Annotated in this window: 43 protein-coding genes and 1 tRNA gene; 22 read left to right on the top strand and 22 right to left on the bottom strand. The window is 58.1% G+C overall.

The window, feature by feature from the left end; translation table 11 throughout:
• Positions 1–129 precede the first annotated feature (129 nt).
• Complete coding sequence (gene thiO, locus WH50_RS22455) at positions 130–1,248, bottom strand: glycine oxidase ThiO (RefSeq protein ID WP_110189448.1); 1,119 nt, start codon at positions 1,246–1,248, stop codon at positions 130–132.
• Between the two features lie 101 nt (positions 1,249–1,349).
• Between thiO and WH50_RS22450 the strand changes: the two genes are divergently transcribed.
• Positions 1,350–1,931 (top strand): GspH/FimT family pseudopilin, encoded by a 582-nt coding sequence (locus tag WH50_RS22450; RefSeq protein ID WP_110189447.1) that lies wholly within the window; start codon positions 1,350–1,352, stop codon positions 1,929–1,931.
• On the opposite strand, the gene WH50_RS22445 is transcribed toward WH50_RS22450, so the two are convergent.
• Positions 1,894–2,274 (bottom strand): VanZ family protein, encoded by a 381-nt coding sequence (locus WH50_RS22445; RefSeq protein ID WP_110189446.1) that lies wholly within the window; start codon positions 2,272–2,274, stop codon positions 1,894–1,896. The genes WH50_RS22450 and WH50_RS22445 overlap by 38 nt on opposite strands.
• Positions 2,275–2,348: 74 nt before the next feature.
• Here WH50_RS22445 and WH50_RS22440 point away from each other — a divergent pair.
• The 5 genes from WH50_RS22440 (at position 2,349) to slyD (ending at position 6,733) form a co-directional block, all read left to right on the top strand.
• Positions 2,349–2,423 (top strand) — tRNA-Gly (locus WH50_RS22440).
• Between the two features lie 246 nt (positions 2,424–2,669).
• The gene (locus WH50_RS22435; protein WP_110189445.1) at positions 2,670–4,484 is read left to right on the top strand and encodes an autotransporter domain-containing protein; all 1,815 of its coding nucleotides are present in this window, start codon (positions 2,670–2,672) and stop codon (positions 4,482–4,484) included.
• Positions 4,485–4,598: 114 nt separating this feature from the next.
• Positions 4,599–5,219 carry a DsbA family protein gene (locus tag WH50_RS22430; RefSeq protein ID WP_110189444.1) on the top strand — a complete coding sequence of 207 codons (621 nt, stop codon included), beginning with the start codon at positions 4,599–4,601 and terminating at the stop codon, positions 5,217–5,219.
• 100 nt (positions 5,220–5,319) lie between these two features.
• Positions 5,320–6,111: a M48 family metallopeptidase gene (locus WH50_RS22425; RefSeq protein ID WP_110189443.1), complete on the top strand. Its 792-nt coding sequence runs from the start codon at positions 5,320–5,322 to the stop codon at positions 6,109–6,111.
• Positions 6,112–6,253: 142 nt separating this feature from the next.
• Entirely contained in the window at positions 6,254–6,733 is a 480-nt protein-coding gene (gene slyD, locus WH50_RS22420; RefSeq protein ID WP_110189442.1) for a peptidylprolyl isomerase, read from the top strand.
• 117 nt (positions 6,734–6,850) lie between these two features.
• Here slyD and WH50_RS22415 read toward each other — a convergent pair whose 3' ends face one another.
• From WH50_RS22415 to WH50_RS22395, 5 genes are all read right to left on the bottom strand, one after another.
• A complete protein-coding gene (locus WH50_RS22415) occupies positions 6,851–7,255 on the bottom strand; it encodes a DUF1850 domain-containing protein (RefSeq protein ID WP_207780437.1) in 405 nt (134 codons plus the stop codon).
• Complete coding sequence (locus WH50_RS22410; protein WP_110189441.1) at positions 7,255–9,297, bottom strand: TRAP transporter permease; 2,043 nt, start codon at positions 9,295–9,297, stop codon at positions 7,255–7,257. Before WH50_RS22410 ends, WH50_RS22415 begins: the two co-directional genes overlap by 1 nt.
• Before the next feature lie 127 nt (positions 9,298–9,424).
• On the bottom strand, positions 9,425–10,375 hold the full coding sequence (locus WH50_RS22405) for a TAXI family TRAP transporter solute-binding subunit (RefSeq protein ID WP_110189440.1): 951 nt from the start codon (positions 10,373–10,375) through the stop codon (positions 9,425–9,427).
• A 188-nt stretch (positions 10,376–10,563) separates the two neighbouring features.
• The gene (locus tag WH50_RS22400; RefSeq protein ID WP_110189439.1) at positions 10,564–12,399 is read right to left on the bottom strand and encodes an adenylate/guanylate cyclase domain-containing protein; all 1,836 of its coding nucleotides are present in this window, start codon (positions 12,397–12,399) and stop codon (positions 10,564–10,566) included.
• A gap of 1 nt (position 12,400) precedes the next feature.
• Positions 12,401–12,937: a hypothetical protein gene (locus WH50_RS22395; protein WP_133251406.1), complete on the bottom strand. Its 537-nt coding sequence runs from the start codon at positions 12,935–12,937 to the stop codon at positions 12,401–12,403.
• A gap of 164 nt (positions 12,938–13,101) precedes the next feature.
• On the opposite strand from WH50_RS22395, the gene WH50_RS22390 reads away from it, so the two are divergent.
• From WH50_RS22390 to WH50_RS22365, 6 genes are all read left to right on the top strand, one after another.
• On the top strand, positions 13,102–15,033 hold the full coding sequence (locus tag WH50_RS22390) for an ABC transporter ATP-binding protein (RefSeq protein WP_110189437.1): 1,932 nt from the start codon (positions 13,102–13,104) through the stop codon (positions 15,031–15,033).
• On the top strand, positions 15,030–17,120 hold the full coding sequence (locus tag WH50_RS22385; RefSeq protein WP_243410237.1) for an ABC transporter substrate-binding protein: 2,091 nt from the start codon (positions 15,030–15,032) through the stop codon (positions 17,118–17,120). The genes WH50_RS22390 and WH50_RS22385 overlap by 4 nt, the downstream gene beginning before the upstream one ends.
• Entirely contained in the window at positions 17,117–18,118 is a 1,002-nt protein-coding gene (locus WH50_RS22380; RefSeq protein WP_243410236.1) for an ABC transporter permease, read from the top strand. Before WH50_RS22385 ends, WH50_RS22380 begins: the two co-directional genes overlap by 4 nt.
• Positions 18,115–19,290 carry an ABC transporter permease gene (locus WH50_RS22375; RefSeq protein WP_110189436.1) on the top strand — a complete coding sequence of 392 codons (1,176 nt, stop codon included), beginning with the start codon at positions 18,115–18,117 and terminating at the stop codon, positions 19,288–19,290. Before WH50_RS22380 ends, WH50_RS22375 begins: the two co-directional genes overlap by 4 nt.
• 239 nt (positions 19,291–19,529) lie before the next feature.
• Entirely contained in the window at positions 19,530–20,321 is a 792-nt protein-coding gene (locus tag WH50_RS22370) for a transporter substrate-binding domain-containing protein (RefSeq protein ID WP_110189435.1), read from the top strand.
• 153 nt (positions 20,322–20,474) lie between these two features.
• Positions 20,475–20,729 (top strand): DUF2164 domain-containing protein, encoded by a 255-nt coding sequence (locus tag WH50_RS22365; RefSeq protein ID WP_110189434.1) that lies wholly within the window; start codon positions 20,475–20,477, stop codon positions 20,727–20,729.
• 9 nt (positions 20,730–20,738) lie between these two features.
• Here WH50_RS22365 and WH50_RS22360 read toward each other — a convergent pair whose 3' ends face one another.
• The 7 genes from WH50_RS22360 to araD form a co-directional block, all read right to left on the bottom strand.
• Positions 20,739–21,488 (bottom strand): sulfite exporter TauE/SafE family protein, encoded by a 750-nt coding sequence (locus WH50_RS22360; RefSeq protein ID WP_104155382.1) that lies wholly within the window; start codon positions 21,486–21,488, stop codon positions 20,739–20,741.
• Positions 21,489–21,490: 2 nt separating this feature from the next.
• A complete protein-coding gene (locus tag WH50_RS22355; protein ID WP_110189433.1) occupies positions 21,491–23,695 on the bottom strand; it encodes a glycoside hydrolase family 31 protein in 2,205 nt (734 codons plus the stop codon).
• 151 nt (positions 23,696–23,846) lie between these two features.
• Positions 23,847–24,911, bottom strand: a complete 1,065-nt coding sequence (locus WH50_RS22350; RefSeq protein WP_110189432.1) for a TRAP transporter substrate-binding protein — start codon at positions 24,909–24,911, stop codon at positions 23,847–23,849.
• A gap of 71 nt (positions 24,912–24,982) precedes the next feature.
• Positions 24,983–26,269 carry a TRAP transporter large permease gene (locus WH50_RS22345; protein ID WP_104154435.1) on the bottom strand — a complete coding sequence of 429 codons (1,287 nt, stop codon included), beginning with the start codon at positions 26,267–26,269 and terminating at the stop codon, positions 24,983–24,985.
• 13 nt (positions 26,270–26,282) lie between these two features.
• Positions 26,283–26,840, bottom strand: coding sequence for a TRAP transporter small permease (locus WH50_RS22340; RefSeq protein WP_110189431.1), 558 nt, complete (start codon positions 26,838–26,840; stop codon positions 26,283–26,285).
• A complete protein-coding gene (locus WH50_RS22335; RefSeq protein WP_110189430.1) occupies positions 26,837–27,616 on the bottom strand; it encodes an HpcH/HpaI aldolase family protein in 780 nt (259 codons plus the stop codon). The genes WH50_RS22340 and WH50_RS22335 overlap by 4 nt, the downstream gene beginning before the upstream one ends.
• A complete protein-coding gene (araD, locus tag WH50_RS22330; RefSeq protein WP_104154432.1) occupies positions 27,616–29,337 on the bottom strand; it encodes an L-arabinonate dehydratase in 1,722 nt (573 codons plus the stop codon). The genes WH50_RS22335 and araD overlap by 1 nt, the downstream gene beginning before the upstream one ends.
• A 352-nt stretch (positions 29,338–29,689) precedes the next feature.
• Between araD and WH50_RS22325 the strand changes: the two genes are divergently transcribed.
• From WH50_RS22325 to WH50_RS22305, 5 genes are all read left to right on the top strand, one after another.
• Complete coding sequence (locus WH50_RS22325) at positions 29,690–30,457, top strand: GntR family transcriptional regulator (RefSeq protein WP_243410235.1); 768 nt, start codon at positions 29,690–29,692, stop codon at positions 30,455–30,457.
• Positions 30,458–30,597: 140 nt separating this feature from the next.
• On the top strand, positions 30,598–32,058 hold the full coding sequence (gabD, locus tag WH50_RS22320) for an NADP-dependent succinate-semialdehyde dehydrogenase (protein WP_110189429.1): 1,461 nt from the start codon (positions 30,598–30,600) through the stop codon (positions 32,056–32,058).
• Positions 32,055–32,930 (top strand): SMP-30/gluconolactonase/LRE family protein, encoded by an 876-nt coding sequence (locus WH50_RS22315; RefSeq protein WP_110189428.1) that lies wholly within the window; start codon positions 32,055–32,057, stop codon positions 32,928–32,930. Before gabD ends, WH50_RS22315 begins: the two co-directional genes overlap by 4 nt.
• A 167-nt stretch (positions 32,931–33,097) precedes the next feature.
• Positions 33,098–33,862, top strand: a complete 765-nt coding sequence (locus WH50_RS22310; RefSeq protein ID WP_110189427.1) for an SDR family NAD(P)-dependent oxidoreductase — start codon at positions 33,098–33,100, stop codon at positions 33,860–33,862.
• Positions 33,863–33,976: 114 nt separating this feature from the next.
• The gene (locus WH50_RS22305; RefSeq protein WP_110189426.1) at positions 33,977–34,189 is read left to right on the top strand and encodes a penicillin-binding protein; all 213 of its coding nucleotides are present in this window, start codon (positions 33,977–33,979) and stop codon (positions 34,187–34,189) included.
• A 75-nt stretch (positions 34,190–34,264) separates the two neighbouring features.
• Here the strand turns inward: WH50_RS22305 and WH50_RS22300 are convergent, their stop codons facing one another.
• The 3 genes from WH50_RS22300 to WH50_RS22290 form a co-directional block, all read right to left on the bottom strand.
• A complete protein-coding gene (locus WH50_RS22300) occupies positions 34,265–34,750 on the bottom strand; it encodes a single stranded DNA-binding domain-containing protein (protein ID WP_110189425.1) in 486 nt (161 codons plus the stop codon).
• A 144-nt stretch (positions 34,751–34,894) separates the two neighbouring features.
• Positions 34,895–35,263 carry a hypothetical protein gene (locus WH50_RS22295; protein ID WP_110189424.1) on the bottom strand — a complete coding sequence of 123 codons (369 nt, stop codon included), beginning with the start codon at positions 35,261–35,263 and terminating at the stop codon, positions 34,895–34,897.
• A 179-nt stretch (positions 35,264–35,442) separates the two neighbouring features.
• Positions 35,443–36,474: a proline racemase family protein gene (locus WH50_RS22290; RefSeq protein WP_207780436.1), complete on the bottom strand. Its 1,032-nt coding sequence runs from the start codon at positions 36,472–36,474 to the stop codon at positions 35,443–35,445.
• A 412-nt stretch (positions 36,475–36,886) separates the two neighbouring features.
• Here WH50_RS22290 and WH50_RS22280 point away from each other — a divergent pair, with 412 nt between their 5' ends.
• A complete protein-coding gene (locus tag WH50_RS22280) occupies positions 36,887–37,288 on the top strand; it encodes a thiol-disulfide oxidoreductase DCC family protein (protein ID WP_110189421.1) in 402 nt (133 codons plus the stop codon).
• A 93-nt stretch (positions 37,289–37,381) separates the two neighbouring features.
• On the opposite strand, the gene WH50_RS22275 is transcribed toward WH50_RS22280, so the two are convergent.
• Entirely contained in the window at positions 37,382–39,049 is a 1,668-nt protein-coding gene (locus tag WH50_RS22275) for a cyclic peptide export ABC transporter (RefSeq protein WP_110189420.1), read from the bottom strand.
• A gap of 287 nt (positions 39,050–39,336) precedes the next feature.
• On the opposite strand from WH50_RS22275, the gene WH50_RS22270 reads away from it, so the two are divergent.
• The 4 genes from WH50_RS22270 to WH50_RS22255 all read left to right on the top strand — a co-directional run bounded on the left by WH50_RS22270 (position 39,337) and on the right by WH50_RS22255 (position 43,233).
• Entirely contained in the window at positions 39,337–39,669 is a 333-nt protein-coding gene (locus WH50_RS22270) for a hypothetical protein (RefSeq protein WP_110189419.1), read from the top strand.
• A 154-nt stretch (positions 39,670–39,823) separates the two neighbouring features.
• Positions 39,824–40,891 carry a GNAT family N-acetyltransferase gene (locus tag WH50_RS22265; protein ID WP_110189418.1) on the top strand — a complete coding sequence of 356 codons (1,068 nt, stop codon included), beginning with the start codon at positions 39,824–39,826 and terminating at the stop codon, positions 40,889–40,891.
• 34 nt (positions 40,892–40,925) lie between these two features.
• Complete coding sequence (locus WH50_RS22260) at positions 40,926–42,209, top strand: lysine N(6)-hydroxylase/L-ornithine N(5)-oxygenase family protein (protein ID WP_110189417.1); 1,284 nt, start codon at positions 40,926–40,928, stop codon at positions 42,207–42,209.
• Positions 42,210–42,279: 70 nt separating this feature from the next.
• Positions 42,280–43,233 carry an alpha/beta hydrolase gene (locus tag WH50_RS22255; RefSeq protein WP_110189416.1) on the top strand — a complete coding sequence of 318 codons (954 nt, stop codon included), beginning with the start codon at positions 42,280–42,282 and terminating at the stop codon, positions 43,231–43,233.
• Between the two features lie 82 nt (positions 43,234–43,315).
• Here the strand turns inward: WH50_RS22255 and WH50_RS26195 are convergent, their stop codons facing one another.
• From WH50_RS26195 to WH50_RS22240, 4 genes are all read right to left on the bottom strand, one after another.
• Positions 43,316–43,870, bottom strand: coding sequence for a hypothetical protein (locus WH50_RS26195; protein ID WP_133251405.1), 555 nt, complete (start codon positions 43,868–43,870; stop codon positions 43,316–43,318).
• A gap of 63 nt (positions 43,871–43,933) precedes the next feature.
• Positions 43,934–44,449 carry an ankyrin repeat domain-containing protein gene (locus tag WH50_RS22250; protein ID WP_133251404.1) on the bottom strand — a complete coding sequence of 172 codons (516 nt, stop codon included), beginning with the start codon at positions 44,447–44,449 and terminating at the stop codon, positions 43,934–43,936.
• A gap of 8 nt (positions 44,450–44,457) precedes the next feature.
• Positions 44,458–44,937 (bottom strand): hypothetical protein, encoded by a 480-nt coding sequence (locus WH50_RS22245; protein ID WP_110189414.1) that lies wholly within the window; start codon positions 44,935–44,937, stop codon positions 44,458–44,460.
• A 197-nt stretch (positions 44,938–45,134) separates the two neighbouring features.
• Entirely contained in the window at positions 45,135–45,497 is a 363-nt protein-coding gene (locus WH50_RS22240) for an SPASM domain-containing protein (RefSeq protein WP_104154417.1), read from the bottom strand.
• Positions 45,498–45,656: the final 159 nt, after the last annotated feature.

Below are 45,656 nucleotides of genomic sequence, written 5' to 3'. Positions count from 1 at the left end.
GGGCGCATTATAGGCACTTCTGGGAGTCTGTCAACACTCTTCTCAACAAAATGCAAAACACCCTAAAACTGACCACCACAAGCGCAAAAGGCACCGAAGGGTCTTTATGCACTCAGATAATAAGAAGCACTATGACCAATCGCCATCGACATGCATCTGTCTTACTGAGGGCCGATAGGGCAATGGATCCACTATTGGTGTTCGCTCACAAAGAATGTCTGCCAGCAAGCGGCACGAGGCAGGCGCCAAAACCAGGCCATTGCGAAAATGGCCTGCATTTATGAACAAGCCTTTGACATTATCAAGAGCGCCGATCCAGGGAATTCCTGAGGGTGAGCCGGGACGCAAGCCTGCCCAGTGATGTTCTGGCTCTAGCGTCTGTAGTGCTGGCAGCAGCTTATTCGCAAAATGACGCAAGGCGATCGCAGCATCTGCTGTAGTTTCTTTAATGAAGTCACTGTATTCCAGTGTTGAACCCACCAGGATACGCCCGTCCGCTCGCGGGATAAGGTATTTGCCACCGTTCAGCACGGTTCTGTTTAACAGCCCCGGGTTGGCTTTAAATACCATCATCTGACCTCTGACAGGCTGGATAGGTACGTTAACACCCAACTCACTCAAAACGCGCTGACTCCAGGCTCCAGCACTGACCACCACTTTATCGGTATGCACCCATCCACGATCCGTCCGGCACCCCACAATACAGTCGTTCTGTATCTGAACCTCTTCGACCTGGGTATTTTCCAGCAGCGTGATATTCGGATGCTGAATAGCATACTGGCGTAAAGCCTGCCCCAGACGCGGGTTGCGTATACTCGCCACTTCCGGCATCCACAAGCCCCGTTCTACCTCTATATTGATAGCAGGCTCATAGCGCAGAATTTCATCGCGCAAGATCGTTTGCACCGGACGATAGTGCCGCCTCGCCCAGGCAAGAGCGTCTTCCTCATCCTCCACGCCCAGCATCAGAAGTCCTTTCTGGCGCAACTCAGGATCAATGTCCGTCATCTCTCGCAACTCTTGCGCCAAGTGAACATAAGCACTTTGAGACCAGCTCGCGAGAGCAGTGACCGGGTCACTGTAGCGCCAGGGATAAAGTGGGGAGACAATACCGCCTCCTGCCCAGGAAGCTTCCCGAGCAGCCATTCCCCGCTCAAGCAGCACTACTCGCAAGCCCGCCTCTGCCAATTCCTTGGCGCTGAGCAAACCAATCACACCTGCACCAATCAGAGCGACATCCGCCTGCACCTTTGGGGTATCTCCTCAACCTGAACTGACACTGGCAATAAAGCCGTATCAGACTACAATCCGGCACAGGACTAAATCACGGATGATTCAGGAGAACAAGCATGTTCTGTAAGCCTACAACCTCACAGGGATTTACCCTGACAGAGGCGATGGTGACTTTGGCCATCTTTGCAACCATTGCCACCTTCGCAGCCCCTTCCTTTTCTGACTTGATGATCAAGTACCGTATCAATGCCCAGACGGATCAGCTATACAGCGCCCTCTACACTGCCAGAATTCACGCTGTAGACAGTCGTCATCAGACGGTACTGTGCCCCAGCACCGATGGTTTCAGCTGCAACACCAGCTGGGAGCATGACTGGATTCTGTTTGAGGATCGCAATGAAAATAAACAGCGAGATACCGATGAGCCGCTAATCAGCACGCTGTCAGGCTCTCATCCGTCAATCTCCACGAGCTACCATGTTCGCCATGTAGCTTTCTCTCGTGCAGGCTCTACCAGTAACTTCGGTACATTTACCATATGCCCACCGGATCACAGTGCCGACAAAGCCAACGCCGTGATTCTCAGTATCAGCGGACGCCCCCGTTACGCGGTTGATAGCAATAACGATGGTATTAAGGAAAGCGGAAAAAACAGCAACATCAGTTGCGCTCAGGCTTCAGTAACCCAATCCAGTTAAGCAACACGACCAGCAGCAGTCCTATGCCGGCGCCAAGACTATTGGCCACCGCATCCAGCACATCCGGGGTGCGAGTGGTCAGGTTCTGCGCCAGCTCAATCAGTACACCGTAACAGGCAGCCGCAATAGCCCAGCGCCACGGCGCAATATTCCGCCAGCCCAGCGAATACAGCAGAGTGATACTGGCGTAAGCAATAAAGTGCTCCTGCTTGTCCGACAACGATGTCGCAGGCAAATCTTCTCCGGGCAGCAAGCTCAGCACGGTGACACTCACCCAGCACAGTATTGCAGCGACCTGCCATGTTCTGACAGACAAGCCCGATTGCGGCATCTTGATTTCCATTCCAGTGTTCCTTTAGATTGATGGGCGTTCAAACACAACCAGTACGCCTGCGTACCGTTGGACTTATCTGCAAAGCGGGTATCGTATAGTGGTTATTACCCGAGCTTCCCAAGCTCGTGAGGCGGGTTCGATTCCCGCTACCCGCTCCACTTCTCTTGACCTGTACAGTCCCTGCAACATATCAATTTAGTGAATGCTCCTGATACCTCTTTGAACCTAGACACAGCGCTCAGCATCAACACGTAAAGATATGGATATTTTTGTCAACCAAACTGCCGTTTATTGTCATTGCCTGTACCCACAGCATTGCTGACCATCAGTCCAGTCCAGGACGAAACTCTCCACACGCTGGACGCCATTGCGCTTATCAACAATAACAACATCCAGAGGCTGCTATGCGTTTGTTCAAACTGTCGATGCTTTGCGCATCTCTGCTATCGGTGCCTGTGGCCGAAGCAGCAAACTACTCCAACACTATTTTCTTTGGCGACAGCCTGACCGACTCCGGCTACTACGATGCCATTATTCAGGCCATCAATCCCGATGCAGGAAAATTCACCAGCAACCCCGGCAACGTATGGAGCGAGGACTTTGCCAGCCGTTTCGGCTACAGCGCAACACCCTCCAACCAGGGTGGAACTAACTACGCAGCCGGTGGGGCACGAGTCAGCGGCACCCCCGGGGTGGGTTCCTATCCGGCGACCACAGCCTCTCCTGTTACCACCCAAATCACCACTTACCTAAGCAGTACGGGAGGGAAAGCAGATCCCAATGCGCTTTATACCGTGTGGGCAGGCGCCAATGATCTGTTTGTTGCAGCAACAATGGATCTGGCCAGTGCTACCAGTTATCTGCAGACGACTATCGCAGAGCAGGTCACCGCGATTGCCACACTGAAAGCAGCAGGTGCCCGCTACATTATCGTTCCTACCATTCCCGATATAGGCAAAACACCATTCGGTCTCAGCAGCGGCACCACGGCGTCAGCGCAGTTGTCATTGCTATCCAGCACCTACACCAGCACCCTGCTGTCGGGCCTTAAATCCGCAGGCATCGCGGTCATCCCGGTTGATGTCACCACGCTGGTCGCTGAAGTCACCGCCAATCCTGGCCTGTATGGTTTTACTAATGTCACCGATCCACTCTGCGGCAGCGCGTCATCGCTGATCTGCTCGGCGGGCGTCAACTACACCGCCGGTGATGAACTGAACTATCTCTATGCCGATAGTGTTCATCCCACTTCTGCAGCCCATCAGATCCTCAGTGATTACGCTTACAGCATTATCGTCGCTCCCGAGTTTATCGCCGAAGTCGGTAAGCAGAGCATCGAACAGAACCGGCAGTGGCAACAAACGCTGCTGAGTCAGGCGCGCACGGCATCGCTGGGTACCATCGGCAGCAGCCAGTGGTGGCTGAATGCCACTGGCGGACATAGCAACGATGAGGGTGAGTTTGCCGGAGATCAGTCGCCTTACAGCATCAGCACAGGCGTCGATAAACGGCTTGATGATCAGCGCACACTCGGTTTTGCCCTGCACTACGCCCGCGCCGACAGCGATCTTGCACAAGGTGATGCCCAGCGCGACACACTTGGCTTTGCCCTGTATGGCGGCTATCAACGTGGAAGCTGGTATCTGAATGGACAGGTTGCGGTGAGCCGCAGTGACTACGATCTGTCACGCAAAATTGATCTGGGCATTGCCAAACGGACCATGGACGCCAATACCAAGAGCATTTCCTTTATGGCAGGTGCCGAGACGGGTTATGACTTCAGTTACGGTCGTCTGCATTATGGCCCTGTCGCCAGTCTTACTTTACAACGCATCAATCTCGACGGTTATCAGGAACACTCTGCTGACGGTGAAGCCGCCTCGCTCAAGTTTGATGAGCAGCAGTTTGACTCCGGTCTTGGCAGTGTTGGCTTGCAGCTCAACTGGCAAGGCGATCGCTGGCAACCCTATGCAAGAGTCAGCTGGTTCAAGGAGTTTGCTCAGGGCGATGACGATGTGACCGCCGCACTGGTGACCTTGCCTGCCTATAAATTCACTCTTCCCATCAGTGAGCGAGATGACAGCTTTGGTCAGGTCATGGCAGGTACTCAGGCCAGACTGGGTGACAAACTCAATCTGGACCTGCAGGCCAGCCGCCTTGTTTCCTACAGCAACACCTCGGCCACTTCCATCAGTGCGACCCTGCGTTACGCTTTCTGAGCACCTGACAGTACATTGAAACAAACCCTGCTCACCGTTGCGGTGAGCAGCGGTCCCCTTCCCCGGCAAAGCGCGTTAAACTGCCTGCTCTGTTCCATTTCAGGATGCACCGCCATGGCGCTGGCCCGTCTCTACTATATCCATGATCCGATGTGCAGCTGGTGCTGGGCATTTGCTCCTACCTGGGCGGCATTACGTGCAGCACTTCCCGAGGGAGTAAGCAGCGAGAGATTGCTGGGAGGGCTGGCTCCCGACAGCACAACCCCTATGCCACCTCAACAGCGTCAGCAGATTCAGCAGACCTGGCGCCACATCGAACATAACCTGGGCACGCCTTTCAATCATGCCTTCTGGACCGAATGTACACCGGTTCGCAGTACCTATCCGGCCTGCCGTGCCGTGATTGCTGCACGCTTCTGGGATGCCGAAGACGCCATGATTCGTGCCATTCAGGAAGCCTATTACCTCAACGCGCAAAATCCTGCTGAACCCTCCACCCTGGTCAGCTGCGCTCATGCCCTGGGCTTGCCGGTAGAGGCGTTTGCCGAACGACTTTACAGTGAACAAACCGAAATCCGCTTGCAGGAAGAGATTCAGCGGTGCGTGGAGTGGGGCGTGCGCGGTTTCCCCAGCTTGGTTCTGACCTTTCGTGACAAGCGCTATAACCTGACAGTGGACTATAATCATCCGCAACACATGGCTGACGAAATTTACACATTGCTGGGAATGCACTGACACACGGCAGCGAGCAGTGCTGCCGGATGGGTGACAGGCAGGCACTGCAGTGTTTCTCAGCGACAGAAACCACTGGATGGAAACGGAGTATCTATAACCCATGTTACGTAGCGCTTTCACCCTCTGCCTGCTGGCCACTCTGGCAGGTTGCAGTACCTCTCCTTTAGGCCGGCAGCAACTCAAACTGATGCCCGATGCCGAAGTTCAGCAGATGGGACTGCAGTCCTTTAATCAGATGAAAAAGGACACTCCCATCAGCAATGACAAAAAGCAGAATACCTATGTCAGCTGCGTGGCACAGAAAGTCGTCGCCGAAATTCCCTCCCAGTATGGCAAACAGGCCTGGGAAATCGTGGTATTCAAATCAGACGATGCCAACGCCTTTGCCCTGCCCGGCGGCAAGATAGGCGTCTACACAGGTCTGCTGAAGGTTGCCAAAAATCAGGACCAGCTGGCCGCCGTCATCGGGCATGAGGTCGGCCACGTTCTGGCTGGCCACTCCAACGAGCGCCTCTCCACCCAGTACGTCACACAGGCCGGGCTGTCGATTGCCAGTGCTGCTGCGGGCACTAACCAGAACAGCCAGCAGATGCTGCAACTACTGGGCGTCGGTGCCCAGTACGGAGTCATTCTGCCGTTCAGCCGCACGCAGGAAAGTGAAGCGGATCTGATTGGCCTGGACCTCATGGCCAGCGCCGGTTTCAATCCGGAGCAGAGCATCAGTCTGTGGCAGAACATGAGCAAAGAAGGCGGTGCGACACCACCGGAGCTGCTGTCAACGCACCCTGCGCCTGCACACCGCATTGACAACCTGCGAGCGCGCCTTGGTGTGGCCACACCGCTCTATCAACAGGCCCGTGCTCAGGGTAAACAACCCAACTGTAAAATCTGAATCCAGTAGCGCTGTTGACAGACGTGAACAGCGCTACTTGTGCGCCTTGCCGGGCCACAGCGCTGGCCGGGTCAGGGGTATCATCCCCTGGCAAAGGGAGTTACCATTGCCCGACATTCATAAACTGTAAAAAGGCCGTTCCATGCAAATCAGCAAACACTCAGTGGTTTCCATCCACTACACCCTGCGCAATGACGCTGGCGAGGAGCTGGACTCATCGGTTGGCGGACAACCACTGAATTACATTCAGGGCATGGGCAACCTGATCTCTGGTCTGGAAGAAGCACTGGAAGGTCGTCAGGCCGGTGAGAAACTGAATGTGACCGTTCCTGCCGAGAAGGCTTACGGCGAGCGTGAAGATCAGCTGGTACAGCAAGTTCCACTGACTGCTTTTGGCGGCGTTGAGAATATCGAGCCTGGCATGCGTTTCCATGCTGAAACCGATCACGGCCCCCATGTTGTAGTGGTATTGGAAGTGGATGACGAGCACGTTGTTGTCGACGGCAACCACCCACTGGCAGGCGAAACCCTGCACTTTGAAGTGGAAATCACCGAAGTACGTGAAGCCAGCCAGGACGAGCTGTCACATGGCCATGTACATGGCCCAGGTTGCGATCACTAAGAACGCATTGGCGTTCCAGATGTGTACACCTGACGCTGCGTCCAAATGCAGCAACAACAAAAAACCGCGGTTGATCCGCGGTTTTTTGTTTTTTTATCCCACCGATTCTGGTCGCTACTAACCGGCGTCATCACAATGGCTATCTGAGGATGCCCAGAGCTGGTAAGGCGTATTCCGATCTGCCCCATCACGCGGCAGCCAGCTGGCCAGTGGTGCACACTGACCACCACTGCACAGCTGCAATGCATTGGTAAAACCGGAGTCGGGCAGCGTCAGCTCAGGCACCGCCATATGACGCTGGCTCACCCACCAGCCCTGCTTGAGCACCGCATCGGCATCAGGCTCCATACCCGCTCCGCTGCCCTGCACCCGGTTCTCCGTCAGCACCAGCTTTGGCGGTTCTACTCGGTAATGCTCATGCCACTGTACGCGCTCTACCGAGTGCATCCAGTGCAATTCAAACTCCTGCGTCTGCACGGCCATGGCAGCGTAACCGGCCACGGCCAGACATAACCAGCTCATCACTGCCCCCGTATTGCCAGTGCGGCATGCTGACGTCGGCGCCACCAATGCCATGCAATAAAGGATGCCGACAAGGCGAAGCCTGCTTCATCGGTCGCGGGTAACGCCACCACCAGACTCAGGGCCGCCACCGCTGCCCAGCAGCGCTCCCACCAGCGCAGCCGCTCAAACAGGAAGCCAATACTTGCCGCACCACCCAGGCCGATGGCGACCAGCGCTTTCACCACGACATAAGCCGTCGCCATGTAGGAATCCCCCTGCAGCATCAGCGCCGGGGAATACACCGCCATATAGGGCACAACAAAACCTGCCATGGCAATACGCAGGCAGTTCAGACTGATCTTCAGCCCCGATGCGGATGCGATTGGTGCAGCTGCAAAGGCCGCCAGCGCCACCGGAGGCGTCAGGTCAGCCATGATGCCGAAGTAGAACACAAACATATGGGAGACAATCAACGGCACTCCCAGCTCAAGCAGCACCGGCGCCACCAGCGATGAGGTAATGATGTAGTTGGGAATGGTAGGAATCCCCATGCCCAGCACCAGACTGGTCAGCATGGTCAGCACCAGACTGAGAAACAGACTGCCCGCCCCCAGCGACAGAATCGCCTGAGTCAGATTCCCGGCCAGCCCGGTCAGGGTCATGATGGCAATGATGGTGCCGACCAGTGCGCAGGCGATACCTACGGGCAAGGCATGCAGGGCGCCCTGCACCATCCCCTGCACGGTCAGATGTAATGCTTCAGCGCGGCCTTTACGCAGCAGATTGAACAGTACCAGCAGCGCAATCACCAGCAGCACCGGCACCATGCCGTACTTGAAGAACGTCGAGGCCAGCAGACCCAGGGCGACCCAGAACAGCACCCGCTGCCACAACGCACTCATGCGCAGTGCCAGAGGCGAACCGAGAATCACCAGCGCCGTCATGGCCAGCCCGACGCTGCCGGAAAACAGCGGGGTATAGCCAGAGAACAGCAGAAACACCAGCACCGCCAGCGGGATAATCAGATACCAGTCTCGCTTGAATGCCAGCCAGGCATTGGGACACTCTTCCTTGCTGAGGCCAAACAGGCCCAGCCGCCCTGCCTCCAGATGCACCATCCACAGCACCGTAACGAAATAGAGGATGGCCGGTACCAGTGCAGCCTTGACGATATCGATGTAAGGCACATTGAGGGTTTCAGCCATGATAAAGGCCACCGCCCCCATCACTGGCGGCATGATCTGCCCGCCCATGGAGGACGTCGCCTCCACTGCACCGGCAAAAGCCGGCTGATAGCCGAAGCGCTTCATCAGGGGAATCGTGAACTGGCCTGTAGTGACCACATTGGCGACCCCGGAACCGTTGATGGTTCCCATCATCGCTGATGAAATCACCGACACCTTGGCAGGCCCACCCTGGCTGGAGCCGACCAGCCCCAGAGCCACATCGTTGAACAGGCGGATCATCCCTGCCTGCTCAAGAAAGCTGCCAAACAGGATGAACAGAAAGATATAGGACGACGAGACGTAGGTCGGAATGCCAAAAATGCCTTCCGTACCCAGAAACAGCTGGTTGATAACCTGATCAACACCATAGCCCCGGCTCTCAAACAGCCCCGGCATGTATTCACCGAACAGACCGTAGAGCACAAACAGCAGACAGATCAGCGGTAACGCTGGCCCCATCAGTCGATAAGCACCGACAAACACCAGACTGACCATCAGGGTGCCCACCACCATGTCGGTCATGGAAGGATCACCCGAACGTAGCACCAGATCAGCTTCAAATACCCAGTGGTATAACCCCAGTACAAAACTGCCCACCGCCAGCAGCATGAACAGTGCCTTGAGCAGCGCCGGACGATACTGATCGGCGGCCATCCAGAAAATCAGTGCCAGCAGAAAACCGACATGGACCGAGCGCACCACCTGACTGGAAAGAGGACTGAAAATGGCGGTGATCAATTGAAAGGTGACAAAGGCCAGGGCAATCCAGAACACCCCGCGCGAGACAGATTCCGAGCCAGTGACTCCGGACGTTTCCTTATCGACAGCTGACACTGCAGACCCTCTACTACCGACCCTGAGGTCTTACCAACAGGCAATCCCTGCTCACTACCGCAGCAGGGATAACAGAAGGAGCGGCTCCTCAACAGAAGAGCCGCCTGGATCAGTAAACAGCGTTTGCTTACTTGATCAGACCTTTTTCCCGGAAGTAACGCTCAGCACCCGGATGCAACGGCACAGGCATGCCCTGCAACGCATGCTCCAGTGAGATACCTTTGGCAGCAGAGTGTGAGGCGACCAGTTTGTCGAGGTTTTCAAAAATGCCCTTGGTCATGGCATAGGCCACGTCATCGGACACATCTGCACGAGTCACCAGATAGTTGTAGATGCTTGCCGTCTGCACGGGCTCAGTCTGGCCACTGTAGGTATCGGCAGGAATTTCGGCGACGTTGTACGCCGGATCATCGGTTTTCTTGATCACATCTGCAGGAATGGAGACCACCACAATGTCGTGAGTGGAGGCCAGGTCACGAATGGAGGCGACCCCCAGCCCTGCTGACTGCAGGGTGGCATCCAGCTGACGGTTTTTCATCAGTTCTACCGACTCGCCGAACGGCAGATACTGCACATCCATATCGTCGTAGCTCAGGCCTGCCGCAGCAAACAACGTCCGCGCATTCAGCTCGGTACCGGACTTAGGTGCGCCCACGGACACCCGCTTACCCTTGAGATCTGCCAGGGTTTTGATACCCGACTCTTTGCTGGCAACGATCTGTACAAAGTTGGGGTAGATGGCGGCAATGCCGCGCAGTTTGTTCAGCGGCGCCTTGAAGCCGGCATCCGCATTGCCTTTCCAGGCGTTGCTGAGGGAGTCACCGAGGGTGAAGGCCAGTTCACCACGGCCCTGTTGCAGCAGGTTAAGGTTTTCCACCGACGCCTTGGTGGACTGCACCGTCACCTTACTGTCGGGGATACTCTCGGCATAGATGGAAGACAGGGTATTACCCAGAGGGTAATAGACCCCGCTGGTACCGCCGGTCAGAACATTCACAAATTCCTTGGCCTGTACTACCGGAGCAGCCAGACCAGACAACGTCAGGGTTAAAGCCAGGGTCTTGATTATTTTTTTCATGCCTTTCGCTCTATCAACGTAGGGGAGTGTAGAAATGGATCGGTGTGGCAGAAGTACAGCACGCTCCTCTGCCCACACACCCGAAATAACGTGCCAGTTGAATGTAGACGATAAATTCCGTCGACTCCAACCATCACGACATTTAATCGAACACGCCCGCTCACTGGCAGCGGGCTATAGCAGGGCCCTTAGTGCAACCGCAGGGAATCCTGAACGCCCTTGGTGGTTTCCGGAATCAGGTCAACAGGACGGAACACTTCCACCTGCCCCTGATGGCCACGCAGCTGGACTCGCCCGACCGACTCCCAGTTGAGATCCGGCGCCAGCTTGTAGGTGGACTCCGCCACCAGCAGACGGCTGCCGTATTCCTTGTTGAGGTGCTCAAGCCGCGCCGCCATGTTCACTGCATCGCCATGCACCGTATAGTTGCGCCGGTCCGGTGCGCCAACTGACCCGGCCACCACATCGCCGGTATTGATACCAATCCGGCACTGCAGCGCCTCGCCTTCAAAACGCATGTGCGACAACGCTGTCAGAATCGACCTGGCTGCCCGCAGCGCGCGCTGGGCGTGGTCGGGCTGCTCGTTGGGAACATTGAAGGTGGCCAGAATGGCATCCCCCTGGAACTGGGTGATGATGCCGCCTTCCTGCTCGATAATTTCCACCAGCAGGGAGAAATAGGCATTCAGCACGCTGACCAGACGGGTGGCTGGCATCCGCTGAGTGAGGCCGGTGAAGCCTTCAAGATCACAGAACAGGATCGTTGCAGTGCACTGGCGGGGAGAAATTTCTCCGCCCTCTTTTACCAGCTGCATGGCAATGGCTTCCGGCACGTACTGCCCCAACAGACGCTGTGCCAGCTGGTGCTGGCGCATATCATCCAGCATCACGTTGTAAGCACGCGCGACCTGATTGACCTCACGGATATAGCTGGAAGGCAGGTACTGGGCCTTTTCCAGCCGTGCACCGTGGATACCGTCCATACGTCGAGCCACCTGACGAATCTTGCCGCCAATACGGCGCCCTACCAGCCCTGTAATCATGAGTGCCAGCAGCATCGAGCCTGCACCGAAGGCAGCATAGCGCTGCAGGCGGCTGATCACCGGCGGCAGCTGGCTTTCGGTGACATACATGCCCAGCGTCCAGGCCCCCGGCCCGTAGCCACTGATGTCCTGATAGACATACAGCACGCCCTGACCATCCCGCTGCAGATAATGGCTGTGTAACCCCGGCACCTGCATCCAGCCACGCTTGCCTTCATCGGCCTGATAAATGCCGCCGAGCAGCGGGTCTTTCAGCTGGTCAATGGTGGGCAACGGGTGATCGATGGTGGAGCGGTAACCACCGATATCGAACAGCGCCGGATGGGCCAGCACCCGGTGCTGATCATCCAGAATAAAAATAGTGCGATTGATCTGCTCGGAAAGGGCAGCCAGAAACAGCGAAATTTCACGGATGTCGACCGCGGCCAGCAAGGTGCCCAGATAACGGCGACCATCATGCAGCGGCACCGCCACCGGGATGACCGTGCGCCCCAGACGCTGGCTCAGGCGCGGCTCCATCCAGGTGACGCCATACATCATCGGTGCCCGGTTCAGCCACTGGGTGACCCAGCCGCTGTGGCGCCAGTCTTCACTGACCACCAGATTGTCCTCACGCTGAGCAGAGATCAGGCTCTTGTCCGGGCGAATCAGCACCATCCCCACCACCTGCGGGGTCGTGGCCATGGCGCCGTTGATCAGCGTGCCGATTTCAGTGTCGTTAGTCGCATCGACCTTGCCATCCTGAATGATGTCGGTCAGATAGGTCAGCTGGGTATTCACCGGACTCAGATGGCCGTAGACCTGATTGACCACCGTGGTCATGGTCATCTGGGTCAGCTCACCGAGCATTTCCCGGCTGTTATGACTGGCATTGGTCAGGCCGAGATACAACACGCTACCGATACCCAGCACGACGACCAGACTGAAGCTGGAGATCAACAGGGTGGTGATGGAAATACAGCGCGTACGCAGTCGGCTCATATCAGGGTGAAACCTTGGTCAGAGTGGCATCCAGTTCGCGACGCAGCACATTGTCGCTCATGCTCACGTAGTGCAGCTGCATGCCCTGCGCCGTCAGGGTGCGCTCATAGGTCTGCAGCTCGTAGGTACCTTCTTCATCAATAATCAGTGCATAGACGCAGAGCGTCTTGTCCTTGATCCGCGCCCACAGGTAAGGTTCGCCCTGCAACGGATCATGGGGAATCTTGCGACCGAAGACGTTGGTCTTCATGGCCGAGGCAAACACATTGGGCTTGTGCGTGGCGGTAAAGCTGGCCTCATTCTGGAAATGACTGACCGCCCGGCCATTGCGATACACCACAGTGGTCCAGCTCAGGTTGAATGCCTGAGGGTTATCCGCCAGAGGATGGATGCTGACCCGCAGATCACGGGTATTCTCCCCTGACTCCTCCATATGGCCCAGATAGTCACCGTAAAAGCTGCTGATGGATTCGGCCCGTGCCCACCCTGCCAGTAAGCACAGCACCCAGACCATGCTCCAGCGTACCGCCTTGCTCATCAATCCTCCTTATGCGGCTCTACCGCTCATTGCCCTGCTCGCGGGCATGATTATGGGTTATCCCGCCCATCTGTCGCCAAAGTCGGCCATGTCGATGATAACCTTCGTTTTTGTGCTTGCATTTTAGCCTCAAGCTGACAAAGCTGTATTCACCTTGTTGTCAGATGAAGTCAATCACTTTGCACGCCCAGCCTTCCACTGCCCAGCCGCTTTCCCCTCTGAGTGCGCGCCAGCCGCTGCTGGAAGTGCGTGATCTGGCGGTCAGCTTTCGTATCCATACCGCCGAGGTACCTGCTGTCAAACAGGTATCTTTCACGCTGCTGCCGGGTAAGACACTGGCCCTGGTGGGGGAATCCGGTTCCGGCAAGTCGGTGACCGCTCAGGCCATCATGGGCATTCTGCCCAGCAATGCGCGGGTTCAGACCGGGCAGATTCTGTATCGCCCGACCGCCGAAAGCCAGGCCATCGATCTGGCCCAGCTGCCCCGCGACTCCCGTGCGTTTCAGGCAATCCGCAGCAATCAGATCAGCATGATTTTTCAGGAGCCCATGGTCTCCCTGTCCAACATGCACACCCTGGCCAATCAGATTGGCGAAGCGCTGCGCCTGCATCGCAAGATTTCCCGTAAGGAAACCCGCCAGCGTGTACTGGATATGCTGGCGCTGGTGGGATTCCCCAATCCCGCCCAGGCACTGGATCGCTACCCATTTGAGCTGTCGGGTGGTTTGCGCCAGCGGGCGATGATCGCCATGGCGCTGATCTGTGGCCCCAGCCTGCTGATTGCCGATGAGCCCACCACCGCGCTGGACGTCACCATCCAGACGCAGATTCTCGGCCTGATCAAGCGCCTGCAGCAAGAACTGGGCATGGCCGTCCTGCTGATCACCCACGATCTCGGCGTAGTGGCCAACATGGCCGACGAGGTAGTGGTGATGTATCACGGCGAAGTCATGGAAAGTGGCGACATCAAGACCCTGTTCGACCACCCTGAGCACCCTTATCTGCATGCCCTGTTTAAAGCCATCCCGCACTTTGACATGCATCAGGGTGAGCGGCTGATCAGCCTGCGCGATATCCAGCCAGACCTCTCCACCTTCCAGACCCTGCGCCAGCCATGGCCAGCGGAAGCCCGTCAGGTGGCGCCGCACCTGCAGATTCGCGGCGTCAGCAAGCGTTACCAGATCCGACAGCGTCAGGGCTGGTTCCGCTCCCAGCAGCATGATCTGGTGGCCGTCAACAATCTCGATCTTGATATTCGCTGCGGCGAATCCTTTGGTCTGGTCGGTGAGTCCGGCTGTGGCAAGACCACGCTCAGTAAAATGATCATGGGTGCCCTGACCCCGGACAGCGGTGAAGTGCTGTATAACGACCGCGGTACCCAGCGCAACCTGCTGACCATGAGCGCGGAAGAGAAACGCTACTTCCGCCCGAAGATGCAGTTCATCTTTCAGGACCCTTACAGTGCCCTGAACCCACGCATGACGGTGCTGGACATACTGCGAGAGCCGCTGCATATCCACCGTCTCGGCGATGCCAGGATGCAGCGTCAGCGGGCCCAGGCGTTAATGAAGCTGGTCGGCCTCGACCCACGCTTCCTGAACCGCTATCCCCACAGTTTCTCCGGCGGCCAGCGTCAGCGTATCGCCATTGCCCGCGCCCTGGCACTGGAGCCTGACCTGCTGATCTGTGATGAGCCCGTATCAGCGCTGGATGTCTCGGTGCAGGCGCAGATTCTCAATCTGCTCAAGGATCTGCATCAGGAACTGGGGATGACCTATATCTTTATCTCCCACAATCTGGCGGTAGTGGATTACATCTGCGAGCGTATCGGCGTGATGTGCCACGGCCAGCTGGTCGAAGTAGCGCCACGTGAAGTGCTGTTCAGCAATCCGCGCCATCCCTATACCCGAGCCTTGCTGGCGGCAGTGCCCTACGCAGACCTCAACCGCCCGCTGGATTTCGCCTTGCTGGAAAAACGTTATCAGGATGCCAGTGCCTGGCCTGCCCCCTACACCCTGCGGGACGTGAACGCATCGGCACTGGTAGAAGAAGCACCGGAACACTGGGTGCGGCTGCCCACCGGAGGTAGCCTATGAATCACTCCCCCTTCACACGCATTTCCCTGACCATGAGCGCGTTGCCCTCTGCTGGCCGTCATCGCCTCCTCTGCGCTGACCGGCTTGTGCGCCTGCGGCGGTTGCTAAGTGCAGTGTTTGCTGTGCTGGTCACCACGCTGCTGATGCTCAGTGCTCAGACCAGCCTTGCCGCCACCGGCGACTTTCAGGAAACACCTTCGCTGCAGGAGGCGGTCAGCAAAGGTGAGCTGCCACCCGTCGCCCAGCGCCTGCCAGACCAGCCCCTGGTCGTGGCAACGGAAGGGACACCCGGTGGACGCCTGACGACCCTGATGGCCAAGGCCAAAGATACCCGCATCATGACCGTGTTCGGCTACGCCCGTCTGGTCGGCTACAACAAGGATCTGGAGCTGGTGCCTGATATTCTGCAGAAGGTAGATGTAGAGGAAGGCCGGATTTTCACCCTGCATATGCGCCCGGGCATGCGCTGGTCAGATGGTGAACCCTTCACCACTGAGGATTTCCGCTTCTGGTGGGAAGATGTGGCCAACAATCAGGATCTCAGCCCCTTCGGCCTGCCTTCGGTGCTGCTGGTCAAGGGTAAAGGCCCGCAGTTCGAGGTACTGAATCAGTACACCGTGCGCTACAGCTGGGATGAGCCCAATCCCGACTTTCTGCCGGCACTAGCCGCTCCCAGCCCCACCTACATCTATTTGCCGTTTCACTATCTGAAGAAATTCCACCCGCGCTATCTGTCGGCGGAAAAGATGGAAGCTCTGATCAAGAAGAAAAAGAAACGCAACTGGATGGGAGTCTTCCTCAAATATGGCCACCCCTACAAGCAGGACAACCCCGACCTGCCCAGCCTGCAGCCATGGGTACTGAGAACCGAAGCACCGGCCGAACGTTTCCTGTTTGTGCGCAACCCCTACTATCACCGGGTCGACAGCCAGGGTCATCAGCTGCCCTATATTGATGAAGTGATGCTCGATCTTGCCTCCAGCAGCCTGATCCCCGCTAAGACCGGTGCGGGGGAAAGCGATCTGCAGGCCCGCTATCTGCAAATGGACAACTACACCTTCCTCAAGGAAGCCGAGCACCGCAATAACAACCGCGTGCTGCTGTGGCACAGCGGCACCGGCTCGCAGGTCACGCTGTATCCGAACATGAACTGTCAGGATGAGGAATGGCGCAAGCTGCTGCAGAACCGCGACTTCCGCCGCGCCCTGTCGCTGGGTGTCAACCGCCATGAGATCAATCAGGCCATCTACTTTGGCCTGGGTATCGAGGGCGGCGACAGCCTGCTGCCTGACTCGCCGCTGTACCGGGCACGTTATCGCAACGCCTGGGCAGAGTACGACCCGGCACAGGCCAATCGTCTGCTCGATGGCCTTGGGCTGACGCACCGTGACAGCCGTAATCTGCGTTTACTGCCTGACGGCCGGCCGATGGAGCTGATCGTCCACACCACCGGTGAATTCACCGAAGAGACGGACGTGCTGGCACTGATCAAGGACACCTGGCAGCAGCTCGGTATCCTGATCCACGCCCGCCCTTCCGAGCGCGAAGTGTTCCGTAACCGGGTGTTTTCCGGCGAAGCCTGCATGTCCGTGTTCACCGGCCTGCCCAACGCCCTCGCTCATGCTGACATGAGCCCGGCGCAGTTTGCGCCGACAGCACAGGACCAGCTGCAGTGGCCCAACTGGGGCAAGTACTACGAAACCAGTGGCGGCGGCGAGCCGCCCCGTCTGGCCAGTGCCCAGCAACTGCTTGATCTGTTCCGCCAGTGGCGCCACACCGACGACGCCAGCGAACAAATGCAGATCTGGCAGGAGATGCAGCAGATCTATTCCAACGAAGTGTTCAGCATCGGTACCGTGGCAGGCATCCTGCAACCCGTGGTGGTCAACCGTCACCTGCATAATGTGCCTGAGCACGGCTACTTCAACTGGGACCCACAAGCCTTCTTTGGCGTCTACCGCATGGATCAGTTCTGGCTCGACCCGGATACTCCCGCCGTCGTCCCCGCCAGCACCGATCAGAACAGCAGCGCCGACAACAGTGACAGTAAGGCTGGAAAACCCGCCAGCAGCGAAGGAGAGCCATGATGTTGCAGTACATTCTCCGTCGCCTGCTGATCATGATCCCCACACTGGTGGTGATCAGCATGCTGGTATTCACCATTATCAAACTGCCGCCGGGCGACTATCTGGACAGCTATATCGCCGAGCTGCAGAGCCAGGGTGAAACCGTCGATCCGAAGAAGATTGAATTCATGCGCCAGCAGTACGGCTTGGATCAACCGGCCTGGCAGCAGTATTTCACCTGGGCCAGCGGCATGCTGCAGGGTGACTTTGGCTATTCGTTCGAGTACGACCTGCCAGTCACCGAAGTCATGGGCGATCGCGTCACCCTGACCATCATGGTGTCGCTGTTCACTGTCATCTTTACCTGGCTACTGGCCTTCCCCATCGCCCTCTATTCGGCCACCCATCAGTATTCATGGGGGGATTACGGCCTGACCTTTGTCGGCTTTATCGGCCTGGCCACGCCCAACTTCCTGCTGGCGCTGGTCATGCTGTATATGGCCAATGTCCACTTTGGCACCAGCATTGGTGGCCTGATGGACCCCCGCTATCTGGATCAGCCGTGGAACTGGGACAAGTTCGTCTCGGTGCTGGAGCACCTGTGGATACCGGTGGTGGTGATCGGCACCTCCGGCACCGCCGGGATGATCCGCCGTCTGCGCGCCAACCTGCTGGATGAGCTGCACAAACCCTACGTGGTGACCGCTCAGGCCAAGGGCGTGCCACCGCTGAAGCGGCTGCTCAAGTATCCGCTGCGGGTGGCCCTGAACTTCTTTATTGCGGACATCGGCAGCCTGCTGCCCAGCCTGATCTCCGGTGCGGAAATCGTTGCGGTCGTGTTATCGCTACCGACCACCGGCCCGATTCTGATCAGCGCCTTGCAAAGCCAGGACATGTATCTGGCCGGTTCCTTCCTGATGTTTCTGGCCATGCTGACCATCGTTGGCGTACTGATCAGCGATCTGCTGCTGGCCTGGCTTGATCCCCGAATCCGTCTGACCGGAGGCGCACAGAAATGAGTAACGGTCAGCCCAACAGTGCGGCAGCCCCCCATTACGTCAACCCGGCAGCGTTCAACCCGCACAGCATCGAGCAGCTGAGCGAGGATCAGGAACGCTACTTCCTCGCCTCCCAGTGGCAGCTGATGTACTGGAAATTCCGGCGCCATCGTCTGGCCGTTATCTCCGGGCTGTTTCTGGTGCTGCTGTACGCCTCCACGCTGATTGCCGAGTTCCTCGCGCCTTACGGTCTCGACAGTCGTGATTCAGACCATATCTATTCACCGCCACAGAGTGTGCACTTCTTCCATGAAGGCCAGTGGCAGGGGCCGTTCGTCTATGGCTGGGGCTACACCCTGAATATGGACAAGCTGCTGCGCGAATATAAAGAAGACCGCAGTCAGCGTTATCCCATTGAATTTTTCTGTGATGGCGACCCCTATTATTTGCTGGGTATGGTCTACAGCCGCACCCACCTGTTCTGTGCCGCTGACAACAAGCCGCTGTATCTGCTGGGTACCGACCGCCTTGGCCGCGACATGCTGTCACGCATCATCTACGGCGCGCGCATCTCCCTCACTATCGGCCTGATCGGTATCGCCCTGAGCTTCACTCTCGGCCTGCTGCTGGGCGGTCTGGCGGGATATTACGGCGGCTGGATCGATGCCACGGTACAGCGCCTGATCGAAGTCATCCGCTCCTTCCCGGAGCTGCCGCTGTGGATGGCCCTGTCGGCAATACTGCCAGTGACCTGGAGCCCGCTGTGGGTGTTCTTCGGCATCACCCTGATCCTGGCGCTGCTGGACTGGACAGGCCTGGCCCGGGCGGTGCGCTCGAAGATCATGGCGCTGCGCGAGGAGGACTATTGCAGTGCGGCCATCCTGATGGGAGCCAAACCCGCGCGCATTGTGCGTCGCCACCTGCTGCCCGGTTTCGCCAGCCACCTGATTGCCTCTGCAAGTCTGTCGATTCCGTCAATGATTCTGGGGGAAACCGCTCTCAGCTTCCTTGGCCTTGGCCTGCGTCCTCCCATCACCAGCTGGGGAGTGCTACTGAATGAGGCCCAGAACATCAACGTGGTGGCCATCTATCCCTGGCTGATGCTGCCGGTACTGCCGGTGATTCTGGTGATCCTTGCCTTCAACTTCCTCGGTGATGGTCTGCGCGACGCTGCTGACCCCTACAAACACTGACCCCTCCACGGCTGGCACAGTACCCGCGGTACTGTGCCAGTGCAGCTTTGGCTATAACCATATTCAGCAGGATTGTTTCCCAGCCGGGCCGCTAACCGGCTAAAATCCGCCCCGCCGCGCCAGCCGCAATCCCTTGATATAGATAGGCTTTGCCCGGCGCGTCAACAACCTGCTAGCAAGCCGTCCGACAGAGGCGGCCCCCCATATCGTCAACCTGCTCTGAATTCTGGAATACCTGCATGAAGAAGTTATTTTTGCTTGCCTGCCTGCTGTTCAGCACGCTGCTGTCCCAGGCTTATGCGGCCTCCACCCTTGATGACATCGTTCAGCGCGGCGAGCTGCGTATCGGTGTCGATGCGGGCTATGTGCCCTTCGCCATGCAGAACAAAAATGGCGACATCGTTGGTTTTGACATTGATCTGGCCCGCACCATGGCCAAAGCCATGGGCGTCAGGCTGACCGTCGTCAACACCGCCTGGGATGGCATCATCCCTGCCCTGCTGACCAACAAAATCGACCTGATCATGGATGGCATGACCATCACCAGCGAGCGCAACCTGCAGGTCAACTTCACCCAACCCTATATGGTGATTGGCCAGAGCCTGCTGCTACGTCCTGATCTGGCGGACAAGATCCACTCCTACAAGGATCTCAATGACGGCAAATACAAGATTGCGACCAAGCTGGGTGCCACCTCGGAATATGCTGCCAAGCGTTACCTGCCCAACGCCGAGCTGCGCCTGTTCGATACCGAAGCCGAAGCAGTGCTGGAAGTGATCAATGGCAACGCCGATGCCTTTGTCTACGATCTGCCTTACAACGCCATCTATGTTCAGCAGAACAAGGGCAAGCTCGTGCATCTGGATCAGCCCTTCACCTACGAGCCACTGGGTATTGCCCTGCGTCGTGGTGATGTGGATACCCTTAACTTCCTCGACAACTTCCTGTCGCAGATCAAGGGTGACGGCAGCTTTGACCGTCTGTACCAGAAATGGTTTGAAAGCGATTCCTGGCTGAAACAGGTGCAATAATCCCCCGTTCCCCATTCAGGCGGAGAACACCACCCTGTTCTCCGTTTTGCCCTCTTCTGACATCAAGGCGACAAGACAACAGCACTCAGCCCGCTGGACATTTACGCCTGCACCACCACACTGAAGCCTCCCCTCTATTGGCAGGAGCGCACAGTGAGCAAGATCAGTTTTTCCAGAGAAGAACAGGATGTGCTGGTACAGAAAATCAAACTGTACTTTCGTGAGGAGCTGAACCAGGACATCGGACAGTTCGATGCCCAGTTTTTACTGACGTTCTTTGCCGAAGAGATCGGCCCGTTCTTTTATAACCGCGGCTTGTATGATGCGCAGGTGCTGATTGCCGAGCGTATGGACAGCATTACCGATGCCCTCTATGAGCTAGAAAAGCCCACCAGTGGTGGACGCTGAACAGCCCCGTCAGCGCAGGGCGCTGATCATCAGGCTGAAGCCCGTCAGCATCAGCAGAATAAACGCCATGCGTCGCAGCATCAGCTCCGGCACCGGCAAACGGTAGCGCCGCCCCAGTACGGTCGCGACAAACACCACCGGCATCCCCACCAGACTCAGGATCAGGGTCTGGCTGTCCAGCTGCTGCACCCCAGAGGCCATGGCAATACGGGCAATGGCCGTGCTGATAAACAGCGCCTGCAACGTGGCACGGATGGCCTCCAGCGGTTGCGGCTGGCGGTACATGATATAGGCCACCGGCGGGCCGAAGGTGGCAAACAGACCCCCCATCACCCCGGCCAGCATCCCGGACAGGGAAAACGCCCAGCCTTCCGACGGCGTCTGCCGGGGCTCCGGTTTCAGCATCATCAGTGCGCTGCACAGAATGATGATCAGCCCCAGCAGCCCCTCCAGCAGCCGTGCCTGAGCCTGCCCCAGATGGGACAGACCCCAGATGCCCAGCGCCATGGTCGGCACCGCCGCGAGGAACATACGGGCCAGCCAGCCGCGCTGGATCTTCGCCCCGTGCCCCCACAGCGCTATGACACTGTTGAACAGACTGAGAAAGCTGACGACAAAGGCCGCCATGGCAATAGGTGCCAGACCCAACAGCGTCATCCCGCCGATCACGATGAGGCCGAAGGCAAACCCGGTCAGGGTTTGCATATAGCTGCCCAGGGCAATGATCAGCAGGGTCAGAAGACTGTCGGTCAGGCCCATGCTCAGCCCTCTGCCAGCTGGCGCAGAACAATGTCGGCCTGCTGCTGACTGTGCAGCTGGCCATCCTGCAGACGCAGCGCCTGCTGCCAGATACAGATCGGCGCAGTCACCTCACCAAAGCACACCAGCTCATTGATCAGCGCATCAGCTGAGATCTGCCCGGTATGAGACACTTCTGGCCCCAGTGGCAGGGCATGGCCGCCACGACCGAACACCGGAATCTGCTGCAGATCAGCGCTCAGCTCCAGCAGCTGATTGCCCTGATAGTGCTGACCACTCCACAGGTGATACCAGTCGCCTTCCGGCAGCCAGACCTTTACCTTGCCTCCGGCCTGCAGCACCGGTGCTACCAGCAGTGACGGGCCGCACATGAACTGCGTCTCGAACTGACGGGCGATCACATCGGCGGGGAAAGCCATGGCCATGGCGCGCATCACCGGCTGCGACGTACGCACTGCCTCTTCCACCGCCCCCATCAGATAGGGAATCAGGCGGTAGCGGAACTTGAACTGGGCACGCGCCAGTTGCTCGATCTCTGGCCCGAAGCACCAGGGCTCACGCATGCCGATGCCGTGAATACGGAAGTGGGAAGAGAAGATGCTGGCCTGCACCCAGCGCAGATACAGCTCACCGCTGGGCTGCTCCTTGCCGTAGAAACCACCCACATCGGTGGAATGATAAGGCGCACCGCTCATACCCCACGACAGTCCGCCACGGATGCTGCCCGCCAGACCTTCCCAGTCGCTCTGCGGATCACCGCCCCACTGCAGTGGATAGCGATGACTGCCGGTCCAGCCCGCACGGCCCCAGACACAGGCCTGATCACCATGGAAGCCGGCACTGGCTTCATAGACGCACTGGTTGTACAGCATCGGATAGACGTTATGCAGCAGCCGGCCTGACTCGCCGTTATAGGCCACAGCCTCAGCAGGTACCTGCTCGCCAAAGTCCACTTTCATCACATCGACGCCCACGGCAAACAGCTCGTTGTGCTTGTCACGCCAGTAGGCGTAAGCATCCGGATGGGTGAAGTCGAGAATGCCCGACACCGGCAGCGGCGTCAGTACATTGCCAAAGGGGCTGGTCTTGGCCGAGGTATCCCAGGCATAACGCAGGGTGTCGCCGTGCTGATCCTTAAGGAACCAGCCTTTGGCAGACATCGCCTCGAAGTCCTTGTTGTTGACCGAAACCAGCGGGTATTCCCAGCAGCAGACCTTGAAGTCCAGCGCTTTCAGCTGGCTGACCACGCGTGCGGGGTCAGGATAGCGGCTGGGGTCCCACTCGAAGTTGTAACGGGTCGGTGTGTCCTGCCAGGCACGACCGTCGAAGGTGATGACGTCAGCCGGGAAATCCTTGTCGCGCAGCTCGTTGGCGGCGGCCATGATTTCCTCTTCGGTGCGGTAATAGGCACGGCTGACCCAGACGCCCAGCGACCACAGTGGCACCGCCGGAGCCTTACCGGTCAGATCGGTGTAGGCCCGCAGCAGTTCTGCCGGGCTGTCTTCGGCGAACAGGAATACGTCCAGCACCTGCTCTTCCACCACCAGCCCGTAGCTGCGATGGCTCCACTGGCCATAGCCGACGCCGTGCTGCACGTTGGCCGTGGTATGCACATACAGGCCCCAGCCCTCAGGGCTCCAGGCAAAAGGTGTGTTCTTGTAGGCCAGCTCGGTGTTGACCCCCAGCGCGTCCTCTACATAGCTGGTCACCAGCTGGCCACGCTTGTTGAGCGCGGTGAACTTCTCACCGAGACCGTAGACGGCGGTATCCGACTGCAGCGCCAGACTCAGCATCCAGTGGCCGCTGCTCTCATGGCAGGCCAGATTGGGAATCCGCGCCCAGCCACGGAAGTGTTCATCAGTGACCGACTGCAGACGCAACTGACCGTGACGATGCAGCTCCAGCCGGAACGTTTCGGCATCCAGTCTGAGCATGCAGGCACCGGTGTCCAGCTCATAGCCACCCGCCACTTCCCGCACTGACTGGAAGCTGCCGCTGGCCTGACTGCTGAGCAGGCCATAGCCTGCCAGCCGCTGATCACGCCCGGCCACATCACCACCGCTCAGGCAACGAAGACGCAGGGTAGTCGGCGTCCAGGCCGTCACTTCCAGCACATGTTCACCGCAGCTGAAGTACACCTGCTGGTGGTCCTGTCGGCTCAGGGTCAGACCCTGCAGGCGTTGAAACTCGGTAAAGTCCATCGTCATCGTCTCGAATCAGTCTTTCTCAGGGCAGCAGCTCCCCGTCACCTGCACCGAAGCGCAGATGAGGCAGGGACACTACTCATATCGGTTCTACTATCTAGCGGCGGTAAGCGATGGCTTACCGCCTGCCGCGCACGCGGCTATGAACGTGTTATCAGCCGGCAGGTTTCAGGCTGGCTTCACAGCTGTTGACCGCATTTTCTACGGTATCCTGCCACTTGCTGCCGTACTGGTCGGAAAACCACTTATGAATCGGCTCGGCGGCTTTGACAAACTCGGCCTTCTCCTGCTCGGAAGGGGTATAGACCGTGCCACCGCCTTTCTTGAACGCCTCGTAAGCTTCAATCTGGCGACGCTTGGGCATCACGATGGTGGTCCAGCGCAGCGCGTCGAAGCCATCATCAACGACCTGCTTGAGATCATCCGGCAGCTCGGCAAAGGCATCCTGGTTCATCCACCACATGGAGCCCATGTAGCCGTGACCGTCCAGGGTGATGTATTTGATGTGCTCGTTCAGCTTGGCACTCATGATGTCGGTGATGCCGTTCTTGGTGCCTTCGATCACGCCGGTAGCCAGTGAGGTGTAGACCTCAGACCAGCCGATCGGCGTCGGGGTGCCGCCCATGTTCTTCACCAGCTCCATCTGAATCGGGGAGTTGATGGTACGGATCTTCATGCCTTTGACGTCAGCCGGGCTCTTGATCTGTTTGCTGACGGTGGCGAAGTTGCGCCAGCCACCGGTATTGCCGATGGTCATCAGACGCATGGAGCCGGTACGCTTCAGCACTTCTTCACGCAGCTCGCCGACCAGCGGTCCGCCCAGAGCACACTCGGCCACCCGGTCAGAGGGGAACATGTAGGGCACGTCCAGCGCCTGGATTTCCGGGAAGACGTTGGACACGCCGCCGGTGGTGGCCTGGAAAATCTGGATCAGGTTGGACTGCAGCGACTCGATACATTCCACTGGCGCACCACACAGCTGGCCACCGGGATACAGCTGCACGGCGATGCGGCCATTGGAGTGCGACTCAACGTAATCCTTGAACACCAGCGCACCGTCGTAGTCTTCGTCGTCGGTATTGGACAGATGCACCAGGTTAAATGTGAAATCCGCGGCACTGGCGGCCAGCGGCATCAGAGCAGCACTGCCCAGCACGCCCGCCAAGGCCAGAGTTTTGACCGCTGCAGCAACAGGTTTGAGTGTGGAATGCTTCGGCATAACGGGTACTCCATAGTTGTTTTTATGCATCGTTACAGTAGCAACAGGCTCAGCCACGCCGGGCTTACCTGCTATCCGGCAAAACCGAACAGTCTTGGCAGCGTCAGGGTCAACGCCGGGATATAGGTGATCAGTGCGATCACCGCGATATGCACCGCCAGATAAGGCAACATCTCGCGAGCAATGGTTTCCACCCGGGTGTTGCTGATACTGGAGGCGACAAACAGCACCAGCCCCATCGGCGGCGTCGCCAGACCAATGGTCAGGTTCACACACATGACGATGGCGAAGTGCAGTGGATCAATGCCGTTCTGCATCAGTACCGGGCCAAGAATCGGACCCAGAATCAGAATCGCCGGGCCGGCATCAAGGAACATGCCGACGATCAAGAGCACGATATTGATGATCAGCAACAGCAGCAGCGGATTGTGTGTGACTTCCAGCACCAGATGGGCAATTTTCTGCGGCGTGCCGGACAGGCTGACCACCGAGGAGAAGGCCACCGCCGAACCCACCAGGAACAGGATGACCGCAGAGCTTTTGGCGGTGTCATAGAGCACACCGGGCAAATCTTTCCAGGTCATTTCACGGCTGATCAGACTGATCACCAGCGCATAGGCTGCCGATACCGCTGCCGCTTCCGTCGGGGTGAAGATGCCTGACAGAATGCCGCCGAGCAGAATCACCGGTGTCATCAGCGGCCAGAACGCCTCCTTGGTGGCTTTGCCACGCTGCTTCCAGCTGGCCTTCTCCGCCGCGACCGGATAGTTACGGCGTTTGGCCAGCAGCCAGGTCATGGCCATCATGCCGCCACCGATCATCGCGCCGGGGACGATACCCGCAGCAAACAAGCCACCCACCGACACGTTCATCACATAGGCATAGAGAATCATGATGCCGCTGGGCGGTATGATCGGGCCGATGATGGACGACGCGGCAGTGACGGCCGCAGCAAACTTGCGGCTGTAACCGTTCTGCTCCATGGCCGGAATCAGCATCTTGCCCAGCGTCGAGCAGTCGGCCACGGCGGAGCCACTCAGCCCGGCAAACAGCATGGAAGAGAGAATATTGATCTGTGCCAGCCCGCCGCGCAGATGGCCGATAAAAGCCTGACTGAAGTTCACCAGCCCCAGAGTGATACCGCTGCGGTTCATGATCTCGCCCGCCAGCATGAAGAACGGCACCGCCATCAGCGGGAAGCTGTCGATCCCGTTATACAGTCGCTGCGTCAGCATCAGGAAGAAGGCTTCCTTGCCTTCCAGCACCAGACTGATGCCCGGTGCTAGTAACATCGCAAACGCCACCGGCAGGCCAATCGCCATGGACGCCAGCAGTACCCAGAAAAATGCCAGAGACATGCTTAGGCCCTCCTTACAGCTGCTTCCACAGCGCCTGACCCGGCTGGGCCTGCAGCTGTGCCTGACGCCGCTCCGGTAACAAACCGGTGATGGCATCAAGAATGAGTTCCACATACACCAGCATCGACAGGCCAAAACCGATAGGCATCGACAGGTAGACCCAGTACTTGGTGATAGGCAGCGAGGTGGCGAAAATGCGCGCGCCCTTGCTGGCAAACAGCCAGCTCTTCTCCAGTGCAAAGAACAGCACCACCATGATCAGCGTATACAGCACGATCTCCAGTAAATAGCGGGTACGACGCCAGAGCAGGTGGGAGAAGAAGTCCAGCGCGGCGTGCTGGCCCTTGTAGCAGACGATGGGCAGGGCGATGAAGGTCATCCACACCATCATGTAGCGCCCGGCTTCTTCGGTCCACGCCAGGGCATCATTGAACACATAGCGGCACACCACCTGCAGCAGGATCACCAGCGTCATCACCGCCACCAGCGTCAGCGACAGGTATTTGGCCACACTGAGCAGGCCCAGATTGAGCCGACGCAATCCGCTGCGCAGCAGATTGAGCCCCATCATAGTGCCTCCCCGAGGCCCTGCCGGGCGTCAGCCAGCTGTTCGCGGCATTTGCTCAGCAGGTTGGCCACATCGTTGGCGATGGAGACATAGCTGAAGCCCACCTTGAAGGCCCACACCGCATCAGCAGGGGATGGCATGACCGTGCCCACGGCAATCCCCGCCTCACGGCAACGCGCCACGGTATCTGCCGCCAGCTGTCGTACTTCCGGATGATTGACCTGACCGTGCAGGCCCAGTGCTGCCGACAGATCACCGGGGCCGATAAACACGGCACTGATGCCCGGCACCTTGCCGATATCCACTGCCTGCATCAGCGCTTCGGGGGATTCCAGCTGGGCCATCAGGCAGATGGCGTCATTGGCCTCTTCCACGTAGGTGGCGCGGATACCATAACGGCTGGCACGGTGCATCTTGGCAAAACCACGCCGCCCCGCAGGCGGATAGAAAGCGGCCTGTACGATGGCTTCGGCTTCGGCCACGTTTTCCACAAAGGGGAAGTACAGGTTCATGGCACCCAGATCCAGCGCCTGCTTGATGGCGATGGGGTCATGGCTAGCCATGCGCACCACCGGCTGAGTGGCGGTCTGCTCTACCGCACGCAACAGCTGCAGCAGATCCTGGGTGTTGCTCGGACCATGCTCAAGATCGAGCACCAGATAGTCGTAATCCAGATGAGCCAGGGCCTCGGCAATGGTTGAGCTGCCCGACAGGCTCCACCCACCCAATTGACGCTGACCAGCCAGGAGTTTGTTTTTAAAGGTATTGTTCAGGCTCATCAGAAAATCTCCGGTTCGGAAACGGGCGCATTGCCCTGCAGAAAATCAAAGTCACAGCCCTGATCAGCCTGCGTCACATGACGGCTGAACATGGCACCGTAGCCGCGCTCGTAATGGGCTTGTGGCGGTTGCCAGGCCGCCTTGCGGCGCGCCAGCTCATCGTCGTCGACACACAGATGCAGACGTCGCGCATCCACATCCAGCTCAATCCAGTCACCGGTCTGCACCAGCGCCAGCGGGCCACCGATATAGGATTCCGGGGTCACATGCAGCACGCAGGTACCAAAGTGGGTACCACTCATGCGCGCATCGCTGATGCGCACCATGTCACGCACGCCCTGCTGCAGCAGCTTCTTCGGAATCGGCAGGCCACCCCACTCCGGCATGCCCGGTCCGCCCTGGGGGCCGGCATTTTTCAGCACCAGCACCGTAGAGGCATCCACCTCCAGCGCCGGGTCATCAATACGGGCATTCATTTCGGCGTGGTTTTCAAACACCAGTGCCTGTCCACGATGCTTCAGCAGTGCAGGGGTAGCTGCGGAGGGTTTCAGCACTGCGCCCGTCGGGCTAAGGTTGCCCTTCAGCACGGCCAGCGTGCCCTGACTGGTGATGGGGTTGTCGAGGCTGCGGATCACGTCGTCGTTATAAATCTCGGCGTCTTCCAGGTTGCTGCCGAGGGTCCGACCGTTGACGGTGGGCTGCTCCAGATTGAGATAGCCCGCCAAACGGCTCATCAGGGCAGGCAGACCACCGGCGTAGAACAGGTCTTCCATCAGATAGCTGCCGGAAGGCATCAGGTTGGCGATCACCGGAATCCGCTGCGACCAGTAATCCAGCCGTTCCAGAGGCAGGCTGATCCCCAGACGCCCCGCCATCGCGGGCAGATGCACCGCGGCATTGGTCGAGCCGCCCATGGCCATATACGTGATGAGGGCATTGTCGAAAGCCGCCTCGTTGACGATATCGCTGGGTTTGAGGTCTTCCCACACCATCTGCACGATGCGCTCACCGGCCAGCGAGCACATCCGCGGATGGGCAGAATCGGCCGCCGGGATAGTGCAGGCGCCGGGCAGCGTCATACCCAGTGCTTCGGCAATCGCGGTCATGGTCGACGCAGTGCCCATGGTGTTGCAGGTGCCGTGAGAGCGGGTCATCGATGACTCCAGTCTGAGCCAGTCCTGCTCGCTCAGATTGCCGGCACGCTTCTCATCCCAGAACTTGCGGGTATGGGTGCCGGTGCCAATCTTCTGCCCCTTGAACCAGCCGCTCAGGGTCGCACCGGCAGGAATATAGATAGCCGGCACGTTCATGCTGAAAGCCCCCATCAGCAGGCCGGGGGTGGTCTTGTCACAGCCACCCATCAGTATCGCCCCGTCAATGGGGTGGCTGCGCAGCAGCTCTTCCACTTCCATGGCAAGGAAGTTGCGATACAGCATGGTGGTCGGTTTGACCATCACCTCGCCCAGCGACATGGCGGGCAGCTCCAGCGGGAAACCACCCGCCCGGATAATGCCTTCGCGCACATTTTGCGCCCGCTCACGCAGGTGCTTGTGGCAGGTACTGATATCGCTCCATGTGTTGATGATGCCGATCACCGGCTTGCCCATGAACTCTTCACGGCGATAGCCCGTCTGCTGGGTACGCTGACGGTGGGCAAAGGCACGCATGTTGTCCGCGGCAAACCAGCGCTGGCTGCGCAGGTTCTCAAGTGTCTTGGTCATAGGCCCGTTCTTTATTCTTGTCCGGTGTCGGCCAAACAGGTTGAGGCTGATTTTGGCCTTACTTCAGCAAAGCCCTTGACGGGTGCTCTGCTATCATGTGTTATATGTCTTATATAAGACATGAAATTAAAACGACTGGCAACCCCTGGGCAAAAACTTCTCACTCACAGGGTGCAAAAAAGGTGACGCGACAGGGTAGCCTTGTAGCGAAATACCGCCAGTGGTGCGCTTCCGGTAGCGAAAATTCGCTATCTGTGAAATAAAGCAGCATGTCCAAATCGAATTCAGACGGCCTGACCCGTGCTCTTAAGCACGGTACAAACAGCCACCGTCTACTGCGTGATAGAGCGTGATGATGGAAAGTTCAGCAGCCAGTCCTACACAATCCGCGGCGACCAGCCCCAGTTCTGGCCCGCAATATCAGCCCCTGTACAAACAGGTGCAGCAGCTGATCACCCAGTACATTATTGAAGGCCGCTGGAAGGCCGGTGAGATGCTGCCCAGCGAGTTTCAGCTGGCCGATCTGTTCGGCGTCAGCCAGGGCACGGTGCGCAAGGCATTGAATGCCATGACCGACGAACACATCCTGTTCCGCCGTCAGGGCGTCGGTACCTTCGTCTCCGAACACACCCTGCAGCAGACCCTGTTCCATTTCTTCCATATCGTCGCCGATGGCGGCACACCGGAGCTGCCCAATGCGCAGCTGCGTGGCATGAGCAAAATAGCCGCCGACCAGCGTATTGCCGCGGCGCTCAATCTCACCGAAGGCAGCCCGGTGATCCGTATTGACCGCCTGCGCGCGATGCATGGCAAACCCTGTATCCGCGAAGAGATTCTGCTGCCGCACGCGCTGTTTGGTGATCTGCATCTGCTGCCTGAGCTGCCCCATTCGCTCTATCACTTTTACCAGCAGCAGTATCAGGTCAACGTGCACAAGGCCTGTGATCGCATCAAGGCCGATCTGGCCAACGCTGACGATGCCGCTGCCTTGGATATCCCCCCCGGGGCCCCAGTATTAGTAGTGGAACGTATTGCCAAGGCGCTGGATGGCAAACCGGTGGAATACCGTACCAGCCGGGTACGCAGCGATGACTTCCACTATCTGGTTGAGCTGAACTAGCTGGTCGAGCTGAACTAGCCGGTCGAGCTGAACTGGCTGGACGAACTGAATTAGCAGGTCGTGAACTAACAGCCCAGACCCTGCAACGGCCCGCCTCTGGCGATGAACTGATAACGATAAACTGTGCGATGAGGACGATTATGCTGACCCTGAACAACCCTGCCCTGCTGCTTTCCCAGTGCTATATCGACGGCCAGTGGCGTGATGCCGACAGCGGCGCCGTGATTGAAGTCACCAACCCTGCCAGTAATGCACTGGTGGGCAGCGTGCCAAAGATGGGCAGCACGGAAACCCAGGCCGCCATTGCTGCCGCCGACAAGGCGCTACCTGCCTGGCGCGCCAAAACGGCAAAGGAGCGTTCAGCGTTACTGCGTAAATGGAATGACCTGCTGCTGGCCAATGCCGATGACCTGGCCCTGATCATGACCAGCGAACAGGGCAAATCCCTGACCGAAGCCAAAGGGGAAGTCGCTTACGCTGCCTCCTTTCTGGAATGGTTTGCGGAAGAAGCCAAACGTATCTATGGCGATGTGATCCCCACCATCGGCAACGACCGTCGCCTGCTGGTGATGAAAGAGCCGGTCGGGGTCTGCGCCGCCATCACACCATGGAACTTCCCGGCTGCCATGATCACCCGCAAAGTCGGCCCGGCACTGGCCGCTGGCTGCACCATGGTGATCAAGCCAGCTTCCCAGACCCCGCTGACCGCGCTGGCCATGGCCAAACTGGCGGAAATGGCGGGCATTCCAGCAGGTGTCGTCAACGTGGTTACCGGCTCTGCGGCGGAGATCGCCAAGACCCTGACGGACTCCCCCATCGTGCGCAAGATGACCTTCACCGGCTCCACCGAAATCGGCAAGAAGCTGATGCGTGACTGCGCCGAGACCGTAAAAAAAGTATCCATGGAGCTGGGGGGCAATGCGCCCTTCATCGTCTTTGATGACGCCGATCTTGATGCCGCGGTGGAAGGCGCCATGGTGTCCAAATACCGCAACAGCGGTCAGACCTGTGTCTGCGCCAACCGCATGTATGTGCAGGCCGGGGTGTACGACAGCTTCCTCGCCAAACTGAAAGAGCGGGTTGAAGCCCTGAAAGTCGGCAATGGCACCGAAGCAGGCGTGCAGCAGGGCCCGCTGATCGATATGAAAGCGGTAGAGAAAGTCGAAGAACACATCAGTGATGCGCTGCAGAAAGGCGGCCGTGTCGTCACCGGCGGTAAACGCCACCGTCTGGGTTACAGCTTCTTCGAGCCCACCATCGTGGCCGATGCCACCACCGAGATGAAGTTTGCCCGCGAAGAAACCTTCGGCCCGCTGGCGCCTGTGTTCAGGTTCAGTGATGAAGCCGAAGTGATTGCCATGGCCAACGACACCGAATTTGGTCTGGCCGCCTACTTCTATTCCCGCGATATCGGCCGCGTCTGGCGCGTTGCCGAAGCCCTGCAGAGCGGTCTGGTCGGCGTCAACAGCGGCCTGATCTCCACCGAAGTCGCACCCTTTGGTGGCTACAAGGAATCCGGCGTCGGGCGCGAAGGCTCCAAGTACGGTATCGATGACTATCTCAACATCAAATACATCTGCATGGGTGGGGTGGATAAATGAGCGAAGTCCAGGTCGCGCTGGATGTGCGCGCCCGGCTGGGTGAATGCCCGCGCTGGGATGAGCAGAGCCAGTGCCTGTACTGGATCGATATCGACAGCTTCCGGCTGCATCGTTTCGATCCGCGTACCCACACTAACGACATTCGTCAGTTCGATCAGGAAATCGGCTGCTTCAGCCTGCGCGATGATGGCGGCTTCGTGCTGGCCATGCGCAGTGGCTTCTACTTTATCGATAGCTGGGACGCGCCACTGCGGCCCATCTGCGACCCGGAAGCCGATCTGCCAGACAACCGTTTCAATGATGGCCGTTGCGACGCTGCCGGGCGTCTGCTGGCGGGCACCATGGACAAGAGCAAGACCGGCGGCGCCAGTCTCTACAGTCTGGATCCGGCGCTGACGGTCAGACGACTGGAGGACGGCGTCAACACCGCCAACGGTCTGGCCTTCAGCCCCGACAATACGCGGATGTATTTCTCGGATACGCCACGTCATGTGATCTATGTCTACGACTACGACATCAGCAGTGGGGCCGCCAGTAACCGCCGGGTATTCCATCAGTTCCCCCACGGACTCGGTCGCCCCGATGGCGCGGCGGTAGACAGCGAAGGTTACTACTGGAGCGCCCTGTACGAGGGTGGCCGGGTGGTGCGACTGAGCCCGCAAGGCGACATCGTCGCCGAAATTGCCGTTCCCGCACGCTGCCCGACCATGGTGGCCTTTGGTGGCGCCGACCTGAAGACGCTGTATATCACCAGCGTCGGCCAGCGCCCGGATGCAGAACTGGCCGACTACCCACTGAGCGGTGCGCTGTTCAGCGTACGGGTCGAGGTGGCCGGACGAGTGGAGCACCGCTTCCGTTACGACCCGCGCTAGCAGCGCTTCCTCGGCGCGGTGTTGCCCCTCGGCTCAGCATCGCCCGGATAACAACCTATCCATCACGCCAGCACCGGTGCACACCGGCTGGCACACTGCTGCCCGAATCAGGCCGCAGCGACGCTTCAGCATTCTGTTTTCAGGTATCACAGGGCGGATTTACCACGATGACAACCCTTACCAACCGTTATCCCAGCCTCAGCGGCCAGCAGGTCTTTATCAGCGGTGGCGCCTCAGGCATCGGCGAGCATCTGGTCATGGCCTTTTGCGCTCAGGGCGCCCACGTGGCCTTTATCGATATCGATGAGCTGAGCGCCGAGGCGCTGGTCACCCGCGCAGCACAGGAAACCGGCATCAAGCCCTGGTATGCTCCCTGTGACGTGCGCGACATCAGCCGTTTGCAGCAGTGCATCAGCGAAGCAGCGACCGCCATGGGCGGCCTTACCGTGCTGATCAACAACGCCGCCAAGGATGATCGTCACGATGTTGATGAAGTAACGCCCGAATACTGGGATAACTGCCAGAACATCAACCTGCGCCACCACTTCTTCGCCATGCAGCAGGCGGCCCGACTGATGAAGGATAAAGGCTCCATCATCAATATGGGTTCCATCGGCTGGCTGCGTGGCCGCCCCGGTATTGTCGGCTACACCACGGCCAAGGGTGCCATTCACGCTATGACCCGCACCATGGCTCGTGAGCTGGGGCCGCAGGGTATACGGGTGAATTCGGTTCTGCCCGGCGCGGTGGTGACCGAGCGGCAGAAGGCACTTTGGCTCAATCCGGATATCGACCAGCAGTTCCTTGATCTGCAGGCGCTGAAATTCCGCATTCAGCCAGACGACATTGCTGCCATGGTGCTGTTCCTCGCCTCAGACGACAGCCGCGCCTGTGCGGGTCAGAGCTTTGTGGTGGATTGCGGCATCGTCTGATGACTGGCCGGGCACCTGAGCAGCTTCGGCAGAATGTTCGCAGATCTTGCAGGCAGGCACCGGCAGCCACACATACCAGGCTGACTGTCTGATAAATCTGCCAAGGACTCTGTAATGAACCATGACGACCTGCTGGAAGCCCTGAAGATTGCTTTCTGCTATATGCCCAAGGCGATTGAAGTGACCCGTTACGAATACGGTGACCGCACTGACAAGGTACTGGAGCACATCAATACGGTGCGTGAAGCACTGCTGGAAGGCGGGATTGACCCGGAAGAGGTGTACGGCGACGTCAACCCGGAACTGACGCCCAATTCAACCTACTGACATGGGCAGCTCAGAAACAAACAACGGCAGGGAGAGGCTGCCGTTGTTTGTATATGGGGTAACTATTGCCAGCGATTAACGTGGAGGCATCAGCAGATTGGTGACGATCAGGATGCTGTTCACGAAATCGTTACCCTGAATGATGATCTCATCATTGGGGCGCAGGCGGTGGCTGGCCATCACCTTGGTGGGAATGCGCACCTGCATCAGGCGGCCATCGGCCCGCACTTCATAGATATCATCACGAATGTGACGCACTACCCGGCCCTGGGCCTTGGTTGGCTTGTGCACCACTCTGGCGGTAATGGGCTTGGGTTTGTGCTGTTCCTTGCTGGTCTCGTGACCTTGCCTGTTGTACGAAGGCGCGTTGTTGGCTGCCTTGTTGTGATCATTCTTGTGCTCATCACGGGACTGTTTGTGGTCCTGATGATCACGGTCCTGTTGCTGTTGTTGCTCCTGTGGCACCACTTTGGCCGTGATGGGAGGAGGATTGTCGGCCAGTGCAACACCCGCCATGCCGCCTGCCAGCAGCAGGACGCCGATTTTCAATGCTGTTTTCATAACGCGCTACTCTTCTGGTCTTGCTGATCTTTCTGGTCTGAAAGAGCCGGTCATCAGGCTGACGACAGGCTCTTGCTCTGCGGGCAGGTTCAGTACTGCGAATGCGGTCGAATTATGGCGATTCAACCCTGCCGGACGATGGGATCAGCCTTCTGGAGTTACTGCAGGGGTAGTCTTGGCTGGCTGAACCTTTTTGACTACGGGTTTGACTTCAGTCTTCCTGGGTTCTTTCTTGCTGGCCACTTTCTTGCTGTCTACTTTTTTGACAGCCGCCTTGTGCTGTTCGGCTTTCTTGGTAGCGGCCTGCTTATGCTGTTCGGTCGCTTTCTTCTCAGCGGTTTTCTTGCTTTCTGCTTTCTTGGTCGCAGTGCTCTCAGCCTGATGCTGCTTGACCTGAGTCTGCGCAGGGACCACCGGGTTGGTGTCCGGAGTTTGAGTCTGAGCGGCGGAAGCCACGCCCGCGAGGCTTCCTGCCACCAGCAACACGCCAACTTTCAACAGGTTTTTCATCATTTGCCACTCGACAGTTTGGGGTTAAGACAGAGCTGATACTAGCACTGGGTATGGTGGCCTGCTGTTTCGGTCAGATTCCGTACTCATGCTGGATTTACACAGATCAAAACCAGTCCTTACACCATCTTTGCAAACGGCCTGCACAAAGCTAAACGTGTCTCCTTTAAGTCAAATGTAACCTAACGCAACAGAAAGCCCTGCCCGATCCGGTCGCCATCTTCCAGCCAGAAACTGGCCTTACCGGCGTAATGAGCGCGCCCGGCAACACGTACCTGTACCGCCTGACCGGTACCAATGCCGGTACCTTCGCCGTACTCAAACTGGCGGATAGCCTCGGCACTGAAGCGGGCACCGGTAATGCTTTCAAACTCAGCCCGCTCACCCAGCATGATCTGCCCCTTGGCCACCCGTGCGGCCGTGCGTGCCGTGACCCCGGAGCCGGTCGGGCTGCGATCGACTTCGGCATCGGCAAATACACAGATATTGTGCGACACCCCGTCTTCAGGGTGATTACGGCCATCGGTCAGAATACTGCCATAGAGGAAAGCCAGATCGGCATGCTCAGGATGGGCAAGCGTTACCGCATTGCGCACGGCACCGGTGAGGGCCGTGGCCGCATCCACCAGATGGCGCACCGGGCTGTTATAAATGTCCACCCCCAGCGACATGGCATCGGCCAGCGCATAAAAGGCGCCGCCGTAGGCCACATCCACGGTGATGGCACCGTATCCCGGCACCTGCACTTCCACATCAGCTGCCAGCAGAAAGGCCGGCACACTGTCGAAATAGACCTTGCCAGACTGGCCATCCTGCACTTCCACATAGGCACTCACCAGACCACAGGGGCATTCGATATTGACCCGGGTCAGCGGCTCCACCTTCTCCACCAGACCGTAATCCACGGCATAGCGCCCAAGTGCAATCACCGCATGACCACACATGGTGCTGTAACCTTCGTTGTGGATAAAAAGCACCGCCAGATCCGCCTCGGGCAAACTGGGTTGCACCGGCAGCACGCCATACATGTCGTAATGACCACGGGGCTCAAACATCAGAAAACGACGCAGATGGTCCAGGTGCTGCTGGGCATAACGGCGCTTGGCCAGAATGCTGTCACCGGGAATGGGAGGATAGCCGCTCAGTACGATCCGGACGGCCTCGCCGCCCGTATGCATATCCAGCACGTCAATCTGTGGGTAAGTAGAATTCAAGGCCAACACTCCCTGGCAGGCTATTCCGGGCGCCCGCTCTGGCTCAGCAGTGACGCGCCGGATGATCAACTTAGGTCAGGTTTACAATGGCAACATAGTTCAGGCTTACATCAACCTGGTTCAGATATACGACAACCTGGTTCAGCAAAATGGCATCACCACGGCGCTCCACCATTAGCAGAAAATTGCATGCAATATCCAGCCTTTTTACATTTACACGAACGGCGGACAGTTTATCGGTGAAACACGCAAAAAACGTGCTGCCGATCAGAGCAGTGCGTGACTGACACCCAGCAGATCGTGGCATGCGCAAAGGGGTTGGCACAGCAGACTACCAGCCCCATCAACCAGGGTACACTCTGACCGGCGTATAACGGATGCACTGCGACAGGCAAGGAAGAGGAAAGGGAAAATGACGATGAATGTTCTCACCATTTACTACGATGGCAACTGCGCCATCTGCAGCCGGGAAATGCGCTGGCTGGGTAGCCTCAATCAGCGTCAGCAACTGCAGTTCGTCGATATACAGCAACCCGGTTTTGACCCGGCCAGCCTTGGGGTCAGCTTTGCTGATCTGGACCGGGAAATACATGTCAGCCAGAGTGAAGGGCCGCTGCTGAGCGGTATTGATGCTTTTATTGCGATCTATCGGGCGGTGGACAAACAGTGGCTGGCAGCGGTGCTGTCACTGCCGCTGATCAAACCGTTGTGGCAGTGGCTGTATCTGCGTTTTGCCCGCAACCGTTATGGCATCAGCCGTCTGCTGGGAATGAGAGTGGGCGCAAAGTGCGATCTGCAGGGCAAGTGCCGCTAAGCCATCACTTGCCCACAGATGCACCGCAGGGGGTTCAGTGCCCCCTGCGGGTAAGGCAGAAATGAAGGTATGAAAGTATGAACGTACTAAGGTTTACTGCACGGAGGCAGCGCCCTCTGCCCTCGTCATGACCGGCTCCGTCTGATCGAGAGCAGAGTCGGCTTCCAGAGCCATTTCCCGCAGCTGCCCGTCTTCCATCTTCAACAGGCGATCGGCCAGATGGAAATAACGGTCATCATGGCTGATCACCACCACGGTCTTACCCTGTGCCTTCAGCTCGGGCAGCAGCTCACGATAGAACACATCCTTGAAGGCCGGGTCCTGATCCGCCGCCCATTCATCAAACAGCAGGAACGGACGATCCTCCAGATAGGCCACCACCAGCGCCAGACGTTTGCGCTGCCCCTGTGACAGGGCACGGGTGGTAAAGGCGCCGTCCTTGATCTGTACCTTGTGCTGCAGATGCAGCTTGGTCAGCAAGCGATTACCCGCTTCATCCAGATCCACCCGCGGGCTTTCCAGCAGGCGCTCAAACAGGTGGAAATCGGAGAAAATTGCCGAGAACAACTGGCGGTACTCGTCGCGACTGGCATGGCTGACAACCTTGCCATCCAGCTCGATCTGCCCGTCTTCCGGCACATACAGGCCAATCAGTAGCTTGGCCAGCGTGGTCTTGCCACTGCCGTTACCGCCGACCAGAAACACCAGTTCACCGGGGCGGAAGCTGACATTGACTGGCCCCAGCGTAAAGAACTCATCGCTCTGCTCATGGAAATAGCGGTGAATCACACCGTGCATGGCGATCTTGTGAAAACCGGTCGGCGTCACACTGGCGCTGGCCTCTTCCATCTTCAGCTCATCGCAGATTGCTTCGATCTTGCCTGCAGCAATCTTGGCCATATTAGCTCGCGGAATGCTTAGCAGCAGCACTTCCAGCGGATTGATCATGAACAGGAACAGCAGGGCAATACCGGTCATTACCCGCTCCTGATCGTTATTGGCCGCCAGCAGAAACAGCACCAGACCGATAAAAGCGAAGATCAGGAAGCGGCCCCAGCCCGAGGCCAGAGCAAAGACCGACATGCCGGTGGTTTTGCCGCGGCGCACGGTTTCGATACTGTTGCCCAGCACCTGCTGGCTGAACAGCTCGCGTTTGTGACGATGCAGACGCAGCTCCTTGGCGCCGGCGGTGAGCGAGTCGAAGTGGCCGAATAGCCGCTCCTGCTCGGTGGCCGCAACGTGCAGATGTTTGATGGCGCGCATGTGCACCAGATGATAGCCCGCAGAACCCAGCAGCAACGTCAGGCAGGCCAGCAGAAAGATCGGCCATGACAGCGACAGCATGTACAGCATGCAGCCAACCACCACGATGCCGTTGGTGAGCATCACCGGCAGGCTGACAAAAAACTCGGCGACATCATGGCAATAGTCGGTCAGCGCTGTACGAATACGGGCCTCGCCGACCTTTTCCAGATGCTGATAACGGGCATTGCTGGCGTGCTCCGCCACCCGCGAGCGAATACTGGCCTGACTGCCGTGGGTCAGGCGCTCGGACAGAATCCGCGTCCCCACCTGCAGCCCCAGCGCGACGATGGCAATGGCCGCAAAACCCCATAACCAGGGGTAACGCGCCGCGCCATCGGCATTGAGAATCTCATTGATCAGGGACACCAGGCCCACATTGGCAACACCATTGAGGACGCTGAGCACCATGGCAGCGTAGAAGACCGGGCGGGTCTGTTGGATCAGACGGGCAAGCATGACGTGTGGCTCTCGCATCGCGGGACAGTTTCCACTAGACGTTTTATCCCGCTGCCGATTTAGCCTGATGCTACTACCATCTATGCAAGCGGACAGAAGTGGTTCACAGATCGTTGAAAAGCGTAATCGAGGCAGCCGAGACAAGAAAAGAACTGGCAAAAAAGCGGAGTTTAGTGAGCTAAATGAGCATTTTTAGCCTGTTTTTGACGCGGTATTCGGCAACGCAGATAGATTTTCAACGACCTGTTAGACTGAACTCCAACACAACCCAGCCGTAAGGATTCCCGATGCAACGATGGACAGCCCCGATCCACAATCAGAACCACCGCAAACTGATGGGCTTTCACATTCTGCTGGGCATGCTCTACTTCATCACTAACGGCATCTGCCTGCTGCTGGTTGGCCCCGATGCCAGCCCCTATCTGCCCGCCATGGCGCTGACCAGTTTCTGCCTGTTCCTGCTGCACGGTCTGCTGGCCGTTGGCTGCGGCTACCGATTTGAGGCGGCCCGCAAGGCCTCGGAAGTGCTCGGTGCCTTTATGATGATTGGCTTTCCCATCGGCACCCTGCTGGGCTATTTCCTGCTACAGCGGACGTACTGGCTGGCGCCCCGCCCCTGAAACCGGTTTATGCTCTGCTTCACTGCCACCACAGCCGCCACAAAATAAATAAAAATCACTCTCATCCGTCACTTAGGGCAGCCAGTTTTTATACAGGGTGATCAGGACGACGGATGTATCTGCGCTCCGCTCCGTCACCCAAGGACGGATGCCCATGCCAACCACTACTCCCTCCACCGCCTTTATCAGCTACAGCAATCTGCACCTGAGCCCTCAGGCCGGTCAGTCTGAACAGTTGCAAGCCATCCATGTGCAGCAGGACGGTGCGGTCCTGCTGGTGCAGCTGCCCGCTGCGGCTGATCTGCAACGTTTTCGCTGGCAGGCAGAGCAGCTGCATGCCCCGGCCGATGCCAGCCTGGCCGCCACACTGGCCGCACTCGACTATGTGTTTGCTCAGCCTGCGGCCCCCGGCGAGGTAGTGCTGCAGACCGCTCCTGAACTGGCAGCACAGCTGCTGCGACAGGGGCTGGGCTGGCAGCAGCAGTCATCAGCGGAACAGGTGCTGCTGATAGTGGAGGCGGAACGCTTCTGGCAGTCGCCGCTGCTATGGCTCAACCAGCCGCTGACACCGGCCTTCCCTCAGCGCTACGTCATGGATGCCAATGGCCGCCGCCATCCACTGCGTCCGCTGAAACGCAATGGCACTCTGTACCGGCGCTATATTCCCTGGCTCGGCCAGACCCTGAGCCTGCGTACGCTGGAGCTGGATGCCGACCTGCCCTGCTTCAACCGCTGGATGAACGATCCGCGGGTTGCGCATTTCTGGCAGGAACAGGGCGATATGCAGCAGCACCGCGAGTATCTGCAAAAGCAGGCAGCCGATCCGCACAGCCAGACGCTAATCGCCTGTTTCGATGAGCAGCCCTTTGCCTATTTCGAGGTTTACTGGGCGCGCGAAGACCGCATCGCGCCCTTCTATCAGGTCGAAGATTACGACCGCGGCTGGCATCTGCTGGTCGGGGAAGACGCCTATCGTGGCCGCCCCTGGTTCAGCGCATGGTTCCCGTCCCTGCAGCATTTCCTGCTGCTGGATGACCCACGCACCCAGCGTATCGTCGCCGAGCCCCGGCACGATAACGCCCGGCTGATCGGCCATGCCCAGCAGCTGGGTTTTGCCAACCTCAAAGGTTTTGACTTCCCGCACAAGCGCGCTCAGCTGCTGATGCTGTCGCGGGAAACCTTCTTCAGTGAACAGCGCTGGCAGCCCTTGCCACCCCGTTGATGCCGCCCCACCCATGACGCACAGGACTACCGCAATGCATATCCATGATCTGATCGGCGTGGGCTTCGGCCCTTCCAACCTGTCACTGGCCATCGCCCTGGCCGAACTACCTCAGGCGGCTGGCACCACGCTGGACAGCTGCTTTATCGAGCGCCAGAACGACTTCGTCTGGCACGGCAACATGCTGCTGGACGGCACCACCATGCAGGTGTCCTTCCTCAAGGATCTGGCCACCCTGCGCAACCCGGCCAGCGCCTTTACCTTTATCAACTACCTGCACCAGAACCAGCGGCTGGAAGACTTTATCAACCTCAAGACCTTCTTCCCCAGCCGTCAGGAATTCAACCAGTACCTGACCTGGGCCGCCGACCATTTCGATCAGGATGTGCACTACGGCGAAGAGGTAGTGGAAGTCCTGCCGCAGCAGGAAGGCCGGGAAGTGGTGTGTCTGCGGGTGCGCAGTCGCGGCAGTGATGGCCGCCTCCATGAGCGTCTGACCCGCAATCTGGCACTGGGTATTGGCGGCAGCCCGCGTATTCCGGAAGAGTTCAGAGGGCTGGCTGGCCATCCGCAGGTGTTCCACTCTTCCCGCTACCTGCAGCAGGTTGCCGCCCTGCCATCACGTCCGTTACGTATTGCCGTGGTGGGCGCCGGTCAGAGCGCGGCGGAAATCTTTATGGATCTGCACAGTCGCCATCCGGGGTATCAGGTCGATCTGATCAGCCGCTCCCGCGCGCTCAAGCCCGCCGATGACAGCCCCTTCGTCAATGAAGTGTTCAACCCCAGCTACACCGACTTTATCTACGCCAGTGCCGAAGAAGACCGCAGCCAGCTGCTCACCGAGTTCAGCAACACCAACTATGCGGTGGTCGATCTGCCACTGATCGAGCAGATCTATCAGACCCTGTATCTGCAGAAGGTCAGCAGCCAGCAGCGTCATCGTTACCTGCGCTGCCATGGCATTGCGCAGGCAGAAGCCCATGGCGATCAGCTGGCCCTGACCCTGCATGATCAGGACAGCGGCACCTTCTTCCGTCAGGACTATGATGCGGTGATTCTCGCCACCGGCTTCCAGCGTCAGGCCCATCATCAGCTGCTGGCACCGCTGGCCGACTGGCTCGACAGCAACCAGACCGACCGCTACTACCGTGTGGCTACCCGCCCGCACTTCCTGCCGCAGATCTTCCTGCAGGGCTGCAGCGAAAACACCCACGGCCTGAGTGACACCCTGCTGTCGGTGCTGGCCATTCGCTCAGCGGAAATCCGCGATGCGTTGCTGCCCGAACTGCAGCGCCCCAGCCGCAAGGCGTATGCCTGAACCACCCGGTACGTCTTCACGATTTCAGCCAGCGATAATTTCAGCCAGTACAGCAGGAGCACTGACGCCCATGGCCCTCCACCCTGAAATAGAAGCCTTTCTGGAGCTGATTGAGCTTGGCACCCTCAACGGTACGCGCAAGCCAATGGAACAGCAGACACCGGAGCGTGCCCGTCAGGAGTTCGACAACGCCTCGGCCCTGCTCGACCAGCCGCCCAAAGCCATGGCCAGCGTGGAAAACCTGAGCATCCGCAGCCGCGACGGTGCCGGGTTGCCGCTGCGCCTGTATCGCCCGCTGGCAACCACCGCCAGCAGCCCGGTGCTGCTGTATCTGCACGGCGGCGGTTACTGTGTGGGCAGCCTCGACTCCCACGATATTCTCTGCCGTGCGCTGGCCAGCTATTCCGGTTTTGCCGTGCTGGCGGTGGGCTATCGCCTGGCACCGGAGCACCGCTTTCCGACGGCGTTCAATGATGTGGTGGATGTGTATCAGTGGCTGCAGCAACACGGCAGCCAGGCAGCGCTCGACCCGACCCGTATTGCCGTTGGCGGCGACAGCGCCGGTGGCACGCTGGCCACCGCCCTGTGCCTGCAGGCTCGTGAACAGCACGACTGGCACCCTCCCGTCACTCAGGTGCTGATCTATCCGGTGACCGCTGCCGAGATGAACAGCGCCTCTCATCAGCGCTATGCCGAAGGCCATCTGCTGGAAGCCAGCACGCTACGATGGTTCTACGATAACTATCTGAACCAGCCGGGCGAACGCCATGACTGGCGCTTTGCCCCCTCACAGGCGCAGGATCTGCGCCAGCTGCCACCGGCGCTGGTGATCGTCGCCGAGTGTGATCCACTGGCCGACGAAGCGCAGGACTATGCCCGCCAGCTCCAGCAGGCAGGTAATAAGGTGGAGTGCCGGGTTTACGCGGGCATGACCCATGACTTTATCCGCATGGGCAATATGGTGGAGGAAGCCGAGCAGGTGCAGCGTTTGATTGGGGAGTGGTTGCAGAAGAGGGTGAGTTAGCCGCCAGCTGACTCAGCCTACAACGCCGCCTCTGCGGCAAATTTGGAGCGCAGCGGAAAATTTGTCCGACAGCAGCGATTTGTTAAGAGAGTAACTGACCAATTGTCTGCTCTTGGATTTGTTGTCCGCATTTAGGAACAGCCATAATGATGACCTCGGGGTCTAGCTCACGCCCCTCATCTCTAGCCCTTTTAATATGCTTAAACACCCTATTAATTCCTGAGTTTATGCAAAGGAATACGCCGACTTGAAAGTGATAGCTGCGTTTTAATTCACTTAACTTTTCTAGGTCATCTAGACAGGCTGCATAGCCAACATTTGGTGTTACTTTTACTTCTACAACAGCTATCTGATTAGCTGCTGTATTAGGCTCGTGGAGTATAAAATCTGGCGACCGCTGATTACCAAGTGGATAAACCCCTATATTTTCTGCATCAGCATGATTAAGTACAACTTTAACAATCTCTGAATGTAAGTATAAATGGGGATGGGTAGAGTTTAGTTGCCTATGAAACATTGCCACACGAAGAAAGTGATATAGCTCATAGCAATAAACTCTTTCTGAATATCCGTAGTAACCAGGGCCAACACTGCCTATTGCATATCGTAGAAAATCTAGAAATTCTCTCGGATTCATCCTTACCCCTTAACAGACAGATTGAAGGGCATCCATGGATGCCCTTCAGCGTTATCAGTCAGCTCATTTTTTCAACAGTGCCAGCACAGCAGAAAAGTCCATATCAGGGCGATTTCTCTGGCTTTGCTCTACCAGAGCCAGTGCAGTGCGGCCCTGCGCATCTTCCGCCAGCGGGTTGGCTCCCAGTGACAACAACAGGCTCACCATCGCCGTTTCATTACCTATGGCAGCACCCTGTAATGCCGTTAGCCCGGTGCCGGTCTGCTGGTCTTTTGCATCGAGATCCAGACCCTGCTGTTGATACTCCTGCAATAATCTTCTGGCCTCCGCTTGATCTGGCAAAGCCGCCAGATAACGTGCTCCGGCCTGCTGATTGAGGTCAGCAATCTCTTCTGCCGACGGATGGAAGTAATGCAGTGACTGGACTGCCAGCCACTTCATTGGCGCAGGTGTCGGCTCTAGCGATGCTTCTGCTACCAGAGCCAGCGGTGAGGTCTGCGCATACCGGTACACCACCATGGCGATGGAAATACCGAGCAAGACCAGGAGTACTATCAGAACTTTCGTGATGGGTTTCATCAGCATATTCACGCCCAGACAGTGCTACAGGAGGATTTGTTAAAGGCCACTGTATTTCTTGCGGAGTCAGACACCTGAGCCAATCCGTTCAGATACATATCCAGCTGAGTCTTTTGTTTGAGCGCTATGGCAGAGCGAACCGTCTCATAGACTTTGGCATCCAGAAGGTCTTTCTGTTGCGCATGTTTCCACCAGTGCCTGACGTTCTTCTTCACCAGCTTGGTCACCAGACTTTTAATGCTGCTCCCCGGTTTACGCTTGATCAGCACATTCACCAGAATGTCGATATAGCCCATCGCATAGGAGGCATCGACAGCGACAATAAGCAGCCCCTGGGCAAACTCTCTTACGGAATCGGTAATAGCCAGATGGTCGATGGCGGTCGTCTGGCGAGGCCAGAAGAAGGCGAGAATTTCCCGTGTATCGGCGGCGTCAAAAACAAGATCAGCAGCCGCAATTTTTGGCAGAACAAAAGTAACAGAACCCATTTCATCACTCCCTTGTGATATCGAGACACCTTGCGACTACATCCTCTGCAAGCGGGCCGTAGGTTAATCAACGCATCTGGTGAGCGCAACCCAGCCACAACGTGCCTGAGTGGTTAAGCGCATGTACGCAGGACGGGAGTAAAGGACAGGGTAAGGCGGGAACAACGATATTGAGGGGGCGTAAGAGCAACTCAGCATCACACACTATGCATCACCAGATAGTGCTGGCGAATATAGTCCAGGGCCACAGTCACCGGATCCTGGTCGTACCAGTCGCCGATCTCGATATGGCTGTCGGTGTCCCAGATGCAGATCATTTCAATATCGCCATCGAGCTGGATGGCGAATTCCGTCTGCAGGCCTTTGCAGATGGCAAAGGCATCCAGCGCAAAAGGGCTGTTACTGCGGTAATAGAAACGTAAACCGGCAAACACGCCCGGCATACGCAGCTGCAACTGCTCAAACAGCCCGACGCCAAAGCCCGGATAACGCCTGCGCATGGCTTCGTAACTTTCCTGCTCGTACTCGCCCTGAAAATCGCTCTGCAATAAAGAAGTCATGGATTACTCCTGTTATCCCGATCGCCGCCCTTACGTACGTCCCTTCGGAATAGCCAAGCAACATCCCTGCCTGAATGAGCTGACCGGCGTCAGCTCATGATTCCCTGTGTCTGATACCACCTAATGAGAAATCACCGCCAACAGGTCGTTGAAAATCTA

It is taken from the genome of Pokkaliibacter plantistimulans (assembly GCF_003194385.1).
Classification (GTDB): domain Bacteria; phylum Pseudomonadota; class Gammaproteobacteria; order Pseudomonadales; family Balneatricaceae; genus Pokkaliibacter; species Pokkaliibacter plantistimulans.
The sequence above is the reverse complement of the archived record's forward strand: the minus strand, read 5'-3'. Positions and strand labels throughout refer to the sequence as shown.

What these genes read in the sequence shown, in the direction of transcription:
- WH50_RS22450 (WP_110189447.1), top strand. Translation starts at nt 1,350, where the DNA reads ATGTTCTGTAAGCCTACAACCTCACAGGGATTTACCCTGACAGAGGCG.
- WH50_RS22445 (WP_110189446.1), bottom strand. Translation starts at nt 2,274, where the DNA reads ATGGAAATCAAGATGCCGCAATCGGGCTTGTCTGTCAGAACATGGCAG.
- WH50_RS22435 (WP_110189445.1), top strand. Translation starts at nt 2,670, where the DNA reads ATGCGTTTGTTCAAACTGTCGATGCTTTGCGCATCTCTGCTATCGGTG.
- WH50_RS22430 (WP_110189444.1), top strand. Translation starts at nt 4,599, where the DNA reads ATGGCGCTGGCCCGTCTCTACTATATCCATGATCCGATGTGCAGCTGG.
- WH50_RS22425 (WP_110189443.1), top strand. Translation starts at nt 5,320, where the DNA reads ATGTTACGTAGCGCTTTCACCCTCTGCCTGCTGGCCACTCTGGCAGGT.
- slyD (WP_110189442.1), top strand. Translation starts at nt 6,254, where the DNA reads ATGCAAATCAGCAAACACTCAGTGGTTTCCATCCACTACACCCTGCGC.
- WH50_RS22415 (WP_207780437.1), bottom strand. Translation starts at nt 7,255, where the DNA reads ATGAGCTGGTTATGTCTGGCCGTGGCCGGTTACGCTGCCATGGCCGTG.
- WH50_RS22405 (WP_110189440.1), bottom strand. Translation starts at nt 10,375, where the DNA reads ATGAAAAAAATAATCAAGACCCTGGCTTTAACCCTGACGTTGTCTGGT.
- WH50_RS22400 (WP_110189439.1), bottom strand. Translation starts at nt 12,399, where the DNA reads ATGAGCCGACTGCGTACGCGCTGTATTTCCATCACCACCCTGTTGATC.
- WH50_RS22395 (WP_133251406.1), bottom strand. Translation starts at nt 12,937, where the DNA reads ATGAGCAAGGCGGTACGCTGGAGCATGGTCTGGGTGCTGTGCTTACTG.
- WH50_RS22390 (WP_110189437.1), top strand. Translation starts at nt 13,102, where the DNA reads ATGAAGTCAATCACTTTGCACGCCCAGCCTTCCACTGCCCAGCCGCTT.
- WH50_RS22385 (WP_243410237.1), top strand. Translation starts at nt 15,030, where the DNA reads ATGAATCACTCCCCCTTCACACGCATTTCCCTGACCATGAGCGCGTTG.
- WH50_RS22380 (WP_243410236.1), top strand. Translation starts at nt 17,117, where the DNA reads ATGATGTTGCAGTACATTCTCCGTCGCCTGCTGATCATGATCCCCACA.
- WH50_RS22375 (WP_110189436.1), top strand. Translation starts at nt 18,115, where the DNA reads ATGAGTAACGGTCAGCCCAACAGTGCGGCAGCCCCCCATTACGTCAAC.
- WH50_RS22370 (WP_110189435.1), top strand. Translation starts at nt 19,530, where the DNA reads ATGAAGAAGTTATTTTTGCTTGCCTGCCTGCTGTTCAGCACGCTGCTG.
- WH50_RS22360 (WP_104155382.1), bottom strand. Translation starts at nt 21,488, where the DNA reads ATGGGCCTGACCGACAGTCTTCTGACCCTGCTGATCATTGCCCTGGGC.
- WH50_RS22355 (WP_110189433.1), bottom strand. Translation starts at nt 23,695, where the DNA reads ATGACGATGGACTTTACCGAGTTTCAACGCCTGCAGGGTCTGACCCTG.
- WH50_RS22350 (WP_110189432.1), bottom strand. Translation starts at nt 24,911, where the DNA reads ATGCCGAAGCATTCCACACTCAAACCTGTTGCTGCAGCGGTCAAAACT.
- WH50_RS22345 (WP_104154435.1), bottom strand. Translation starts at nt 26,269, where the DNA reads ATGTCTCTGGCATTTTTCTGGGTACTGCTGGCGTCCATGGCGATTGGC.
- WH50_RS22340 (WP_110189431.1), bottom strand. Translation starts at nt 26,840, where the DNA reads ATGATGGGGCTCAATCTGCTGCGCAGCGGATTGCGTCGGCTCAATCTG.
- WH50_RS22335 (WP_110189430.1), bottom strand. Translation starts at nt 27,616, where the DNA reads ATGAGCCTGAACAATACCTTTAAAAACAAACTCCTGGCTGGTCAGCGT.
- araD (WP_104154432.1), bottom strand. Translation starts at nt 29,337, where the DNA reads ATGACCAAGACACTTGAGAACCTGCGCAGCCAGCGCTGGTTTGCCGCG.
- WH50_RS22325 (WP_243410235.1), top strand. Translation starts at nt 29,690, where the DNA reads ATGATGGAAAGTTCAGCAGCCAGTCCTACACAATCCGCGGCGACCAGC.
- gabD (WP_110189429.1), top strand. Translation starts at nt 30,598, where the DNA reads ATGCTGACCCTGAACAACCCTGCCCTGCTGCTTTCCCAGTGCTATATC.
- WH50_RS22315 (WP_110189428.1), top strand. Translation starts at nt 32,055, where the DNA reads ATGAGCGAAGTCCAGGTCGCGCTGGATGTGCGCGCCCGGCTGGGTGAA.
- WH50_RS22310 (WP_110189427.1), top strand. Translation starts at nt 33,098, where the DNA reads ATGACAACCCTTACCAACCGTTATCCCAGCCTCAGCGGCCAGCAGGTC.
- WH50_RS22305 (WP_110189426.1), top strand. Translation starts at nt 33,977, where the DNA reads ATGAACCATGACGACCTGCTGGAAGCCCTGAAGATTGCTTTCTGCTAT.
- WH50_RS22300 (WP_110189425.1), bottom strand. Translation starts at nt 34,750, where the DNA reads ATGAAAACAGCATTGAAAATCGGCGTCCTGCTGCTGGCAGGCGGCATG.
- WH50_RS22295 (WP_110189424.1), bottom strand. Translation starts at nt 35,263, where the DNA reads ATGATGAAAAACCTGTTGAAAGTTGGCGTGTTGCTGGTGGCAGGAAGC.
- WH50_RS22280 (WP_110189421.1), top strand. Translation starts at nt 36,887, where the DNA reads ATGACGATGAATGTTCTCACCATTTACTACGATGGCAACTGCGCCATC.
- WH50_RS22275 (WP_110189420.1), bottom strand. Translation starts at nt 39,049, where the DNA reads ATGCTTGCCCGTCTGATCCAACAGACCCGCCCGGTCTTCTACGCTGCC.
- WH50_RS22270 (WP_110189419.1), top strand. Translation starts at nt 39,337, where the DNA reads ATGCAACGATGGACAGCCCCGATCCACAATCAGAACCACCGCAAACTG.
- WH50_RS22265 (WP_110189418.1), top strand. Translation starts at nt 39,824, where the DNA reads ATGCCAACCACTACTCCCTCCACCGCCTTTATCAGCTACAGCAATCTG.
- WH50_RS22260 (WP_110189417.1), top strand. Translation starts at nt 40,926, where the DNA reads ATGCATATCCATGATCTGATCGGCGTGGGCTTCGGCCCTTCCAACCTG.
- WH50_RS22255 (WP_110189416.1), top strand. Translation starts at nt 42,280, where the DNA reads ATGGCCCTCCACCCTGAAATAGAAGCCTTTCTGGAGCTGATTGAGCTT.
- WH50_RS26195 (WP_133251405.1), bottom strand. Translation starts at nt 43,870, where the DNA reads ATGAATCCGAGAGAATTTCTAGATTTTCTACGATATGCAATAGGCAGT.
- WH50_RS22250 (WP_133251404.1), bottom strand. Translation starts at nt 44,449, where the DNA reads ATGAAACCCATCACGAAAGTTCTGATAGTACTCCTGGTCTTGCTCGGT.
- WH50_RS22245 (WP_110189414.1), bottom strand. Translation starts at nt 44,937, where the DNA reads ATGGGTTCTGTTACTTTTGTTCTGCCAAAAATTGCGGCTGCTGATCTT.
- WH50_RS22240 (WP_104154417.1), bottom strand. Translation starts at nt 45,497, where the DNA reads ATGACTTCTTTATTGCAGAGCGATTTTCAGGGCGAGTACGAGCAGGAA.